Here is a 56627-nt window from a genome sequence, read left to right as displayed (position 1 = left end):
CGTGATCGCCGCGAGGGTGAGGTAGGTCGTCGACCCGTAGTCCTTCGCCGTCGGATTGGGGCCCTGGGCCCAGCCGAAGGCGACCGGCAGCAGTGAGATGCCGATGAGGGTGATCACGGTGCCGGTGACCACCGGCGGGAAGAAGCGGACGAGCTTGGAGAAGTACGGGGCGGCTATGAAGCCGAGGAGGCCCGCGACGATGATCGCGCCGAAGATGATCGGCAGCGCGTCGGCCTTGTTGTCGGTGGTGTCGACGATCGCGAGCATGGGCGCGACGCCGGCGAAGGTGACGCCGTTGACGAACGGCAGCCGGGCGCCGATCTTCCAGATGCCGAGCGTCTGGAGGAAGGTGGCGAGTCCGGCGGTGAAGAGGCTGGCTCCGGTGAGGAAGGTCAGCTCGGTGCCGGAGAGTCCGACGGCCGCGCCGACGATCAGGGGCGGGGCGACCACACCCGCGTACATGGCGGCCACGTGCTGCAGACCGCTGGTCATCATCTTCAGAGGCGGCAGAGTCTCGTCGACCGGATGCTTCTGGTCTTCGGTGTCGGCGGCGCTTTCATCCTGTGCATCATTGCGAAACCTGGGCGTGGTTGCCACGGCGGTTCCTCCGGTCGGGTAACACGTCGGCGGAGACGTGGGTGTCATGGAGGTGGTGCAAAGTAGTGCGATTGTGCGCGCCTCAAGATGTGCGGCTCATGAGGGTGGGGGGCTTCGGGGCACTTCGGAGGCATTGCAGGGGTGGTTCTTCTACGGGTCGACGGATCGCGCAGCCAGGGGTGCCGTGCGTGGCGTGTCCGGGGAGGGCTGGACACGTCGACCGTCCGGGGGGTGCCGTACCTCTTTACGTACGGGCACCCCCCGTCCGGCCGGCCACGGGCCCCGCTCGGGTCCGTGGCGACCGACCGAGGGCCGTCCCCCTCGGTCGGACTCCTTGGGGAGGGTCAGCCCTGGGCCGTGATACGGGCCAGGCGCTGCGCCTCCGCGCGGGCGTCGCGGGCGATCGCCTCTTCGTCCGCGAACAGCAGTCGGTTGTTCTCGACGATCTGCTTGCCGTTGACGAACGAGGCCGTCACCGGGGCAGCGGCGCCGAACACGATCGCGGTGACCGGGTCGGCGATCGAGGAGTGGCCGATGCCGTCGATCTTCCAGAGCACGAAGTCGGCGAGCTTGCCGGGCTCCAGAGAACCGATGTTGTCGGCGCGGCCGAGGACCTGGGCGCCACCGTACGTACCGAGGCGCAGGGCCTGGCGGGCGTTGAGCGCGGCCTCGCGGTGGACGCCGAGGCGGTTGATGAGGAGCGCGTTGCGCAGCTCGGTGTGGAGCTCGCCCGACTCGTTGGAGGCGGTGCCGTCGACGCCGAGGCCGACGGGGACGCCCGCCTTCAGCATGTCCGGGACGCGGGCGATACCGGCGGCCAGCCGCGCGTTGGAGGACGGACAGTGGGCGACACCGGTCTTCGTACGGGCGAAGGCCTCGATGTCGGAGTCGTTCATGTGGACGCAGTGCGCCATCCACACGTCCTCGCCGAGGAAGCCGGTGGACTCGAAGTAGTCCGTCGGGCCCATGCCGAAGAGCTCGTGGCAGAACTTCTCCTCCTCCACGGTCTCCGAGCCGTGCGTGTGCATCCGCACGCCGAGACGGCGGCCCAGCGCGGCGCCCTCCCGCAGCAGGTCGGTGGAGATGGAGAACGGGGAACAGGGGGCGACCGCGACCTGGGTCATCGCGTCGAAGGAGGCGTCGTGGTACTTCCTGACGGTCTCCTCGGTGGCGATGAGCGCACCCTCGGTCGTCTCGACGGCGAAGTCCGGCGGCAGGCCGCCGTCCTTCTCGCTGCGGTCCATGGAACCGCGGGCGAGGGTGAAGCGGACACCCATGTCCTTGGCGGCGCCGATGATGGCGCCGGACAGGTCGCCGGAACCCTGCGGGTAGACGTAGTGGTGGTCCATGGCGGTGGTGACACCACCGCGGGCCATCATCGCGAGCGAGCCCTGCGCGGCGACGCGGGCCATCGACTCGTCGATGCGGGACCAGGTCGGGTAGAGCGCGACCAGCCAGTTGAACAGGTTGTGGTCGGTGGCCAGGCCCCGGGTGATCCACTGGTAGAAGTGGTGGTGGGTGTTGATCAGACCGGGCGTCACCAGATGACCGGTGGCGTCGATCCGGCGGACCACGTTCTCCAGGCCCTCGGGAGCCTTGCCGGCGCCGATGGACTCGATCTTGTTGCCGGCGACGACGAGGTGGCCGGTGGCGTACTCGGTGTCGTTGGCGTCTACGGTCGCGATCGCACAGTTCTCGATGACGATGCGCTCGACAGTCGAAGGTGCTGCCATGGCGGTGCTTCCTTCATTCCTCGGGGGTGGTGTGGGCACGGCAGGACCCTAGGAGGATTTGAGTGCCGGAGCCGTGTGACGGCTCCGGGTGCCGAGATGGTGGAAGAAAAGATTGAGCATGACCGCGACGAGCGCTCCGGCGCTGATGCCGGAGCCGAGCACGGTCTGCGCCCAGGCCGGGAAGTCGGCGTAGAAGGTGGGAGCGGCGAGCGGGATGATGCCCGCTCCGAGTGCGACGGCCACCAGGATGATGTTGGAGCTGTCGTCGAGTCCGGCTTCCGACAGGGTACGGATTCCGGAGACGGCGATCGAGCCGAAGAGGACGATGCCGGCACCCCCGAGGACCGGCATGGGGACCATCGACACGACCGCGCCGAGGACCGGGAAGGCACCGAGGACGAGCAGGGCGCCACCGGCGACGGCGACGACGTATCGGGAGCGGACCCGGGTCAGCGAGACCACGCCGACGTTCTGGGCGAAGGCCGAGGTCGGGAAGCCGCCGAAGACGGGGCCGATCAGGGTGGCGATGCCGTCGGTCCGCAGACCGCGGGTGATCGTACGGCCGTCGCTCCTGCGCTCGCAGATCTCGCCGAGGGCGAGCATCCCGGCGCTGGACTCCGTCATGAGGACGAGCATCACGATGCACAGGGAGAGGATCGCGGCGGGCTGGAACTCCGGCGCGCCGAAGGCGAAGGGTCCGGGCAGGGCGGCGACGGGTGCCTCGCGCAGGGCGGTGAAGTCGGCCATCCCGAAGGGGATCGCGGCGAGTGTTCCGATGCACAGGCCGAGCAGCAGGGCGACCTGCTTGACGAAGCCCTTGGCGAAGCGCTGGAGGAGCAGGATCACGACGAGCGTGAAGGCGGCGAGGGCCAGGTACTTCATGGCGCCGAAGTCGGCGGCTTCCTTGTTTCCGCCCTGGGCCCAGCTCACCGGCACGGGCATCAGGGTCACACCGATGAGGGTGATCACGACGCCGGTGACGAGCGGCGGGAAGAAGCGGAGCAGTCGGCCGAAGAACGGTCCGACGGCGAGGCAGAACACTCCGGCGACCATCACCGCGCCGTAGATGGCGGGGAGTTGGTGACCGGGGGCGCTGGTCTCGGCGATCGCGAGCATCGGTGCGATGCCGGCCGACGAGGCGGCGTTGACGAACGGCAGCCGGTTTCCGGCGAAGCGGCCGGCCCCGACGGTCTGGAGGATGGTGGCGCAGCCGGCGACGAGGAGGCTCGCGGCGATGAGCCGGGTCATTCCCGCGGCATCCAGGCCGACCGCCTGGCCGATGATCAGCGGCGGGGTGACGACGCCCGCGTACATGGCGGCGATGTGCTGGAGCGCGGCGGGAACGAGTCGCGAGGCGGGGAGCTTCTCGTCCACCGGGTGGACGTCGGTCTGCACGTCGTCCGGTGAGGTGGAACACGGGCCTTCTGCGGATGCCGGCCCCGTTACGGGCTGTGCCATGGGTAGGTCCCTCCGGTGGTGGCTGCCCCCGCCCGACTGCGGGCGGGCGGGGGCGGCCACGAGGTGCCGCTTAGAGGTTGGTCATGTCGACCGGGATCTGCGCCGTGGCTCCGTCACGCAGCACCGTGGCCTCGATGAGGCCGTACATGCGGTCGGCGGCGTAGTAGACCTCGTTGTCGTTCTTGAGCCCGAAGGGCTCCAGGTCCACCAGGAAGTGGTGCTTGTTCGGGAGCGAGAAGCGGACCTCGTCGATCTCCGAACGGTGGTTGATGATGCGCGAGGCCATCTGGTACAGCGTCTGCTGCAGCGAGAGGGAGTACGTCTCGGCGAAGGCCTGCAGCATGTGCTTCTTCGTCTCGGCGTACGACTTCTCCCAGTTGGGCATGCGCTGGTCGTCGTCGGTCCAGTTGAAGCGCCAGCGACCCGACACCTGCGTGGCCAGGATGCGGTCGTACGCCTCCTGCAGGGTCGTGTACTTGTCCTTGATGTAGCCCCAGAACTCCGAGTTGGTGGAGTTCATGACGATGAGGTCCTTGAGGCCGGAGATGACCTCCCACTTCTCACCGTCGTACGTGATCTGGGTGACGCGGGTCTCCTGGCCCTTGCGGGCGAAGGAGTGGTTCACCTCGTCGGAGCCGATGAACTTGGAGTTGGCGTCCGAGGTCGCGATGCGCTCCCAGGCGTACTCCTCGATCCGGATCCGGGCCCGGTGGATCGGCTCCTGGCTGGTCACGAAGTGACGCGCGAGGTGGATGCCGAACTGCTCGGCCGACTCGATCCCGTACTCCTTGGCGAAGGCGTACACGGTGTTCTTGGTCGTGTCGGTGGGCAGGCAGTGGGCGTTGGAGCCCGAGAGGTGGACGTCGTCGAGGTCGCCGGAGAGGGCGACGGAGACGTTCAGGTCCTTGATGTGGTGGGTGTCGCCGTCCCGCGTGATCTTGACGACGCGGTTCTCTGCTTTGCCGTACTGGTTCTGGCCGAGAATCGTGGGCATGTCTGCTAGCTCCCTCGGTAAACGGAGTAGCCGAACGGGTTGAGCAGCAGCGGTACGTGGTAGTGCTCGCCCGGCTTGACGGCGAACGTGATCGCCACCTCCGGGAAGAACGCACCGCTGTCCCTTACGCGGGGGGCGTCCTGCTGCGCCTCGGCTTGCTTCTTGTAGAAGTACGCCTCGGTCTCGAAGTCGAGACGTACGTGGGTGGTGCCCTCCGGCAGAGCCGGCAGGTCCTTGCAGCGCCCGTCCGCGTCGGTGGCGGAGCCACCGAGCGTGACCCACTGCGCGTCGAAGCCGCTGCGGGCCGCGAGCGTGATGGCCACGCCCTCGGCGGGGCGGCCGATGCTGGTGTCCAGGATGTGGGTGGACACCGAGGCGGTGGTGTCGGTGCTCATGCGCTTTCTTCCTCGTTCTCTACGAGACGGGTCAACCGGATGCGGTTGATCTTGCCCAGTTCGGTGCGGACGATCTCCCGCTCCTGCTCGGGCGTGTGGTCGATCCGCTCGCGGACCGCGTCGCGCATCTGCTCGCCGGTCTTGCCGGTGGCGCAGATCAGGAAGACATGACCGAACTTGTCCTGGTAGGCCAGGTTGAGTTCGAGCATCTCGGCCTTGAGCTCCTCGGAGGCGCCGGCCATCCCGCTCTGCTCGCGGGAAGAGGTCGGGTCCCCTGCCTTCGGACGACCGATCGGCGGGTGGCCCGCCATCGCCTCGGCCAGATCCTCGGCGGTCAGCTCGGCCATGGCGGCGTCACTGGCGAGGAAGAGGGCTTCGGCGGTGGTGTACGGGCGCTGGGCGAGAATCTTGCTCCCCCACGCCGAGCTGGAGCACACCTCGTGCAGGGCGGCGACGGCGTCGCTGTCCGCCGAGGTGTTGAACCGGGTGAGGCCCGGTGTCGTACCTGAAGTCACGGGAAGCCTCCGTGGCTGTTTTTCGCTGTGCGTCGGACGGGCTGCGGATAGCTAACGCCCTCCGCAACACCACGTCAACACTTTGTTGAAAACTCGGCCACACAAAAGCCGTCGTCCCGACATCCGGACGACGGCCTGTGGCAACACATGATCAACTAGCCGTTCTTGGCGGCGTTTTCCCTGTTCAAATAGTTGTACACGGTGAAGCGGCTGACGCCCAGCGCGCCCGCCACCGTCTCCACTCCATGACGTACGGAGAAGGCACCGCGTGCCTCGAGCATCCGGACCACCTCCTGCTTCGCCTTGCGGTCCAGCTCGGCGAGCGGCATCCCGTGCCTGCGTTCCATCGCGGCCAGAATGTGATCCAGCGAGTCCGAGAGCTGCGGCAGACGTACCGCGAGGACGTCCTCCCCCTCCCAGGCGAGCACCACGTCGTCGGGCTCGGCCTGCTCGGGGCCGAGTATCTCCGCGCCCATCGCGTCGACCAGCGGCTTCACCGCGGCGATCAGGGGGTGCTCGGTCATGACTCCTCCCCGATCACATTGACCTGGAGGGAGACGCGGGTCGCGCCCGCCGCCAGGGACGTGCGGAGCAGCGCGTCCACGGCCGTCAGCACCGCGTCGGCCTCCCCCTCCGCAGTGTTTCCGAACGGACCGACATCCACCGCGTCCAGCTGGGCCGCCTGGATGACCTCACGGGCCACGACCGCGTGCGCCGGCGCCTCGTCCAGGTCGAACGGCTCGGTCGTGAACTCCACTTTCAAACGCACCATGCCCCCCACGCTACTGGCCGGGAGTCGACCGACGGCAGCCCTGAGCTGCCGGACCCTCTTGACAAGTCAGCCGCTCCACTTGCAACATTCCGTCAGACAGAAACTTACTTCCGCAATACGGAAGGAGCGCCGCCCCTCATGGGATACACGGACCAGCGCTTCGATGTGAACCTGTCGATCCTCTTCACGGAACTCCCGCTCCCGGAGCGCCCCGCGGCCGCAGCCGCGGCGGGCTTCACCGCGGTCGAGCTGTGGTGGCCCTGGATCGACACCGCCACCCCCGACCAGAGCGAGCTCGACGCGCTCAAGAAGGCTCTGGACGACGCCGGCACCCAGCTGGTGGGCCTGAACTTCTACGCAGGGCAGCTGCCCGGCCCCGACCGCGGCGCCCTCTCCGTGCCCGGTGAGGAGTCGGACCGCTTCCGCGCCAACATCGAGGTGGCGGCCGACTTCGCCGCCTCGGTCGGCTGCAAGGCGCTCAACGCGCTCTACGGCAACCGCGTGGAGGGCGTCGACCCGCAGATCCAGGACGCCCTCGCCCTGGAGAACCTGGTCCTGGCGGCCCGCGCGGCCGACCGGATCGGTGCGATCCTGCTGATCGAGACCCTGAACAAGCCGGAGTCGCCGCTCTACCCGCTGGTGAGCGCCCCCTCCGCGATCGAGGTCGTCGACAAGGTCAACGCGGCCACCGGGCTCGGCAACGCCAAGTTCCTCCTCGACATCTACCACCTGTCGATGAACGGCGAGGACGTCAGCCAGGTCATCGCGCAGTACGCCGACAAGACCGGTCACGTCCAGATCGCCGACAACCCGGGCCGTGGCGCGCCGGGCACGGGCGAGCTCCCGCTGGAGCAGCTCCTGGACGAGCTCAAGAAGGCCGGTTACGACGGCTGGGTCGGCCTGGAGTACAAGGCCGCCGACGCCGCCGCGTCCTTCGAGTGGCTCCCGGCCGAGGCCCGCGCGGCCCGCTGACTTCTTCCCGTACGACCAGTTTTTCGAGAGGCACCCTCATGAGCAACCTCCCCAAGATCGCGTGGATCGGCCTCGGCATCATGGGCTCCCCCATGTCCGAGAACCTGATCAAGGCGGGCTACTCCGTCACCGGCTTCACCCTGGAGCAGGACAAGCTGGACCGCCTCACCGCGGCCGGCGGCACCGCCGCCGCGTCGATCGCCGAGGCCGTCAAGGACGCCGACGTCATCATCACGATGGTGCCCGCCTCCCCGCAGGTCGAGGCCATCTCCTACGGCCCCGAGGGCATCCTGGAGAACGCCAAGCAGGGCGCCCTGATCGTCGACATGTCGTCGATCACCCCGCAGACCTCCGTCGACCTGGCGAAGAACGCCGCCGAGAAGGGCATCCGCGTCCTGGACGCCCCGGTGTCCGGCGGCGAGGCCGGCGCCATCGAGGCCGTCCTGTCGATCATGGTGGGTGGCGAGCAGGCCGACTTCGACCAGGCCCTGCCGATCCTCGAGGCCCTCGGCAAGACCATCGTCCTGTGCGGCCCGCACGGCTCCGGTCAGACGGTGAAGGCCGCCAACCAGCTCATCGTCGCCGTCAACATCCAGGCGTGCGCCGAGGCCGTGGTCTTCCTGGAGAAGTCCGGCGTGAACCTCCAGGCCGCCCTGGACGTCCTCAACGGCGGTCTGGCCGGCTCCACGGTCCTGACCCGCAAGAAGGACAACTTCCTGAACCGGGACTTCAAGCCCGGCTTCCGGATCGACCTGCACCACAAGGACATGGGCATCGTCACCGACGCCGCCCGCAACGTCGGCGCGGCCCTTCCGGTCGGTGCCGTCGTCGCCCAGCTCGTCGCCTCCCTGCGTGCGCAGGGCGACGGCGGCCTGGACCACTCGGCCCTGCTGCGCGCCGTCGAGCGTCTCTCCGGCCAGCAGGTCTGACCCCCTGCCCCGCGGTGGCGCGGGGCCCAGATTTCCGGACGGCGGCGGCGCTGACACCTGTCCTGTCGCGCCCAGGCGCCGTCGCCGTCCGGAACACCACACTTCATTTTCAACAAACTGTTGACGTCGCGTTCAGGGCGAATTTACGCTCCTGAGCACTCCAGCAGTGCAGCTCCCGTACGGAAGGTCACGATGTCGAAGCGCGTGCTTACGACCGAGTCCGGCGCCCCCGTCGCCGACAACCAGAACTCCGCCACCGCCGGCGTCGGTGGCCCCATCCTCCTCCAGGACCAGCACCTGCTGGAGAAGCTCGCGCGCTTCAACCGTGAGCGGATCCCGGAGCGTGTCGTGCACGCCCGTGGCTCCGGCGCGTACGGCTACTTCGAGGTGACCGACGACGTCACCGGCTTCACCAAGGCCGCCTTCCTCTCCGAGGTCGGCAAGCGCACCGAGACGTTCCTCCGCTTCTCCACCGTGGCCGACTCGCTCGGTGGCGCGGACGCCGTCCGTGACCCGCGCGGCTTCGCGCTGAAGTTCTACACCGAAGAGGGCAACTACGACCTCGTCGGCAACAACACCCCGGTGTTCTTCATCAAGGACCCGATCAAGTTCCCCGACTTCATCCACTCCCAGAAGCGCGACCCCTTCACGGGCAAGCAGGAGCCGGACAACGTCTGGGACTTCTGGGCGCACGCCCCCGAGGCCACCCACCAGATCACCTGGCTCATGGGCGACCGCGGCATCCCGGCCTCGTACCGTCACATGAACGGCTACGGCTCCCACACCTACCAGTGGACCAACGAGGCGGGCGAGGCCTTCTTCGTCAAGTACCACTTCAAGACGAACCAGGGCATCCGCAGCCTCTCCGCCGACCAGGCCGCCGAGCTCGTCGGCAAGGACGCGAACTCGCACCAGACCGACCTGCTGCAGGCCATCGAGCGCGGTGTGAACCCCTCGTGGACCCTGTACGTCCAGGTCATGCCGGCCGCCGAGGCCGCGGACTACCGCTTCAACCCGTTCGACCTCACCAAGGTGTGGCCGCACGCGGACTACCCGCTGCAGCGCGTGGGCCGTCTGGTCCTCGACCGCAACCCGGACAACGTCTTCGCCGAGGTCGAGCAGGCCGCGTTCTCCCCGAACAACTTCGTCCCGGGCATCGGTCCCTCGCCGGACAAGATGCTCCAGGGCCGCCTCTTCGCCTACGCGGACGCCCACCGCTACCGCCTCGGTGTCAACCACACCCAGCTGCCGGTGAACGCCCCGAAGGCGACCGTGGCCGAGAACTACGGCCGCGACGGCTTCATGGCCACCCGCAACGGCTCGCGCACGGACAAGAACTACGAGCCCAACTCGTACGCCGGTCCCTCGCAGACCGACGCCGCGCTCTCCGCCCCGCTGGCGATCCACGGCTGGACCGGCACCCACGCGGCGCCGGAGCACGTCAAGGACGACGACTTCTTCCAGGCCGGTGAGCTCTACCGCCTGATGTCCGAGGACGAGAAGAAGCGCCTGATCGCCAACATCGCCGGTGGCCTCTCCCAGGTCTCCCGCGAGGACGTGATCGAGAAGAACATCGCGCACTTCGCCGCCGCCGACGCGGACTACGGCAAGCGCGTGGAGGAGGCGGTCCGCGCCCTGCGCGAGGACTGATTCCGACGCAGTTTCCAGACCGCGTACGGCACTTGACGGGAGGTCAACTGCCGTACGCCGTCCGGACCGACGGCCCGGATGAGGGGTGGCCGGCGGAACGGACAGCGTGAGGACCGCGGCGGTGCACGAGCCAGTGCGGTGGTAAGGGCGAACCGGGCCCCTTCTTGACCTGAAGGAAGGGACCCCCGGGCAGCCCGTCGTCGCCGCCGCGGTCCCAACGCCCCACCTCCCCCCAAGACTCCGCCCGGCGGCGCGAACGTCCTGTCGCGCCAGCCTCGCACCGTCGGGCGGGCACAACGAGAGCGCGGAACCAGGTTTACGGTCCCTGGTTCCGCGCTCTTTCGCGTTCCCCGACGCCCCCGGTGAGCACCAGCGCGACACTCACCGCCAGTGAGGCGGCGGCGAGCGCCGTCATCGCCACCGCCGGCGAGGTGACCTGGGCGACGGCGCCCGCCAGCGCGGCGCTGAGCCCCTGGAGCGCCAACATTCCCGAGGAGTGCAGGCCCAGGGCGTGACCGCTCAGCTCGTCCGGCACGAGGGCCATCAGCCGCTCCTGGTACAGCAGGCTCGCGCTGTAGCCCACGGCGGACACGGTCACCGCCACCAGGGCGAGCGGCAGCCCCGGATCCAGCACGAAGAGCAGGTACGGGGCTGCCAGCAGCATCTGGAGCGGCGGGCCGAGCCGAGCCCGCCGGCTCCGTGGCAGGAAGCGTCCGACCACGGTGTCCCCGGCCAGCATCCCGAGCGCGGCGCAGGCGAAGAGCAGCCCGGCACTCCCGGGGTCGTACGGGACGAAGAGCGATTCGCAGCCGACGATCAGCCCGTTGGGGACCCAGAGGGCGAGGTAGACGTGCCGGCGCGGGCGTGAGGACCACAGGAGCGCGTTGGTGCGCCAGGTCTCCGCGGCCGAGGCCCGGCCGGAGGCGCGTGGCTCGCGGCGGGAGAGGCCGAGGCGGGCGAGGAGCGCGGCGGCGAGGTACAGGGCGGCTCCGATCAGCAGCGTCCCGCGCGGCGACAGGGTCGCCACCAGCACCCCGCCGGTCGCGAACCCGGCGATCTGACAGACGCCGACGGCCATGTTCATCACCGAGCGGCCGAGCAGATAGCCCTCGCGGGCCAGGATCTCGCCGAGGAGTCCGTAGCGCACCCCGCCGCCCACGGAGCCGACAAGGCCCAGGACGAGGAGGATCGCGAAGACCGCACCCGTCGGCAGACCGGGTACGGCCTGGGCGGCCGTGCCGAGGGCGAAGACCAGCGCGATGCCGGCCAGGGCGGCGCGCGGCGGCAGCCGGTCGGCGGCCGACAGCAGCGTCGTCGCGCCGAGGACCTGGGCGAGCGCGGGGCCGAACAGGGCGAGGGCGGAGAGGAACGGGGAGCCCGTCGAGCGGAAGACGAGTGTGGCGAGCCCAAGGCCCGCCACCGTCTGGGCCGCGACCTGGACGGCCGCCGTGAGGAAGAGCGGGGTGAACTCCGGTGTACGGAACAGCTCCTGATAGCTACGCATGGGCCGGAGTCTCCGAGAGCGCGGAGGGGGGCCGTTATTGTTTCGCGGGGAGGCGAAACATGGGCTGGTGGCAGATCGACGCGGACGCGCTCGCGGGCAGCCGGTTCCTGGTGTCCCCGCTGGCCGAGACCATCGCCGCGCTGCAGACCCTTGACCTGCCGAAGCCCGCGCATCCGGGCGAGCGCGCGTGGCTGGCGGACCGGTTGCCCGCCTACCGGGCGCGGCTGGCGGCCGATCCGCTCGACGCCCTGCTGGTGCGGGCCGCGCTCGGGACCGCGTGGAACGCGGACTTCGTGACCCCCACCCCGCTGGGCGAGGGCGAGCCGGGCTTCGAGGAGGAGCTGGCGCGGATCCGGGAGACCCCGCCCGCGGCGGCGGTGGCGGACCTCGCGGTCTCGCTGGGTGGGCCGGTCCCCGAGCCGCTGGCGTCGGCGACCGATCTGCCGTACCGGATGGCGGAGTTGCTCGCCTGGGTGTGGCGGGAGACGGTCCTGCCGACCTGGCCGCGCCGTCGGCGTGTGCTGGAGGCCGATGTGCTGGCGCGGACGAACCGGCTGTCCCGGGGCGGGTGGGCGGCGGCGCTCGACGAGCTGAGTCCGGGGAAGACGCGCTGGCTCGGCGACGGGAGGCTCCAGGTCAACACCCGTGATTATCCGCCGAGATCGGTAGCCGGAGGCCGGCTGTTCTTCGTGCCGGTGACGCCGAGCCGGGGGTGGGTGTCGTGGCAGGGGACGGAGCGCTTCGCGATCGTCTACCCCTGTGCGGGAGCCCTGGCCGACGTGGCGGGCCCGGCCGTCCCCTCGGCTCTTGCCGCGCTGCTCGGAAGCGCGCGGGCCGGGGTGCTCGTACGACTCGGATCCCCCATGTCCACCAGCCAGTTGGTGGAGCTGACGGGGCAGGGGCTCGGGTCGGTGGGGCGGCATCTGAAGGTGCTGCTCGACGCCCGGCTGGTGCGGCGGAGAAGGGCGGGACGGTCGGTCCTCTACGACTGGACGGAAGCCGGGGCGGCACTGGTCCGGGCGCAGGGTTGACGCGGGACGGCCCCCGCTCCGGTGCTCTCGGGGCGGGGGCCGTACCTTCTACGGGCCGATCGGACCGTGCGGGTCGTCAGACCTTGAGGGCCTTGATCGCGGTCGGCGCGTGGCCGGGCTCGGTGGCGATCTCCTCGAACTCGGTGACGTCGCTCATGTCGACCGTCTTGCTCATCGCGATGTTGGTGATGCGCTCCAGGATGGCCTCGACGACGACCGGGACCTGGTGCTCGACGGCGAGCTTCTTGGCCTCCTCGAAGGCCTCGCCCAGCTTGTCCGGGTCGGTGACGCGGATGGCCTTGACGCCCAGGCCCTCGGCGACCTTGACGTGGTCGACGCCGTAGACGCCGATCTCCGGGGTGTTGATGTTCTCGAACTCGAGGTTCACCTCGAAGTTGATGCCCAGGTTGCCCTGCGCCTGACGGATCAGACCCAGGTAGGCGTTGTTCACGAGAACGTGGACGTAGGGGACCTTGTGCTGGGCGGCGACCGCCAGCTCCTCGATCATGAACTGGAAGTCGTAGTCGCCGGAGAGGGCGACGATCGGGGTGTCGCGGTCCGCGGTGGCGGCACCGATGGCGGCCGGGATGGTCCAGCCGAGCGGGCCCGCCTGGCCGCAGTTGATCCAGTGGCGCGGCTTGTAGACGTGCAGGAACTGCGCCGCGGCGATCTGCGAGAGGCCGATGGTGGTGACGTAGCGCGTCTCCGGTCCGAAGGCCTTGTTCATCTCCTCGTACACGCGCTGCGGCTTGATCGGGATGTTGTCGAAGTTGGTGCGGCGCAGCAGGGTGGCCTTGCGCTCCTGCGCGGACTCGGCCCAGGCGGTGAAGTCCGGCAGCTTGCCCGCGGCCTTGAGCTCCTTCGCGATCTCGATGAAGAGCTCGAGGGCGACCTTGGCGTCGGAGGCGATGCCGTAGTCCGGGGCGAAGATCTTGCCGATCTGGGTCGGCTCGATGTCGACGTGGACGAACTTCCGGCCCTTGGTGTAGGCGTCCATGTTGTAACCGGTGTGGCGGTTGGCCCAGCGGTTGCCGATGCCGAGGACGAAGTCCGACTCCAGGAAGGTCGCGTTGCCGTAGCGGTGCGCGGTCTGGACGCCGACCATGCCGGCGGCGAGCTCGTGGTCGTCCGGGATGGTGCCCCAGCCCATGAGGGTGGAGATGACCGGGATGTTGGTCAGCTCGGCGAACTCGACCAGCAGGTCGGAGGCGTCGGCGTTGATGATGCCGCCACCGGCGACGATCAGCGGGCGCTCGGACTCCAGCAGGAAGTTCAGGGCCTTCTCGGCCTGGGCGCGGGTGGCCTGCGGCTTGTAGACCGGCAGCGGCTCGTACGTCTCCGGGTCGAACTCGATCTCGGTCAGCTGGACGTCGATCGGCAGGTCGATGAGGACCGGGCCGGGACGGCCGGAGCGCATCAGGTGGAAGGCCTGCTGGAAGACGCCCGGGACCTGCGCGGCCTCGAGGACGGTCGTCGCGGCCTTGGTGACCGGCTTGGCGATCGAGGCGATGTCGACGGCCTGGAAGTCCTCCTTGTGGAGCTTCGAGACCGGGGCCTGGCCCGTGATGCACAGGATCGGGATCGAGTCCGCGATCGCGGAGTACAGGCCGGTGATCATGTCGGTGCCAGCGGGGCCGGAGGTACCGATGCAGACACCGATGTTGCCGGCCTTGGCGCGGGTGTAGCCCTCGGCCATGTGGGAGGCGCCCTCGACGTGCCGGGCGAGGGTGTGGCTGATCCCGCCGACGTTCTTGAGCTCGCGGTAGAAGGGGTTGATCGCCGCGCCGGGCACGCCGAACGCGTTGGTGACGCCTTCGCGCTTGAGGATCTCAACGGCCGCTGCGGCGGCGGTCATACGAGGCATGGAGGGCTCCTGCTTCGGCCAGGCGGAAACGGCTGCGCCACCGTCACGTGGGCTCGTTTCCGTATTGCGGAAGTATTGTTCTACTATGTGGAAGCAATGTAGGTCGGGGGGCCGAGGGCCGTCAAGAGACGGGCCTCGGACGTTGGCCGAACTCCCTCCCCTCCCGTGGCGGATTGGTGGACGATGGGGGCGGGAAGACAGGGGGTCCGGCGTGGGGTTCGGTGTGGGTGAGTCGGTACCGGTGAGCTGCCCGGAGTGCCTCCGTACGCAGCCGTACGCGGCGCCGGTCTTCCCGTGCGCCTGCGGGACGCCGGTGGTGCCACCGGTGGTCCCCGGGGCGACGGGCGAGCCGGTCACGCACCGCAACTGGACGGACGAATGGGTCACGGTGCGTTGTGTCGCCTGCGGCCGCGAGGACGCATGGCCCCACCCGGAGCTGGGCTGCACCTGCGGCACGGTCCTGCGTGTGCCGGTCCTCGACGCGGGTGCCGACGGCGGTACGCCACCGGCCCCGGACGACCTCCGGGGGATCTCCGAGCCGGATCCGGCCCTCGGGGCGTGGGAGGCCCCGGAAGCGCAGGGAACGGGTACCGACCACCCCGGAGCGGCGCCAGGCGCTGGTACGGGCGCACACACCGGGTTCGGCACCACCTCCCCGGAGGCGGGCACCCCCACCGGCCCCCTGGCCGCCGGCCCGGACGACGCGGCGCCGGCCCCGGGCATACGCCCCGGCGACGACTCTCAGGACGGGCTCCGCAACGTCGCGGGCGGCCTCGGTGCCGGACGGCGTCGGGCGTTCGCCGAGCGTTACCCCACGCACATCCCGCTGCCGCCCACCGCCCCGCACCCCGCACCCCCGAGGCCCTCGTTCCGGCCCGTCACCATCCGTACGGCCCGGGACGCGGTCGCCGCCTCGGCCGGGTATCTGCGCTGGCTCGGGTTCCGGAACGTCGTCCAGCCCGAGGAGCGGACCGCGTCCGGCGTCGACCTCCGGGCACCCGGGCTCGTGGCCCAGGTCGACCCCAGCACCCGCCCGGCCGCCCTGCGGGCCGTCGAGTGCCTGTGGCTGAACGGGCTCAGCAGCTCGGCCGTGAGCGTCTTCTTCTCCCTCGCCGGCTACACCCCCGACGCCCGCTCCCGCGCCGACGAGCTCGGCATCCCGCTCTTCGTCCTCGACCTGACCGGCACGCCCCAGCCGGTCAACACCCCGGCGGACGAACTGATCACCACCGGCGCCTAGACGGCTCCCGCGCTGCGCCGGGCGTCCCCCGGGGCCTGTCCGGCTCTGATCCGCCGGAAAGGCCCCGGGGCCCGCGGCCCGGTTGTCGGTGGCGCCCTCTACGGTCACCGACATGGGTAACCACTTCCAGACCGTCGTCGACCTCGATGCCACCCCGGAGGAAGCCCCCGCGCTCGCCGCGCGCGCCCTCGAGTGGCTCGTCGGGCAGGGCATCGTGCGCGCCGAGCGCACGGACTGCGTGCTCGGCGCCCCGCTCGGGCATCCGCCCGGTCCGCACTGGGCCTCGGCCGTGGAGCACGAGGACTGGGAGCCCACCGATGGGCTGAAGATCGAGATCGGCCGCACGGTGTTCTTCGGCGGCCAGGGGGACGCCGAGCACGCCACCTGCCCGCACTGTGCCACGCGCACGGTGTTCTACACCGACTACTGGGAGATCGTCGAAGGCGCCTGGGAGCCCTTCCATGCGGCGATCTCCACCTGGCACGCCACGGGCGCCGCCGCCGTGGCCTGTGCGCACTGCGGCCACGCAGGCGATCTGACCGCCTGGAGCTGGGCCGGCGACTACTACGCCTTCGGGTACCTCGGATTCGAGTTCTGGGACTGGCCCGAGTTCGCTCCCCGGTTCCTCGACGCCTTCGCCACGGCGCTCGGCGGCCATCGCCTCGTCCTGGTGTGGGGGAAGCTGTAGGGACGGCCCCCGCACCTCAAAAGAACCTCAGAATCCGGCCATTCGCGCGTGACGATCACACTCCCCCGGGCACAACATCCTCGGGGGGTGGGCGTCATGCCGTCGGAGATGTGGTGGTTCATCGGCGCGTCCTGCGCACAACTTGTTCTCGCACTCGCCCTGTTGCGAACCCGCAGCCCCGGGCGGCCCGAACTGCCCCCGCAGGCCCTGGCGTTGCTCCGGGGTGGGCGGCGGGCCGTCGTCGTGGTGGCACTGGTCGCGCTGCACCAGCGCGGTGCGGTGGCCGCGGGGCGCAGGGGCACGATTCGGGCCAACGGCGGGCCCGGCAGGACCCGTGATCCGATCCAGCTGGGGGTGCACAGCTCGCTCCGCCGCGCCCTGGGCCTCAGGGTGCTGGCCTCCCAGCCGAGGGCCCGTCGTGCCGTCGACGCCCTGCGGACCGAGCTCGCCCGCTCCGGGCTGCTGCGTCCGCGCGGGCGTCTGCTGACGGCACGGGCGCTGCTGCTCGGCGCGGCGGCGGCGATCCCGGCCGGCCTGCTGGTCGCCCGCCCCACGGGCTCGACCCTCGCTCTGGCGCTCGTCCTCGGCGCCGTGCCGGCCTGTGCCGCGCTCGCCTGTCTGTTCCTCCCGCCCACGACCCGCGCCGCCCGCCGCCTCCTCGCGGGGCTGCGCGCTCGCCACCCCCTGCCCGCCCATCGCCGGGAGGTCACGGACGGCAATCTGGTCCTGCTGTACGTCGCGCTCTACGGCGACCCCGCGCTCGCCCTCTTCCTCCCCCGCTTCTCACGCGACGGCGGTCTGCTCGGTCGCGGCGGCGGGGCGGACGGCTATGCCACCGGCCGTGGTTGGTTCGGCGGTGGCGGAGGCGGCGGCTGGAGCGGGGGCGAGGCCGGTGGAGGGGGCGGCGGCTCGGACTGACCTCGCGCCATACTGTCCTATGCGCATCCGAGTGGCCGCACCGGCCGAACTCCCGCTGCTCCAGGACATCGAGCGGGCCGCGGGCGAACCCTTCCGTTCCCTCGGCATGGCGGTCATCGCCGACGACGAGCCCCTGCCGCTGGACGTCCTGGATTCCTACCGGCGGGCCGGCCGTGCCTGGGTGGCCGCCGACGAGGCCGACCGCCCGATGGCGTACCTGCTGACGGACACCGTCGACGGCGCCGCCCACATCGAGCAGGTGTCGGTGCACCCGGCCGCCGCCCGCCGGGGCATCGGCCGCTGCCTCATCGAGCATCTGGCGGCGGACGCGGCCGGGCGGGGGCTGACCGCGCTGACCCTGACGACCTTCACCGAGGTTCCCTGGAACGCGCCGTACTACACGCGTCTCGGCTTCCGTCCGCTCGCCGAGTCCGACCCGGACCTCACCGCGGGCCTGCGCGCCATCCAGCGGGCCGAGGCCGCCCATGGTCTGGCGACCTGGCCCCGGGTCTGCATGCGGCGCGAGCTCGCCGTGGCCGAGACCGGGGCCGGGTTCCGGGCGGCCTACCCCTCCCCGTAGCGCTGCCTGAGCTCCACCTTCCGTACCTTGCCGCTCACCGTCATGGGGAACTCCGTGAGGATCTCCACCCGGCGCGGGATCTTGTAGTGCGCCAGACGGTCGCGGCAGTACGCCGTGATGTCGTCCAGGCTCGGCGGGTCCGCGGGGTCGCGCGGAATCACGCAGGCGAGGATCTCCTCGCCGTAGCGGGCGTCGGGGACACCGACGACCTGGACGTCGGCGATCTTCTCGTACCCGTGGAGGAACTCCTCGATCTCGCGCGGGTACACGTTCTCCCCACCACGGATGATCATGTCCTTGATGCGGCCGACGATCTGGACGTATCCGTCCTCGCGCAGCACCGCCAGGTCACCGGTGTGCATCCAGCGGCCGGAGTCGACGGCCTCGGCGGTCTTCTCGGGTTCGTTCCAGTAGCCGAGCATCACGCTGTAACCGCGGGTGCACAGCTCGCCGGCCACGCCCCGCTGCATCGTGAGACCGGTGGCCGGGTCGACGATCTTCACTTCGACGTGCGGCATGACGCGGCCGACCGTGCCCGTACGGCGCTCCAGGTCGTCGTCGCGCCGGGTCTGCGTGGAGACGGGTGAGGTCTCCGTCATGCCGTAACAGATCGACACCTCGGCCATGTTCATCTCGGCGACCACCCGCTTCATCACCTCCACCGGACAGGGCGAGCCCGCCATGATCCCGGTGCGGAGGGTGGAGAGGTCGTACGAGGCGAAGTCGGGGAGGTTCAGCTCCGCGATGAACATCGTCGGGACGCCGTAGAGCGAGGTGCAGCGCTCCTGCTCGACCGCGCGGAGGGTGGCCGCGGGGTCGAAGGACGGTGCCGGGATGACCATGCAGGCGCCGTGCGAGGTGGCCGCCAGGTTTCCCATCACCATGCCGAAGCAGTGATAGAACGGGACGGGGATACAGATCCGGTCCTGCTCGGTGTAGGCGATCATCTCGCCCACGAAGTACCCGTTGTTGAGAATGTTGTGGTGGGAGAGGGTCGCGCCCTTGGGGAAACCCGTCGTCCCCGAGGTGTACTGGATGTTGACCGGCTCGTCGCAGGACAGCTCCGCCGGGCGCCGCCCTCCCGCCGTACGGGAGATCAGCTCGTCCCAGCTCGGATCACCGATGAAGACCGCCTCACGCAACTCCGGGCAGTTCCCCTGGACTTGCTCGACCATCGCCCGGTAGTCGCTCGTCTTGTGCGCGAGGGAGGCGAAGAGCAGGGAGATGCCCGCCTGCTTGAGCACGTACTCCAACTCATGGGCGCGGTACGCAGGGTTGATGTTCACCATGATGGCGCCGATGCGGGCGGTGGCGTACTGCACGAGCACCCACTCGGCACAGTTGACAGCCCAGATCCCGACCCGGTCGCCCTTCGCCACCCCGCTGCCGAGCAGCGCGTCCGCCAACGCCTCGACGGCCGCGCCGAATTCGGCGTACGTCCAGCGGCGCCCGGTCGGTACGTCGACGAGCGCCTCGCGCTCGGGCCAGGCCGCGACCGCGCGGTCGAGATTGACGCCGATCGTGTCGCCGAGGAGCTCCGTGGAGCTCGCCCCGTGTGCGTAGGAGAGTGTCATGCGAGGTCCCCCTCCGCGTACTCCGTGCCCTTGCCCTTCGCCGTACGCTCGCGCAGTTCGATCCGGCGGATCTTCCCCGAGACGGTCTTCGGCAGCTCGGCGAACTCGATGCGCCGCACCCGCTTGTACGGGGCGAGCACCGCGCGCGAGTGGGCGAAGAGCGCCTTCGCCGTGTCCTCGCCCGGCTCCCAGCCGTCCGCGAGGACGATGTACGCCTTCGGGACGGCGAGCCGCAGCGGGTCCGGGGCCGGCACGACCGCCGCCTCGGCCACCGCCTCGTGCTCCAGGAGCGCGCTCTCCAGCTCGAACGGCGAGATCTTGTAGTCGGAGGCCTTGAAGACGTCGTCGGCGCGCCCGATGTAGGTGATGTAGCCGTCGGCGTCGCGGGAACCGATGTCGCCGGTGCGGTAGTAGCCGCCGGCCATCGCCTCGGCCGTACGCTCCGGGTCGCCGTGGTAGCCGGTCATCAGGCCCACCGGATCGGTGGACAGGTCCAGGCAGATCTCGCCCTCCTCGACGTCCGGTTGGTGGGTCACCGGGTCGACCAGCGTGACCCGGAAGCCGGGGCTCGGCCGGCCCATGGAGCCCTCCTTGAGGCGCTGGCCGGGGCTGTTGGAGACCTGGACGGCGGTCTCGGTCTGGCCGAAGCCGTCCCGGATGGTGACGCCCCAGGCGCGGCGCACGGACTCGATGACCTCGGGGTTGAGCGGCTCACCGGCCGCGACGACCTCGCGCGGCGGGTTCTTCAGCTGGGTGAGGTCGGCCTGGATCAGCATCCGCCAGACGGTCGGCGGGGCGCAGAAGCTGGTGACGCCGTTCCGCTCCATCTCCGTCATGAGGCGTGCCGGGTCGAAGCGGGTGTAGTTATGGATGAAGACGGTCGCCTCGGCGTTCCACGGGGCGAAGAGGTTGGACCAGGCGTGCTTGGCCCAGCCCGGCGAGGAGATGTTCAGATGCACGTCGCCGGGCTTGAGGCCGATCCAGTACATGGTGGCGAGATGGCCGACGGGGTACGAGGTGTGGGTGTGCTCGACCAGCTTGGGCCGGGCGGTCGTGCCTGAGGTGAAGTACAGCATCAGCGGGTCGTCGGCGTGGGTGACGCCGTCCGGCTCGAAGGTGTCGGGCCGGCGGTACGCCTCCTCGTAGCCGAGCCAGCCGACGCTGTCCCCGCCGACGGCGATGCGGGTGTACTCCCCCGGCACGTCGTCGAACTTGGCGGTGTCCTCGGCGCGCACGATCACATGCCGGGCCCGGCCGCGCTCGACGCGGTCCCGCAGATCGGCGGGGCCGAGGAGCGGGGTGGCGGGGATGACGACGGCGCGCAGCTTCATGGCGGCGAGCGCGGTCTCCCACAGTTCGGCCTGGTTGCCGAGCATGACGATGATCCGGTCGCCGGCCCGTACGCCCTGGGCGCGCAGCCAGTTGGCGGCCCGGTTGGAGCGGTTGGACATCTCGGCGAAGCTCAGCTTCGTCTCGGTGCCGTCCTCCTCGACGATGTGGAGCGCGGTCCTGTCGTTGCCGGCCGCGATGACGTCGAACCACTCCAGGGCCCAGTTGAACCGGTCCGGGCGGGGCCAGGCGAAGCCCTCGTACGCGGTCTCGTAGTCCTCGCGGTGCTGGAGCAGGAAGTCTCGGGCGGCCCGGAACCTCTCCGTCGCCGTGGTAGCCGTCATGTGTCCTCCTCGTTGCGGGACCGGTCACGGACATCGTGTAATCGGTGACCCAGGTCTCACTACCCCCGTTCGGGGGTGAAGGAGTGGTCGCGTGCCCGAGCAGACGGAAGCGGTGGAGATGCGCGGGGCTCTGCTGCGGCTGCGCCGCGCCACCGGACTGCACCTGGTCTTCGGCGGGCTGCTTCACGAGGGCAGGCCGCTGCGGATCGCGGAGCTGAACGGGGCCGTCACCCCCGCCCTGCACGGCCTGGCGATCTCGACGGGCAGCGGCCTGGGCGGGAAGTGCCTGGCCCTGGCGCGGCCGTGCGCGGTCGTCGACTATCCGTCGGCGCGGCACATCACGCACGAGTACGACGGTCCCGTGTCGGCGGAGGGTCTGCGGTCGGTGATCGCGGTGCCCGTCGTCGTACGGCGCAAGGTGCGCGGCGTGCTGTACGGGGCGCTGCGGGACGCCCTGCCGCTGGGCGAGCGCGTCGCCGACGCGGCGGTGGCGGCGGCGCGGGACGTCGAACAGGCGCTGACGGTACGGGACGAGGTGCGGCAGAGGTTGGCGGGGCCGGCCACGGGGCCCTCGTGGGAGGAGGTCCGCCAGGCCCACGGCGAGCTGCGCGAACTGGCCCCCCAGGTCGCGGACCCGCGGCTGCGGGCGCGGCTCCTTGCGGTGTGCGGCCGTCTGGAGACGGCCTCGGCCGGTCCTGAACGCACGCCGGACGTGTCGCTGACCCCGCGCGAGCTGGACGTACTGGCGGCGGTGGCGTCGGGAGCGACGAACGCGGCGGTGGCGGACCGTCTCGGACTGCGCCCGGAAACGGTGAAGGGCTACCTCCGCTCCACGATGCGGAAGCTGGGCGCGCACACGCGCCTGGAGGCGGTGGTGGCGGCGCGGAGGGCGGGGGTGCTGCTGTAGGCGGCGGTGGGGTTGCGGGTCTGCTCGTCGGCCGGGGCGGTGGGGGGCCTACTCGCCGGGCCGAGCGGTGGGGGCTCTCGCCGGGCCGGGCGGTTGGGGACCTACTCGTCGGCCGGGCGGTTGGGGGCGTACCCGTCGGCTAGGGCCGGGCGGATGCCGGGCTACTCGTCGGCCGGTCGGTTGCCGGCCTACTCGTTGACTGTCCCGAAACCCACCTCGTACGGAACGCCCGGCTGAGCCAGCACCCCCAGCATCCGCTCGGCCTCCTCCTCCAGCTCGGCGCGCTCGGCCTTGGTCGTACGGCCGAAGGGCTGGATGGTCATCGTCGTGCGCTCCTTGGTCTCCTCCAGGCGCCAGAGGCCGGCGAGGAGGCCGTCGAGGAGGAAGACGCAGTACGCCTGGTTGCCCTTCCAGGTGCGGTTGCGGGCCTCGGCGGCGACGACGCGGCTCCGGTCCGCATGCGACAGGAGCAGGTTGTCGTACTCGGGGAGGAAGCGCGGCGGGGCCGGGGTGTCCTCGTCGGGGCGCGGGGCGTCGGGCAGGTCGAAGAGCTCGACGCCGTGCTCGTCCTGGAAGGTGACGAGCCGGGGCCGCAGGCGCTCGAAGGCGTCGCGGAGGCGGGTGAGGCCGCACCAGGTCTGCATGTCCTTGACGGAGGCGGGGCCGAAGGCGGCGAGATAGCGCAGGACGGTGTCGTCGGGGGCGGGCGTGGGTTCGGCGGGGCGGCCGAACCAGTTCTCCGCGGTGGTCAGGCAGACCTGGCCGCTCCTGCGCCACAGACCGCGCGGGGTGACCTGGACCAGGGGCAGCAGACAGCGCGCGGCGACGCCGAGGGACTGGGGGTCGGCGTCCGGCCACTCGACGAGGAGGGCTTCGCGGATCTCCTTCGGGGTGCGGGGCCGCTCGTCGACGAGCGCGCGGGCGAGGGCGGCGAGCCGGTCGAGGTCGACGCCGACGAGGCCCTTGCGGAAGATGCCGATCTCGCGGTCGCGGGCGGCCTGGACCAGGGGCCGCAGGGTGAGCACGTCGTCGGCGGTGTGGGTGTGGATGGTGGAGCGCATGGTGACGATGCGGGCGACCTCGCGGGACTCCATGAGGTCGGAGAGGTCCTCGGGCCGGAAGCCGTCGAGCCGGGCGGCGAGCGCATAGTACGGCGGCTTGGTGTTCTGCGCCTGGAGTCCGAGGAGGTGCGAGACGGCGTCCTTGGCGGACATCGCGGCGGGGGCCAGGAGGAGCTGGCGGGCCAGCGTGGCGCGGCCCAGCGCGCGGGAGGAGAGGACCGGGTTCGTCGTCTTCGTCGTCTTGGATGCCATGTGCGGCACGCTACTCGCCCTTGCGGACAGACACGGTCCGCAATCGGGGTCGCGGGTGCGCCGCTCCACCGCGCTGCCGTAATTCGCCCCGTATATCCTGCCCGGAGACCCTGGCCCCGATCATGCACCTGGAGAAGGACCCACGATGTCGGAGCGCCGCCCTCGCGCAGCCTGGCGCCGCCAGCCGGAACCGCCGGCCGCGGAGCAGCCGCCTGAGCAGCCGGCCGGGCCCGGAGCCGTACCGGACGACCGGCCGAGCGTGGTGCAGGCGACCCTGTACCGGGACGGCCGCCGGGTCGCCTCCCCCGCCACGCTGGCGGAGACCTTCCGTCGGCTGCGGGAGTACCCCGACGGCATGGCCTGGATCGGCCTGCACCGCCCGACGGAGTCCGAACTCCACTCGCTGGCAGGCGAGTTCGACCTCCACGAGCTGGCGGTCGAGGACGCCCTGGAGGCTCATCAGCGCCCGAAGCTGGAACGTTACGGCGACACCCTCTTCGTCGTCCTGCGCGCGGCCCGCTATCTGGACGCCCAGGAGGAGGTGGACTTCGGCGAGCTCCACGTCTTCGTGGGCCGGGACTTCGTGATCACGGTCCGCCATGGAGCGGCCCCGGACCTCTCGGCGGTCCGCCACCGCATGGAGCAGGACCCCGACCTCCTGGCGCTGGGCCCCGAGGCGGTGCTGTACGCGATCCTGGACGCGGTGGTCGACGGCTACGCCCCGGTCGTCGCGGGCGTCCAGAACGACATCGACGAGATCGAGACCGAGGTCTTCGGCGGCGACCCCGCGGTCTCCCGTCGTATCTACGAACTCTCCCGCGAAATGGTCGAGTTCCAGCGCGCCACCCGCCCCTTGGTGGGCATGCTGCACGGCCTGATGGCGGGTTTCGCCAAGTACGGCACGGACGAGGAACTCCAGCGCTACCTCCGCGACGTGGCCGACCACGTCACCCACACCAGCGAACGCGTGGACGGCTTCCGCCAGGCCCTGACGGAAATCCTGACGGTGAACGCGACCCTGGTGACGCAGCAGCAGAACGCGGAGATGCGGGCACTGGCGGAGGCGGGCTTCGAACAGAACGAGGAGATCAAGAAGATCTCCTCGTGGGCGGCCATCCTCTTCGCCCCCACACTGGTGGGAACGATCTACGGCATGAACTTCGACAACATGCCGGAGCTGCACTGGGCGGGCGGGTATCCGTTCGCGATCCTGCTGATGGCGGTGGTGTGTACGAGCCTGTACGTCATCTTCAAGAGGCGGGACTGGCTGTAGCCGGCGGACGGGCGGGGAGCAGCCTTCGGCGGGCTGCCACCGTTGCCGGGGCAGCCGGTCCCGTACGGGAAGCCGGCCAACCCCGCCCACGTGGTCGATCGCCCCGTCTCCTCAGTCGTCGATGGCCTGGTAGACCGTGGTCCAGAAGTCGTGGAAGAGCCGCGCCGGGTCCGGGACGGACGTCCCGACCTGGGTGAGCAGGATTCCGGTGAGCTGGTTCTCCGGGTCGGCGTAGGTCGAGGTGCCGCTTCCGCCGTCCCAGCCGAACTGGCCGGTGGGCGCGTAGTCACCGCGGTAGGTACGCACGGCCATGCCGAAGCCCCAACCGCCGTGCTGCCCCTGGCCGAAGGAGATATGGACGTTGTTGACGGCCATGGCGTGTCGGACGGCTTGCTGCTCGGGCGTGAGGCGGTTGGTGGTCATCAGCTGGACGGCGGGCCGGGACAGGATCCGCTCGGTGCCGTGCATCCCGTGATTCAGGAGCATCCGGAAGTAGGCGTGGTAGTCGTCGACGGTGGAGGTCAGTCCACCGCCGCCGCCGTGGAAGGCCGGAGGCTCGCTGTGGCGTCCCCCCTTGGCCTCGTCCCACACGTGGAACTCGCCGGTCTGCGGGTCGGGGGCGTAGAGGGGCGGCAGCCGGTCGATCTTGTCGGCGGGGACGTGGAAACCGGTGTCCTTCATGCCCAGGGGGTCGAAGATGCGTTCACGCAGGAACGTCTCGTACGTCTGGCCCGTGACCCTGGCGACGAGCACGCCGAGGAGATCGTTGCTGATGTGGTACTGCCAGCGCTCTCCGGGCTGGTGCATCAGCGGAAGCGCGCCGAGGCGGCGCATCCACTCGTCCGGCTCGGGCATCGGCTCCGGCAGGTTGGGCGTGAGCCCCTGCTCGAAGACCGTGTTCATGATCGGAGTGCCCAGCGACGTCATATCCATGCCGAGCCCGAACGTGGACGTCAGTACGTCCCGTACGGTGATCGGCCGCCGCGCCGGCACGGTGTCGTCCAGCGGGCCGTCGATCCGCTTCAGCACCTGGCGGTCGGCGAGTTCGGGCAGCCACGGATCCACCGGGTCGTCCAGCCGCAGCCTGCACTCGTCGAGAAGGATCATCGCCGCGGACACCGCGACCGGCTTGGACGTCGAGGCCATCCGGAAGATCGTGTCCCGGCGCATCGGCTCGCCACCGTCGTGCCGCATCGTCCCGAGCGCTTCGACGTGCGTCTCCTCGCCCCGGCCGATCAGGGCGACGAGCCCCGGAATCTTCCCGGACTCCACGTGCCGTGCCAGTACGTCACGCACCCTGCGCAGCCCCGACTCGGAGAAGCCGCTGTTGCTCTTTTCCGTCATGAATCTCCCCGTCCATCAATGTTCGAGAACCACTGAACGTCCGCGACGCTACATTGCGTTTATGATTCCGTCAACGAGTGATGGAAGTTCAATTGACCTATGAGCATAGGCAAGATGCCCGCTCGTTGCAATGAATATGGCGCTGAACGCAATGAGCGATCCGGAGCCGGATTGCAATGAGCTCCGAGTGAACGCACATGGCGCCGGCCCGCCCGGGCCGTCCGACGTGGGGGCGTCACGGAGTCGGGGCGTGGCCTAGAGTGCGACTGTGCCGTCGTACAGCATTGGGCAGGCCGCGCGGCTGCTCGGAGTGAGTTCGGAGACCGTTCGCCGGTGGGCGGACGGGGGTCGGCTGCGCGTCGAGCGGGACGGCTCGGGCAACCGGGTCGTCGAGGGGGCGGCGCTGGCGCGCTTCGCGAAGGAGCGCGGGCCCGGGCTGCACGCCGTGCCGGAGGACGACGTACCGACCTCGGTGCGCAACGCGTTCGTGGGGATCGTGACGGCGGTACGGGTCGACGACGTGGCCGCGCAGGTGGAGGTCCAGGCGGGGCCGCACCGGCTGGTGTCGCTGGTGACCCGGGAGGCCGTCGAGGAGCTGGGGCTCGACGTCGGGGTCACCGTCACGGCGCGGGTGAAGTCGACGAACGTCCACATCGACGTGCCCTGACCCCACCCGCTGTCAGCGGCACAGGAGTGCGGCGCGCAGGTCCAGTCTGTGGTCGAGGCGGGACAGGTCGCGACCCGTGAGGTCCTCGATGCGCTGGATGCGGTAGTGCACGGTGTTCACGTGGAGGTGCAGGGCCTCGGCGGTCCTGGCCCAGGAGCAGTTGTGCGCCAGGAAGATCTGCAGGGTTTCCAGGAGCACGGAGTGCGATGCCCGCTCGTCCCGCAGGAGCGGGCCGAGGACGGTGGCGCGGTACACGGCCCGTACGTCGGCGGGAATGCCGGCCATGAGCGCTTCCAGGCCGTCGAGGTCGCCGAGGCCGGCGACACGCGGTGAGGACGGCGCCGTCGTACGGGCCGCGGCCAGCGTGTAACCGGCTTGGACGAGCCCGGCGTTCAGCCCGGCGGGGGTGGCGACGGGCTCACTCACCCCTGCGTGCAGGGGGCTCTCCGGCCGGCAGCCGTGGACCAGCGGCCACACCTCGCCGAGCCGCTCCTTCACATCGAACTCGGCGCTCTCCTCGTGCGCGAGGACGGCCATCGCCTGGCCCCCGGGGCGCTCGGCGACGGCGAACGAGACCGACGGGGGGTGGCTCAGCGCTTCCGTGAGCGCGGCCACGCCCTCCGCCCCTGTCTCCCCTCCCTGCTCCAGGTCCGCGACGACCACGGTGTAGGTGCTCCTCTCGCCCAGACCGCAAGCCGCCAGCGCGTTCCGCACGCGGTCGGCGTCGATGTGCGTCCTGCCCACGATCTCCATGAGCTCCGCGGAGGCCGCGGCGCGTGCCGCCCGTCGTCGGTCCTGAAGGCGCCGAAGCCGACCCAGCGACTCGGCTATCTCCTGGAGGACCCGCGGCGGGACCTGCCCCTCCTCCGGCAGGTGGAGATGCCAGGCGTCGAAGGCGGTGTCGTCGGCCTCGACGCGCAGGGTCGTGCCGTGCGAGCCGCGCAGCTGCTCGGCGGCCACCCGCGCGGCGAGCTCGGTCGCGGTGGCGGTCCGAGCCACCGTACGGCCGGTGCTGGTGAGCAGGTGGCAGGCGGGTGTGCCGAGATGGGCGAAGGCCCGGTCGAGCAATTCGCCTGCGGAGGCGCCGCGTTCGAGCGCGCGGTCCAGGTCGATGCGCACGTTCTCGGGCAAGGCGTAGTGATCCGTGGGACGGCGGCTCAGCTCGCCCCACTGACGCAGGTAGACGGCCTCGGTGACCTCTCGGAAGCTCGTGTGCGCGGGTACGGCCAGGAGCGCGACGCGATGACTCCGGCAGGCGTCCACCACTTCCCGCGGTACCTCGCCGTGGGTCTCCTCCCCCGCCAGCAGGGCCACCGCCCCCGCCCCGCGCAGCGCGGACACGAACCGGTCGGCCTTGGCCGGGTCGTCCTGCCGGCTCCACCACACCAGCCCGCTCAGCACGATCCCGCCCGGCTGCAGGAACCGGGTCGGGTCTTCCAGGTCCGTGGCCGTCACACCCGCGACCTCCTGACCGAGCAACACCTCGTCGCCCCAGACGAGGGAGAGATCGAGACGGTCCAGCCGGAGAAGATGGTCGACCTGGATACGGAACTCCTTGCGCTCACGGGCCCCAACCCGCACCTCACATTCAGGAGGCGAATGTGAGGTCATTCATGGTAGATGCCCAGCACGATCCATAAAACTCCTCTTGTTTGATGCTCACGATGCAGCGAGTGAGGGGCCTCGTCGTCCGTTCCTCCAACCTGCCTCTCATTCGCTATGGACGGTCGTCCATGTTTCTTGCAGATGAGAGCCAACTCGACCTACGGTGTCGCACATGCAGTCCTACAGCATCGGTCAGGGTGACAGTGGCGATGACGAACTGGGACTGGAAGTCGGCATGCAGGCCACCGCCCGCGTGAAGTCGACCAGCGTGCACATCGACCGCACCTGACCTCTCACGCAGTACCGGGTGCCCATGGCCGTCCGCGCGTCCGGCGCCCCGCTCCCCGCATCTTCCTTTCGTCCCCAAGGAGTTCAGACCCTCATGTCCGTCACCCTCACCGTCACCAGACGCCGTGTCACCGCTGCCGCCCTCACCGCGGCCCTGCTCGTCCCGCTCTCCGCCTGCGGCAACGAGGACACCAAGGAGGACACCGGCGGGTCCACGGCCTCGGGTTCCGCGAGCGCCGCGCCCAAGGCCGACCTGACGGTGCTGGCGGCAGCATCGCTGACCGACGTGTTCAAGACCGCCGGTGCCGCATACGAGAAGGCGCACCCCGGCACGAAGATCACCTTCTCCTTCGCGGGTTCCCAGGAGCTCGTGGCCCAGGTCGCGCAGGGCTCCCCCGCCGACGTGCTCGTCACCGCCGACACCAAGAGCATGGACAAGGTGAAGGCGGACACCGGCACTCCGTCGGTCATCGCGAAGAACCGGCTCGTCATCGCCACCGGCGAGGGCAACCCGCACAAGGTCGACGATCTGAAGGACCTCGCGGACACCAAGCTCAAGGTCGTCCTCGCGGCCCCCGAGGTGCCCGCCGGCAAGTACAGCAAGAAGATCCTGGACGCTCAGAAGATCACGGTGAAGCCGGTCTCCCAGGAGCCGAACGTCCGCGCCGTGCTCAGCAAGGTCGAGCTCGGCGAGGCCGACGCCGGCCTCGTCTACAAGACCGACGCCGCGAGCGCCGAGGACAAGGTCGACGCCGTCGACATCCCCGACGCCCAGAACGCCGTCGCGTCCTACCCGGCGGCCACGATCAAGGACTCCAAGAACGCGGAGGCCGCTGCCGCCTTCGCGGCCTGGCTGAGCACCCCCGAGGCCCAGAAGATCCTCCAGGACGCCGGCTTCCAGAAGCCGTGACCGACCGGGAGCACTCGGATCGGAGGGGCTGTCCGTCCGGGGGAACGGACAGCCCCTCCTCATGTCTTCGGGATGAAGAGGCTGCGGTACGAGAGAGGGCCGCCCACCTGTGCGGTGGGCGGCCCTCGGCGGTGGCGCGCAGCCGATCAGGCGGAGGCGAGCGAGATCTCGGTCGACTTGATCAGCGCGACGACGGAGGTGCCCGCGTTCAGGCCGAGGTCCTCGACGGCGTCCTTGGTGATCGCGGCGGTCAACTCGCCGCCCTCGACGGAGACCTTCACCGATCCCATGGCGCCACCCGTCGACACCTCGGTGACGGTGCCGGCCAGCTGGTTCCGGATGGAGATGCCTTCGACGGGCCCCGTCGCGAGCGCCACCTCCGTGGACTTCACCAGGGCCTTGACCCCCGCACCCTCGGCCAGGCCCAGGTCCTTGACGGCGTCGGCGGTGATCGCGGCGGTGATGTCCTGACCGCCCGCCAGGCGCACCTTCACCGACGCCATCGCCTCGCCGGCGGTGACGGCCGTGACGGTGCCGGGGAGCTGGTTACGAATGGACATGGTCATGGGAAAGCCCGCCTCGCAAAGCCGGAATGGGCATGTTCGTCACTTTTGTGACCCGCATCATGACCGACCGTACCGGACGGAAAAACAGGTCCGGCGACGCGCGTGGCATTCACCAGCCGAATGGACGACGGGCCGGACCGGGCGACGCGACGGTCGGCTCACGGAGTCCAGTACTTCTCGAGCGCTCCCTCCCGGTACGGGGCCGGGCTGACGCTCAGCTCACCGGCGAAGGGGCGGTCGAGGACGAAGACCAGGAGGAGGCTGAAGCCGATGAGGGCGGCGACCGAGGCGACGAAGAGGAGTTGGATCCGCAGTCTGCGCATGCCGTACAGGAAGGTGAGCGGGATCAGGACGATCGCGCCGCCGAAGGCCAGGACCTGCAGCAACGGGGGCAGTTCCTGCTCGGCCATGGTGAGGCGGGCCCGGCGCTGGGAGGCGACGTCGTCGAGGTGGTGGACGGCCTCCTCGTAGAAGACCTTTTCGCGCACCGTCTTCGGCTCGTACGCCTGGAGCACGTCGTAGACGGTCTGGAGCTTGCCGGCGGTGGCACCGTAACTCGGCCGGCCCGCGCGCATCCGGGGCCACTGGTCTTCCACCACCGCGTGGACGTACTCGCTCAGCGCGCCGTCGACGCGGGCGCGGACGGGCGCCGGGAAGGCGGCGGCGTCACGGGCGATGAGCGCCATGTCGGTGGCCTCGGTCGCCACGATGGTCTGCGTGCTCTCCAGTTGTGTCCAGAGGGTGACGATGACGAACGCGAGGATGATGCCGTAGATCGCGCCGAACATTCCCAGCGTCACGCCCACCATGTCGTTGTGCTCGCCCTCGGCCAGCGACGGGTGTCTGCGGCGGAGCAGCAGACTGCCCGTCACTGCGAGGGCGACGGTCCCGCCGACGGTGATCACGGCCAGCGTGAAGGTGCTGAAATGGTTGAGCAGCCAGAGCGACATGTGCGGGGAGTCTAGGGACGCGAGGCGCGCCGTCGCCGCCCTACGGCGGCGATGGCACCGGATGATCACCCGCCCGTGTGAGACGAGGTCGGCTTCTCCACGAGGTCCCGTCCGGACCGACCCCGGACACCGGCAGGCACACCGATACCCGGGGCCCCGGCCCGTCGGCCCGGCTATGCGACGGGCTGCTGCTGCGTGACGCAGTGGATGCCGCCGCCGCCCGTGCCCAGGCGGTCGGCGGGGAGAGAGCGAGGGGCCGGGGCTTGTCGTGTTGGGCGCTCGGCATCGGGATGCGAGCGGGCGACGGGCCCGGCGATGGCCTCACCTTGGCACTGACTGAAATTTCAGTCAAGGGTGGGGGCGCAGATGGTGCCCTCCTGCAATAGGGGCACCCACCGGGTGCCATCTGCAGAGCGGCGGACCCGCCGAACGGCGGGCCGTCGGCCGTTACGGCTGCCGCAGCCGGGCCAGCTCCACCTCGACGGCCTCCGCCATGAGGCCGCGCGCATGGCCGATCGTGATGCCGCCGCACAGCCAGCGCATGCTCAGCCCCTCGAGCAGAGCGGTGAGCCGCTCCGCGGCGGAGGCGAGCCTGGCCGCCGGCGCCATGGGGTGGACCTGACCCAGGAGCGCGGCCACCTCCTGCACCCAGACCAGGGTGGCCCGGGCGAGGTCCTCGCGCAGGACGGGGTCGAAGACGGCGCTCGCCCGCAGCTCGCCCCAGGCGGTGCTGTTCTCCCGTACCTCCGGGGTGTCCTGGAGCTCCAGGAGCAGGACCTGGTCGAGCTCCTCGCGGGGGCTCAGCGGCTCGGCGTCGGGGTCCTGGGCCGTGGTGTACCGCTCGGCGCGGTCGTTGATGAACTCCAGCGTGTGGCGCAGGATTCCCGTGCGGTCCTTGAAGTGGTAGTAGATCAGGCCCGTGGAGACCCCTGCCTCCTCGGCCAGTTCCTCCACGCGGAGGCCGCGGACCCCACGCCGGGCGATGACCCGCGCGGCCGCTTCCAGGATCTGAGTACTGCGAGACGCCATGTCACGAACCCTATCCGGCCTACTTGGCACGGCGTTCGCTGCTGTGTCTGTTGACTAAAGTTTCAGTCAACAGGGGACCGTCGGACGAACGTCCGCACGCAGGAGCACAGGGTGAAGGACCGGAAGACGGCGATCCTCGAGGTATCCGCCCAGGTGACCGCGCACCGAGGAGTGCCTGGACTGCGGGTGGAGGAGCTGGCCGCCGAGGCGGGCGTGTCCAAGTCGCTCATCTACTACCACTTCGGCGACCGAGATTTGACTGAAAATTCAGTCAATGCCAGAGTGGCGCCGCCACCGGTCGCGTGGAGCGAAGGCCCACGACACCCGCCGCCGCGCGCGTCACCGCTCTCCGCCCGCCGCCGCCGGATAGCCTCGCCAGTCCAGATCGGAGCACATCGTGTCCCACCTCCCCTTCTCCCGCCGCGGTGCCCTGCGTGCCTTCGCCGTCATCGGCGGCACCCTCGGCCTCGGTGCCACCGCCTGCGATCCTGACGAGTCCGTCAGCGGCGGCGCGACCACCACCCCCGCCCCGGCCCGCACCCCGGCGGCCGGTGGCGAGCGCCGGTTCGGTGCCGAATGGGAGAGTCACACCCGCACGTTCATGTCCTGGCCGGCCCTCGCCTCCGTCTGGGAGGACGACCTGCCGTACGTACGGGAGGACATCGCCCGCATCGCCCGGGCCGTCGGGGAGTACGAGGCGGTCGTGATGATGGCCCGCCCCGACCAGGTGGCGGCGGCCCAGCGGGCCTGTGGCTCTCAGGTGGAGGTCATTCCACTCGCCGTCGACGACCTGTGGGCCCGCGACACCGTCCCCGTCTTCGTCGAGGACGACGGCGAGGTCGTCGGGGTCGACTTCAACTTCAACGGCTGGGGCAACAAGCAGGAGCACACCAACGACGCCCAGGTGGGGCGCCAACTGCTCGGCAAGTACGGCATCCCCCGCGAGCAGGCGCCGCTCGTCGCCGAGGGCGGCTCCTTCGAGACCGACGGCGAGGGCACCCTCCTCATCACCGAGAGCTCGATCGTCAACGACAACCGCAACCGCGGAAAGAGCCGGGACCGGATCGAGGACGAACTCATCGAGACCCTCGGCGTGGAGAAGGTGGTCTGGCTGGCGGGCGTCCGCGGCGAGGACATCACCGACGCCCACGTGGACAGCCTCGTACGGTTCGTGGCGCCCGGCGTGGTCCTTCTCGATCAGGCGTTCCCCGGCACTCCCCCGGACTCCTGGTCCCGCTCGGCCGATCAGGCCCGTTCGGTGCTCGGCCGGGCGACCGACGCACGGGGTCGGCGTTTCGAGATCATCGACCTGCCGCAGCCCGACCTCGACAGGCTCACCGGCGAGGGCAACGACTTCGTGTCCACCTACGCCAACTTCTACATCGCCAACGACGCGGTCTTCCTGCCCAAGTTCGGCGACCGGAAGGCCGACGCGCGGGCGAAGGGCATCCTTCAGGAGCACTTCCCCAAGCGGGACATCGTCCAGCTGCAGATAGACACCATCGCCTCCGGCGGCGGTGGCATCCACTGCTCCACCCACGACCAGCCCGGCAAGCCCGCCGCCTGACCGGAGAACCCGTCGCTCACGTTCGGCGACAAAAGGGGTTCGGCAGCAGGAAAGAGAAAAGGCAAGGAGTCAATTACTCCTCGCCACTCTCAAGATATAGCGCACGGGGGGCCTTGCGGCAAGGCCCCGGTCGTGCCGCAGAATTGATCGGCCAAGGCCAGGACCTGCGGAAACGGCAGATTCACGCAGTCCGTGCGTGGGCAGCGCCCGGCCGAAATCCAATCTCTTCGAATGGGCCTTCTGATGATTGACGTGATCGTTGTCGGCGGCGGACCGACCGGCTTGATGCTGGCCTGCGAGTTGCGGCTGCACGGCGTGCACGTGGTCGTGCTGGAGAAGCTGACCGAGCCGACCGGACAGTCCCGCGGGCGCGGCCTGCACACGCGCAGCGTCGAGATGATGGACCAGCGCGGGCTGCTGGACCGGTTCCTCGCGGTCAGTGAGAAGTTCCAGGTCGGTGGTTTCTTCGGCGGCATCCACAAGCCGTGGCCGGACGGGCTGGACACGGCGCACCCGTACGGTCTCTCCACTCTGCAGCCGGTCACCGAGCGGCTGCTGAACGAGCGTGCGCTCGAACTCGGTGCCGAGATCCGCCGCGGCTGCGAGGTGGTCGGGCTGAGTCAGGACGAGGACGGGGTGACCGTCGAGCTGGCGAATCGGGGCACTCCCGCCCGTGAGGGCGTAGCCGGTGGGTCCGGCGACGGGGACGTAGCCGGGGGTGGGGGACGCACGCGCCTGCGCTCGCGGTACCTCGTCGGGTGCGACGGTGCCCGCAGTGCGGTTCGCAAGCTGCTGGGCGTCGGCTTCCCCGGTGAGCCCGCCAAGGTCGAGACGCTGCTGGGCGACATGGAGATGATCGAGGATCCGGCCACGGTCGCCGCCGTCGTCGCGGAAGTCCGCAAGACCGAGTTGAGGTTCGGCACGATCCCCAACGGGGACGGGACGTACCGCGTCGTCGTGCCCGCCGACGGTGTGGCCGAGGACCGCGCGACCGCGCCGACCCTCGAGGAGTTCAAGCGGCAGTTGCGGGCGTTCGCGGGCACCGACTTCGGCGTGCACTCGCCACGCTGGCTGTCCCGGTTCGGCGACGCCACCCGGCAGGCCGAGCGCTATCGGGTCGGCCGGGTGCTGCTGGCCGGCGACGCGGCCCACATCCACCCGCCGACCGGCGGGCAGGGGCTCAACCTCGGCATCCAGGACGCGTTCAACCTCGGCTGGAAACTGGCCGCCGAGGTGGGCGGCTGGGCGCCGGAGGGGCTGCTCGACAGCTACCACGCCGAACGGCACCCGGTGGGCGCCGCCGTGCTGGACAACACGCGCGCGCAGATCACTCTGCTGGGGTCCGATCCGGGTGCGACCGCGCTGCGGGAGCTGCTCTCGAGGCTGATGGACTTCGAGGAGGTGAACCGGTACGTGACCGGGATGATCACCGCGGTCGACGTCCGCTACGACTTCGGGGAGGGGCACGAGCTGCTCGGACGGCGGCTGCGGGACGTGCGGCTGAAGCAGGGGCGTCTCTACGAGCTGATGCACGGCGGCCGCGGACTGCTGCTCGACCGGACCGGCCGGCTCTCGGTGGAGGGCTGGGCGGATCGGGTCGACCACGTCGTCGACGCCGGCGAGGAACTGGACGTGCCCGCGGTGCTGCTGCGGCCGGACGGCCATGTGGCGTGGGTGGGTGAGGACCAGCAGGAGCTGCTCCGCCGGCTGCCCAAGTGGTTCGGTGCCGCCACCGGTTGAGCGCGCCGACTGCTCGCGCTGATCGAACGGCACGGTTCACTGACCGGCGCCGCACACGCCCTCGGGCTCAGCCCGGCGGCGGTGACCCAGCAGGTGGCGCGCGCCGAGCGGGACTGGGAGGCCCCCTTGGTGCTGCGCGGTCCCCGCGGCGCGTCGCTCACTCCTGCCGGTGCGTTCCTGGCCCGGCACGGGCGGGTGGTAGACGAACAGACGGAGGCGGCCGCGGAGGGGCTGGCCGCCCTGCTGGGCCGGCTGTCGTTGCGGCTGCGGGTCGGCGCCTTCCAGGCCGCCGCGCTCCACCTCCTCCCGCCCGCTCTGACCGCGCTGCGCCACCGCCATCCGCAGGCGGACGTGTCGGTGGAGGACCTGTTGTCCGAGCGTGGTCCGGCCGAGGTCGCGGAGGGGCGGTTGGACCTGGCGGTCATCGCCTCCTGGAGCGAGCCGCCCGAACCGCCGCCGCACGTCGCGGTGCATCCTCTGCTCCGCGACCCGATGGTGGTGGCCCTGCCCGACGACCATCCGCTGGCCGCCCCGCAACTGCGGGACACCCCGCTCCGGCTGGCGGAGTTGCAACACGAGGCGTGGGTGGTGATCGTCGCCGGGACGGCCGCCCGCGAGCAGTTCGACCGGGCCGCGGAGCGGGCCGGTTTCACCCCTCGGATCCGCTTCCAGACCGCCTCCTACGCCGTCGCCCAGGCTCTGGTCGGCACCGGCATCGGCGTCGCCCTGGTCTCCCGCCTGGCCGTGTCCCGGCTCCCCGGCATCGTTCACCGCGACCTCGCCCGCCCTCGGCCCCACCGGGAGCTGCACGCGGTCACCATGGCCGACACCTCGCTCACGCCACTGGCCGAGGTCTTCCTGACGCTGCTCCGCGATGTGGCGCAGGAGGTCACCGCCGACTGGGACACTCCCGCGGGCTGAACGGGCCGGCGTCACAGAGCCGGCCATGATCCGCCGGATGGGCCCCAGGGAGTGTCCGGCGTTGCGGACCGGGCGAGACCTTGCGGACACGACCTAGTGGTCGGTCCGCGCCGGTTCGACGATCTCCACCGTGCCGCGACCGCCGTCGACGCGGATGCGCTGGCCCGTACGGATCCGTGTGGTCGCGTTTCCGCAGCCGACGACCGCGGGGATGCCGAGTTCGCGGGCGACGATGGAGGCGTGCGACAGGTTCGCGCCCACGTCGGTCACGATCGCGGAGATGCGGGTGAAGAGCGGCGTCCAGCCGATGTTCGTCACGGTGGTCACCAGGATCTCGCCCGGCTGCAGGACCTCGCCCTCCTCGACCGTCGCGACGACCCGGGCGATGCCCTCGACGACCCCGCCGGAGGCGGGCGAGCCGCTGACCGTGTCCGACGGCGGCACGGTGTCGTGCGCGTCGAACAGGTCCGCGCGCCGGTTCGGGTCGGCCGCCCAGACCTGGGGGTCGAAGGTGCCCCGGATCAGCGTCGGATAGGTCGGCAGCGACCGGTACAGCTCGTACGCCGCCCGCCGCGCCGCCACGGACCGAAGCGGCTCCTCGTCCCCGTCGAGGACCGCAAGGATCTCCTCCGACGACAGGAAGAACAGGTCGTCACCGTGCCCGGTCAGCCGACCGGCGCACCGCACGAAGTCGCGCAACAGCCAGAAGACCCGGGCGACTTCGGTGCGGGCGGCCTCACGCAGACGGGCCGAGGCCGCCCAGGTGTCCACCGCGGCGCGGATCGCGGCGACCCGCTGGGGATGCCGGGCGCCGAACCGCTCCCAGGCGGCTGCCCGTGCCTCGTTCTGGCGTCCCAGCCGGACGTCGGCGTTCTCCTCGACCGCGCCGAGCGCGGCCAGCTGCCGGTCGAGCCAGTCGGGGTCCTCCGCCGGCCGCGGCACGGACACCTCGAACTCGTGGGGGCCGCGATGCCCGTACGTCCGGGTGTAGGTGTCCCTGTCGATCTCCCCGCGCGCGAGCCGTTCGAGGCCGAGCAGCGGGCCCATGCTGGCGAGCTGTCCCTCCTGGCCGACGCCGGTGGTCATGAGGTCGGCGTCCTCCTCGCCCACCAGGTCGCGCAGGGTGCCGCGGACCTTGACGAGCGAGTCGCCGTCCTGGCGGGTGGCTGCCTGGAGCATGTGGCAGCACAGCCGGAAGTACGCGGAGACCTCGTCGTCCCACAGCTGTCTCAGCTCGGCGGCGCTCCCGGCGCCGGTCACGCGCTGCCGCAGCCCCTCGCAGCGCTCCGGGGCCTCCTGGAGGAACGCGGGCAGCTTCTTGCCGTTGGCACGGATCCGGCTCACCACGCCGAACGCCTCACCGATGGTGTCGCGCCACACGCGCAGCTTCCTGGCCGGGAGCAGCGGGATCTCCACTCCCTGCGGAAGGCGTCCGAAGACCAGCTCGTTGGCCTGCGCGAACTTCCGGCCCTGTCCGAACGCGGCCGCGAGGGTGGCCGTGACGGAGAGGTTCATGTAGAAGCGGCCGCCGATGTTGCCGTACATGGGGCGCCCGTGAAGGGTGGCCCCGACCATCACATCGCCCATGAACCGACGTACGTACGACCAGGTGGCGGGCGTCATGACGTCGGGCACCGCCTCGCCGAGGTTGGCGCTGGTCCACAGGGAGTCGGTGCCGGTGCTGTCGTTCCACACCTCAGGCGTGGGCGCCGCGGTGGTGGTGATCGGGCGGGCCTGCAGGATGCGGAAGTTCCCTTCCTCTCGGGCCCATTCGATGTCGCGGGGCTCTCCGTAGAGCTTCTCGATCGTCAGCCCGAGCCTCGCCAGCTCGGCGGCCTCCACCTCGGTCAGGACAGCCGTCTCGCGCCGGTCGTCCGGTACGGGCGCCTCGCGCGTGCCCTCGGGGGTCGGGACGGTCATGACCTCCTTGGCGGCGATCCGCTGCTCGACGACGTCGAGGGTCGTACGGTCGACCAGCACCGTGTCGGGCGTCACCAGGCCGCTGACCACAGCCTCGCCCAGTCCCCAGGCCGCGTTGATCACCAGCCGGTCATGGCGGTCTTCGAGCGGGTCGACGGTGAACATCACCCCGGCGGCGTCCGCCGCCACCAACTCCTGGACCACCACGGCGAGCGCGACGTCCTCGTGCTCGATGCCGACGCGGGTGCGGTACGCGATCGCCCGGTCGGTCCACAGCGAGGCCCAGCAGTCGCGGACCGCCTTGAGGAGCGCGGCTTCGCCCCGGATGTTCAGGTACGTGTCCTGCTGGCCGGCGAACGACAGGTCCGGCAGATCCTCCGCCGTGGCCGAGGAGCGCACGGCCACCGTACGGTCACCGTCACCGAGCGCGGCATACGCCGTGACGATCGCTTCCCGCAGGGCCTCCGGCAGCTCGGCTTCCCCGAAGCCGCCACGGATCCGTGCCCCCGCGTCCGGCTCCTTCAGCGCCGCGCGGATCCGCTCCGCCATCGCGGCCGCCGCCACGAACTCCCGGTACGCGGACGTCGTCACATGGAAGCCCCCTGGCACCGGCAGCCCGCCGCGCGCGAGTTCCGCCAGTGCGGCGCCCTTGCCGCCCGCGTTCTCCAGCGTCGCCGCGGGGTCGTCCAGAGCCATCACCACGCGCATGCCGTCCCCCAAGCCTCCACCCAAATGATCATGGCGACAGCAGTACCGGCCGACGCGAGGCGCGGGTGGTGGCGACCGGTGGATCTTGACGCATTCCATACGCTCCCGCGCGCTCGTACGGGGAACGCTCGGCTGTCATCGCGAGGTGGGCGTTTCCGAGGTGAAGCAGTGGCCGAGTTCGGGGGCGAGGCCCTGGTAGTGGCGGAAGTTGAAGATGAGCGGGCTCCAGACGGTGGGGTCGATGTGCTGGGTGCCGGGCACCACGATGCTCCGGTCGGCGTGGACGCGCGTGACCGCGCACTCCACGATCAGGAAGTGACCGTCCGCGTCCGGTGTGATGCGCCGGACGCGGGCCTCCAGCTGGAGCGGGCACTCGGCGACGCGGGGCGGGCGCACGGTCGCGGACGGCGCGGGCGTGAGGCCGGCCGCGGCGAACTTGTCCGGCTCGTAGCGGTAGCCGCGTGTCCGCTTGGCGGCGGGCACGGGGTCGGCTCCGGTGAGCGGGGCGAGCCGCTCCACCGCCTCCCACAGGCCGGGGGAAGGGAGGTTGATGACGAGTTCCGGCCGGGCGGCGAGGTTGCGGGCGGTCTGGCCGTCGCGGCCGAGGCCGAGCACCACCGTCTGCCCGAGCGCCCAGGTGGAGGAGACGGGGGCCAGGTTGGCGGAGCCGTCCTCGTTCGCGGTGGTCAGCAGGGCGACGGGGGTGCCGAAGTAGAGGATGTTCGGGGATATCGCGGTGTGCGAGGGCGTTGCCGTGGCCGCTGTCGTTGCTGTCGCCTCGGTCGCCGCCGTCGTGGCCGTCGTAGCCGTCGTAGCTGAATCTGCTGTCGCTGCCGTCGTCGCTGTCGTCATGGATCGGAACCCTAGGATCCGGATCCTTCGTCGGCGGCCGAAGTGTCGCCGCGCGAGAATACGTGGGTGACCAGCAGTGGCAGCACGTACGCCGACGGCCCCGACCTCGCCGACTTCGCGGGGCTGCTGGCGGACCGTACCCGCGCGGCGTTCTGCCTCGCCCTGCTCGACGGCCGCACATGGACCGCGTCGGAACTGGCACGCACCGCGGGCGTCGCCCAGTCGACAGCCAGCGCGCACCTCGACCGGCTGGTGGCGGGCGGCATCCTGGCCGAGGAGCGGCAGGGGCGGAACCGGCTGCTGCGGCTGGCGACCGCGGACACCGCCGAGATGATCGAGAACCTGGCCGCCCGGGCCCCTTTCCGGCCGGTCCCGGTGCGCTCGCTGACCGATTTCAACCGCCGCCGCGCCCTCGCACACGCCCGCGTCTGTTACGACCACCTCGCAGGCACGCTGGCCGTCGCCATCACCGACGCGATGACCGAGCGGGCGCTGCTGGCCTGGGACTACGGACCGGCCCTCACCACGGCGGGCCGGGACTGGCTGCGCGAACTCGGCATCGCCGACGACCGCCCCGACACCTCCTGGCGGCCCCATGTCCGTACCTGCCTGGACTGGACGGAACAGCGCCCGCACCTGGCCGGCGCGGTGGGCGCGGCACTCTTCCGGCACGCATTGGACTCGTCCTGGCTCGCGTACCAGGGCACGAGCCGGGTGATCACCGTGACCGACACGGGCCGGGCCGCGCTGGGCGCACGACTCGGGCTAGGGCCTGTCCGACCCTGATCCGCCGGACAGGCCCTAGGCGCCGACGTGCTCGCCCGATCCGCCGGGTCGGCCCACCTCGGCCCGCCCGACGCGTCGTTGGGCGAAGATGGTGGGGTCACCCGTCCGCAGCACGCGAGGAGCGTTCGCGCACATGCCCAGTTCCGGTCCCGGTCCGAGGCCGCCGACGATCGCCGACGTCGCACGGGTCGCCGGGGTGTCGCGTACGACGGTCTCGCACGCCCTCAACGGGATCGGCAAGGTCGACCCCCGGACCCGGGAGCGCATCAAGCAGGTTGCCACCGAACTCGGTTACCGGCCCAACCTGCGGGCGCAGCGGTTGCGGCGCGGGCAGGCGAAGGCCATCGCGCTGGCCTCGTCCATGCCGTTCGCGGTGGCCGGAGGGCCGTCCAGGCTCGGGTTCTACATGGAGGTCGCGGCGGCTGCCGCCGAGAGCGCCCTCGTGCACGACTACGCGCTGGTGCTCGTGCCCCCCGTGCAGTCCGGCTCCGCGCTGTACTCCGTCGACATCGACGGCGCCATCGTCGTGGAGCCGGACGTGAAGGACGCGGCGGCGGCCACCTTGAAGGAGCGCGGGCTGCCGTACGTGGCGCTCGGCAGGCCCGTGTCGCCCGACGAGGACGTGCCCTACGTCGATCTGCGCGGCGGGCTCGTCGCCGAGCTGCTCCTGTCCCATCTGCGCGAACAGGGGGCCCGGCAGCCGGCCCTGATCGTCGGTTCCGGTTCGCGGCACTCGTCGGTCGACGCGCGCGCCGCCTTCGAGCGGGTCGCCGCGGAGCACGGTTGGCAGCCGATCGTGGCGACCGCTCCCGAGGCCGGCGGTGAGCAGGCCGGGTACGAACGGTGCGCCGCGCTGCTCGCCGAGCACCCCGGGATCGACGCGGTCTGCGCGCTGGTGGACGCCTTCGCGGTCGGCGCGGTCCGGGCGATCCGGGACAGCGGACGCGCCATCCCGGACGACGTGATGGTCGTCACCCGGTACGACGGTCTGCGCGCCCGCACCTGCGAACCGCCGCTGACCGCCGTCGATCTGCACCTGGACCGGGCGGCGGCCGACGCGGTGGAACTGCTCCTCGGCCGGCTGCGGGGCGAGTCCACGGGCCCGGGGGTGGCGACGGTCCCCGAGCCCCGGGTGATCGCCCGGGCGTCGTCGCTCCGGGGCAGGGGCAGGCCGTAGGCAGGTTCGTACGGGCGGGGTCCGAGCCCGAACGAACCGGACCACGAGCGTCCGGCCCCGAACGAACCGGACCCCGAACCGACCGATCCCCGAACGAACCGACCCCGGGCATTCAGATCCCGAGCATGAGGACCACCCCCGAGACCAGGGCGAAGAGGAGCACGAACAACCGCATCCGCCGTGCGTCCAGGCGGTGGTGCACCAGGCGGCTCAGCCACGCCCCCGCGGCGATCGCGGGCACGAGGACGAGCGCCCAACCGAGGTCCGCGGGGTTCCCCTCCCCCGTCGCGAACAGCAGGAGCAGCGAGGCGACTTCACCGACGAGGAAGCACGCGGCGACGGTGGACCGCAGCTCGGCGGGCGGCCGGTGCTGGTAGACCAGCGCGAGGGGCGGGCCGCCGACGCCCGTCGCGGTCTCCGTCAGACCGGTTACCGCACCGGCTCCGACATAGGCGGCCCGGCCGGGTGTGAACGCGGGTGCGGCCAGGCTCACGACGGCCGCGAGCACGGTGGCGAGGCCCACGAACAGGCCGAGACTGCGGTCCGGGATCAGCCAGAGCAGCGCCAGTCCGCCTGGCGTGGCGGCGAGCCGGGCGGCCGTGATCCAGCCCGCGCCGCGCAGATCGAGCGAGGCCCGCTCCCGCCAGGCGACGTACACGTTGAGCGGGATCATCGACGCCAGGACGAACACCGGGAGCAGGCCGGGATCCAGGATGCCGGCCACCGGGGCGACGATCAGGGCGAAGCCGAGTCCGCTGCTGCCCTGGACGAAGGCGGCGGCGGTGACCGCGGCGGCGAGCACCGCCAGTGTCTCGGTGGTCACCGCGCCGTGCTCCGTTCCCGTGCCGCCGTGGACGTGGGGTGTACGCGGGTGATGGCGGCCCTTCCGACAGCGGCTCGGGCCAGTCGGGCCGCCTCGCGCACGAGAGCGGGGCCGTCCCAGTCGACGGGCCGGCCGCACCACAGGCGCATGCGGCCCGCGACGAACACGGCGGTGATCTGGTCGCGGTTGCCGCGTCGTACCAGCTCCCAGGGCAGGTCCCAGGAGAGCGCGAGTTCAGGGTTGGTGACGTCGACCAGGAGGAAGTCGGCGGCCAGGCCCTCGGCGATCGTGCCGGTCCGCGCGCCGAGACCGACGGCGTCGGCGCTGCCGCGCGTGGCGTGGTCCAGCCAGGTCCAGCCGGCGCCGCAGGACGAGTCGCCGGTGACCAGACCGTACGCGAGCCGCTGGGCGAACTCGGCCGCCTCGGCGAGCCGGAACGCGTCGCCCCGGGTGCCGTCGGTGCCGAGCCCGAAGCGGACGCCGCGTTCGGCCATGGTGGTGGCGGGCGCGACGGCGTTGCCCTTCCAGGCGCTGGCGACGGGGTTGTAGCTGACCGCGGTCCCGGTGTCGGCGAGCAGGGTGAGCTCGCGCGGGGTGAGGAGGGTGGCGTGCGCGGCGAGCAGTTGGGGGCCGAGCGCGCCGATCCTGTGCAGGTGTTCGAGGGGGCGCAGTCCGTGGCGTACGAGGGAGCGTTCGACGCCGGCGAGGTGCTCGTTGACGTGGATCTGGACGACGGCACCGGCCTCGGCGGCGAGGCGGGCGGTGAGCCGGAGGGTCTCCTCGGTGGCCGCCTCGGGAATGGAGACGGCGAGGGAGGGGTGGACCAACGGGTCGCCGTCGTAGCGCGCGAGATGCTTCTCGGCGCTGTCCGGGGCCGAGGGGTTCTCGGTCCCGGCGTCGTCGCAGACCAGCCCCAGGACGCACCGGATTCCTGCGTCGCGGGCGGCGGACGCGACCACGTCGACGTCCACACCGGCCCGGGTTCCGGCGTCGGCGACCGTGGTGAAACCGCCGCGCAGCGCTTCGAAGGCGGCCAACTTGGCGGCCACGTAAGCCGATTCCTCGTCCAGGGCGCCCTCCAGCGGGACCCACACCCTGCGGAAGATCTCCGAGGGCTCGCCGAAGGCGAGCGCGGAACCGAAGCTCTGTGTGAGGTGGTGGTGGGCGTCGACGAAGCCGGGCATCAGGAGGTGGCCCGGCAGGGCGACGGGGTCGAGGTGCGGATGTGTGCGCGTCAGCTCCACGGCGGGCCCCACGGCGCGGAAGGTGCCGTCGGCGACGACGGCCGCGTGGCCGTCGGCGGGGCCTTCGGGCAGCAGGACGGCGTCCGGCAGGAGGAGGAACGGGCCGGGGCCGTTCAGGAGATCGCGGGTGAGCCGGTTCATCGGTCGCTTTCCGTACAGGCGGTGGCCGGGCGGGGCGGGGCAGGACGGGTCGAAGCCAGGCGGGCGGTGATGCCCGGCCTGACGTGGTGGAAGAGGATGTTGAGGACGGCGGCGACGAACGCACCGACGGCTACGCCGCTTTCGAGGAGGATGCGGACGTTCGGCGGGAAGCCGCCGTACACGCCGGGAACGAGGATGGGCAGCAGGCCGAGCGCGAGGGCGACGGCGCAGATGAACGTGCTCGTGTGCTTGTCGAGGTCGGAGCGGCCGAGCATCTGCACGCCGAGCACGGTGATCACGGCGAAGACGACCATCGCGGTGCCGCCGACGACCGCGGACGGGATGACGCTGATCGCGCGGGTCACGGGGGCGAGGAACCCGATGGCGACGAGGACGACGCCGGCCGCGGCTGTGACGTACCGGCTGCGCACACCGGTCACGCGGACGATCCCGATGTTCTCGCCGCTGGTGACCATGAGGGGCAGCCCGAAGAACCCGCCGAAGAGCGAGGTGAGGGCGTCGCCGCGGACGGTCTTGGGGACGTCGGCGCGCTTGTCGATCTCCTTGCCGACGGCTTCGGCGTTGATGACGGTCTGCCCGGTGGCCTCCGCCATGGAGGCGAGGCTGTAGAGCATCAGCGGCAGCGCGGCGATCAGGTTGAACTGCGGTGAGCCGAACGGCATCAGCTGCGGCATGCCGAGCAGGCCGCCGTCGGTGGCGCGGCCGAGGTCGATGCTGCCGAGGAGCGCGGCGAGACCGGTGCCGGCGAGGAGTCCGAGCATCACGGCGAGCTGGCGCAGGATGCCGCTGGAGAGCAGGTAGAACGCGACGGTGAACCCGATGGTGGCCATGCCGAGACCGAGGTTGGTGGGATCGGCGAAGCCGGGGCTGCCCGGGCGTCCCGTGACGAGGACGGCGCCGACCTTCACCAGGTTGATGCCGACGATGACGATCATCGTGCCGATGACGAGGGCCGGGAAGAAGGCCAGCAACCGGGAGAAGACGGGCAGCACGACGAAGTAGAAGGCGGCGGTGAGGATCACCGCGCCGGTGGCCGTGGGCAGTCCGTGCTGTTCGGCGATGGCGAGGAAGAGGATGAGCGGCGCGCCGCCCGGCAGCATCACGAACGGCAGACGGGGCCCGAACTTCCACGGGCCGAGCGACTGGATGAGGGATCCGACTCCGGAGAGCACGAAGGCCGCGGAGAGCAGGTTGACGGTCAGACCGGGGTCGAGGCGGAGGGTCGCGCTCATCAGGAAGATCGCCGAGATGGGGGTGGCGGCCATGACGAGGACGTGCTGGATGCCGAAGAGCAGAATCCGGCCGAGGGGGCGGGATTCGTCGACGGGGTGGGGCGTCGCGGGTGCGGGTGATCGGTGATCCGTGCCGGGCAGGGTCTGGCGGGGACTGGACACGTTCGAGCTCCGTTCGGGCGTTGCTGCGCGCTCGGATTTCGGCCGCGATCCGGCCCTGGACGGAGAGCCAAAACGAGGTGGCCAAATCGATTTGGCCGCCAGTATTGAAGGGGAAGGGCCGAGCGTCAAGGGGTGCGGCAGCGATGCGGAGCCGACACGACGAGCAGCCATAAGCTTGGGCATCCGGCCGGGCTCGGCAGGGCGGCATGGTGCTGTGGCGTGATCACGGTGGACTGCTCGCGGTGAACCGTTGGACGGAGTGGGGGGCCGGGCGGGTGCGCCGGGTGTTTGCTTGGGGGCACCCGCGGCCGGCGAGGGGCGTCTGGGGCCGCTCAGCCGTCCAGGCGGCGCCCCGCCATCCGGGTGACCACCTCGGGGTCGCGGTGGTCGAAGAACAGCGAGCTGCCCGCGTCGAGGGTGGCGATCCGGGCCATCTGCTCGTCGGTGAGCTCGAAGTCGAAGACGTCGATGTTCTCGGCCATGCGCTCGGCGCGTACCGACTTGGGGATGGCGACGACGCCGCGCTGAGTGAGCCAGCGGAGCACGACCTGGGCGACCGACTTGCCGTACTCTTTGCCGATCTCGGCGAGCAGCGGGTTGGTGAACAGGTCGTTCCTGCCTTCGGCGAAGCCGCCCCAGGACTGGATCTGCACCCCGTGCTCGCGCATGAGGTCCTGGTAGTCGGCGCGCTGGAAGAAGGGGTGGGTCTCGATCTGGTTGACCTGCGGGGTGATCTCGTTGTTGACGATCAGGTCGATCAGCCGGTCGGGGTAGAAGTTGGCGACGCCGATCGCCTTGGCCGCGCCTTCGCGGTTGAGCGCCTCCATGGCGCGCACTGGCCGTAGACGTCACCGAAGGGCTGGTGCATCAGGTACAGGTCGACGTAGTCCACGCCCAGCTTGGCCAGCGACGTCTCGAACGCGCGGCGGGTGTTGTCCTCGGCGGGGGCGTCCTGCACCCACAGCTTGGTGGTGACGAACAGCTCCTCGCGCGGGATGTTGCCGGACCTGATGGCGCGGCCGACGGCTTCTTCGTTGCCGTAGGCGGCGGCGGTGTCCAGCAGGCGATAGCCGGCGGCCAGTGCCTCGGAGACGGCGCGTTCGGTGTCCTCGGCGGGGATCTGGTAGACGCCGAAGCCGAGGAGCGGCATCTCGACGCCGTTGTTGAGGGTGACGGTCTGCATGAGCGGAAAGTCCTTCGCTGGGCGGGCGGGTGCGGGTGATCGGGGGCGTATGAGGGCCTTGAGGCCTGGCGGTCGGCCATGGCCCGGTAGGCGTCCGGTGCCTGGTGGAGGGTGGAGGTCTGGTCGAAGACGCGGCCGGGCGTGATGGCGTCTCCCTCGTTCACCTTCGCCCGGATTGCTCCGGTGTGGCAGGGCGGGCTCTTCAGGGGTAATGGCAGGGCCCCCCTCCCGTCCGCGGAGCGGGGGCCCGTCGGGTGAGACTGGAGTCATGGCATCCCAGAGCGCGCACAGTGAGGGCGCCGAGCTGGGCCGCTTCCTGCGCGCCCGCCGCACCCGGACAGGGACCCCCGACGCCTCCGACCTGACCAACCTCGTCGGTGAGCTCCTCCTCAAGAGCCCCGACTTCGCCCGGCTGTGGGAACGCTACGAGGTCACCGGCCGCAAGCCCGCGCAGAAGACCTTCCACCACCCCCGCGTCGGCACGGTCACGCTCACCGCCCAGTCCATGCACCTGGAAGGCACACCCGGCCGGCGCATCGGCGTCTACACCGCCGAACCCGGCACCCCCGACCACGACGCCATAATGCTGCTCGACATGACAGCGCCCGTGGCCGCGCCCGGACAGGAGACTCCGCACGCATCGACCTGACCGCTGTTCTCGCCCCGTCGCCGTCACAGACTCCGGGTCCGCCGGTCCCGCAGACGGTCGACCGTGCCGACCGCTCGGACGGCGGCGCGGTGCACGGTCGGGTTGGCGTTGACCGCCGTACGGGCGGTTCGGCCCGACGCCATCCGCAGCCGGCACAGAGCCGCCTTGGCCGTGTGCGCGTCGACGTATCCCTCGGTGAGGGGAAGCTCCCGCGTCCTGAGATCGGCCTTGTGCGCCTCGGCGCCCTTGCCCAGGTCGATGTGGACGATGCCGCGTTCCGCCGCGGCCTCGGCGAGCTTGAGGTACAGCAGGATTCCGGGCGAGTACCGGGCGAACCGGGTGTCGTAGGCGGGGAACCAGCCGGCGATCACCTGGCGCGAACGCAGCCCGTAGCGCATGGCGACGGGCTCCTCCCCCGCGTAGAGCACCGACAGGATGCCCGTGCAGGACTCGGAGGACCTGTCGAAGAGCTCATGGAGGATCGCCCGGAACCACTCCTGGGAGATCAGGTCCCGGCGCCCCTTCGCCCGCAGCTGGTCGGACTTCCAGCGCACCAGGGTGTCCAGCAGCCCGGGTTCGGACGTATGGAAGACGAGCCGGACCGGGCCCGCTTCGCGGGTCAGTTTCCGCTCCTTCTTCCGCGCCGACTGGACGAAGCTGTGCCGGAGGCGCTCGGGGTACGGGCGGTCGTCGCCGTTCAGCTCCATGATGGACGAGCCGATCCGGGCGCGCGTCGTGCCCACGGTCTCGAAGGGGGTCTGTCCCTCCGCGAGGTGGTCGTACTCCCAGATCGCGATGTCACATGCCTGGAGCAGCGCCAACGGGTCCCAGTCGAGGCCCGGTTCGTGAATCAGACCCTGGCAGTCGCAGAAGCCGGAGCCGATGGGTTTGCCGGAGCCGAGGGCATGCCGTTCGAAGGGGAAGAATCCGACCGTACGAGGGCCCTCCGGGCCGGGCACCGTCAGCCGGGCCACCCGGGCGCTGGCGCGCTGGTGCCCGACGGCCCGGGTGAACTCCGGCGAGAGGAAGGGGTTGGAGAGTATGAGGTCGGCGCGCTGCATGGCGCGCCATGCGCCGAGGTCGGCAGCCGTGAGTTCGTCGGGGCGGAGGACCGTGACGTCCATCATGATCACCTCAGTTGTACCGGGAGATCACAGCGGCATAGTCCGCGAGTGACGAACCCGGGGTGTCGTCGTAGAGGTTGCTGTCGAACGCCCACATCAGTCCCCTCAGTCCGCAGGACTTCATCTGGTGCGCGGCGTCGTCCATGACGCCGGGGTAGTAGTCGCTCACGTGGGTCCCCGCGCTCTCACCGTTCAGCAGGCGGAAGCCGTATTGCCGCGCGATGTTGCTGATCCAGCGCATCGACGACCACTCGCCCTGGATGTGGGGGGGTGGGTCGAGGACGTTCACCTCGCCGTCGGTGGCGGCGCAGCCGTTGTTCTCCGGGTCGCCCGTGCCGTCGACGAGCGAGGTCGACACGATTTCCACGTTCGGGTGCTTGTCGATGTGGCCCAGCGTCATGAAGAACCCCACCCCGAGGGCGACCAGCCGGGCGTTGTCGGCCGCCGGGTCCAGATGTTGGTCGACGACGCGTTCGAAGGTGCGTGGGTAGTAGCCGCTGCCCGGCACGAGGACCTTCATGAACCCGTCGTAGCGCAGCGACATGTAGTGATCGACCTGCCAGTTGACGGCGTCGGCCAGGGCGCGCAGATACCAGGCGTACCACTCGCGGACCTGTTGCTCGGTGAACTCCTTTCCCCGGTAGTCACGCTCTCCTGGTTCCCAGCCGGGGTACGGGTTGTCGGGGATCGTGGCCGGCCGCCCCGCGCCGGACGGGCTCTGGGCGTTGTCGTCGTACGCCCAGTAGTAGACCTTCTCCTCGCCGTCGTCGCGATCCGGGCCGCCCGTGGGATAGGTGAACTCGCCCGAGCCGCTCACGACGACCCGGATGGCCCAGAAGTTCTCGAGACCGATGTCCCGGGCCACCCTGTCGACATAGCGCTGCGCCTTCTCGCGCACGGTCTGGCTGAAGACCATGTTGGGGGTCTCCGTGAGGCTGTCCCCGTACTGGTTCACGTACGCGGTGTCCTCGTAGTCGTCGAAGAGCCAGTCCGGGGGGTGGTTCAGGCCCAGGCTCGCCTCGATGAGCATCCCCGCCTCCTGGAAGTCGTCCAGCTCGCGTCTGACGCTGTCGAGGTACCGCTGCGAGAACTCTCCCTCCCGGGGCTCGTACTCGTCCCATTCGATCTGCAGATGGGCGACCTCAAGACCCTTGCTCCGTTCCAGGCGCGCCTTGTCGGGCATGGTCTGCAGGGTCCCGAAGTAGTAGTGCGAGCCCCCGGCCTCCTGGGCCTGGGGGACCTGGACGCAGGCCACGACGAGGAGCACGGCCGCGAGGATGCCGACGTGCCTCCGGTGGCGCGCCGCATGGTCGACCACGCGTCCGATCGCGCGCCTGACCGCGTCTCGCCGTACCGGTGTCATCTCAGGGTCTCCTGGTACAAACGTTCGTACTGCGCTCGGAAACGGTCGGGTCCGAACCGCTCCTCAACCGTGGCACGCCCCTGCTGCGCGAGCATCTCCCAGTACTGCGGCTGCTCGAGCACCCGCGTCAGCAGGGCGCCCGTCCGCACGCGGTCCCCGGCGCGAGCGCGCAGCCCCGCGTCGCCCAGCGCGGCGAACTGCGGAAGATCGCTGAGGATCACGGGGCGTCCGGTGGCCAGCGCCTCCAGGACGACGAAGGGGACGTCCGCCTTCCCACCGAGCCTGCGCGGCGGGAAGAGCAGCACGTCCGTCGACGCCAGCAGCCCCGGCATGTCGGGCACGAAGCCGTGGACGTCGACGCCGGGAAGCCCCTCCCGGGCCGCCAGTGCCTCGAGCCCCGCCTTCATCGCGCGCTCGTCCTGCCCCAGCCGGCCCCGCATGGCCAGCACCAGCCGGAACCGTGCCCCGGAGCGATACGCCTCCGCCGCCGCCTCGATCGCCTCGCGCGCGCCACCCTCCGGGTCGTGATGACCGGCGAACAGCACGACGGGCAGGCCCGGGGTGCGCGGCCGCCACGGCCACCGGTCCAGCGGGATCACCGGCTCGATCACCCGGACGTCTCCGAATCCGGCCGCGCGCAGCTGCCCGGCCGTGGCCTCCGACAGGGCGACGGTCACCCCCAGCGGCCGGGCCCGCTCCAGCAGAGCGGTGTCCATCACGCCGGGCACCGTGTGGATGACCGGACCGCCCCCGAGGAGACCCCGCCGCAGCCGGGAGAACAGCGGGTACGCCGTCCCGATCGTCAGGACCGCGTGCACCAGATCCGTACGGCGCGCCAGGACGCTCCCGACGAGGGCGACCTGAAGTCGCTCCGCGAGGTGGGGGGCGCCGTCCCGCGACACGATGGGCACACCTCGGCCACGGACCGGACCGGACGGCCCGTTCGGCGGCCACCGGGTGAACCACAGGAAGTCGCGGTCCGGCATGCAGTCGGCGATCGACGCGGCCAGCCGGGTGTCGGCTCCCGCCCCGCCCTCGTACGGGCAGCTGGTGAAGAGCAGCACGCGACGGCGCGCCGAGCGGCTAGCCACCGCCATCGCCCACCAACGGCACCGGCGGGACCGGCAGCCGGTACAAGGCCACCTCGCCGTACGTGCGGCCGTGGAAGGAGAAGATCACCGCACCCTGATCGGTGAGGTGCCGTGCCTCCTGCGGGGTGAACGCGGAGTAGTTCTGCTCGACCAGCCGCCACGGCACGACGACGTACACGACCTGTTTCTTCGCCCGCTCCTCCGGCGTACTCCAATGGCCCATGTTGTAGCGGTCCTGCAGGACCAGGGTCAACGAGCCGCTCAGGGACGTGATCGGGGTGCCCGCGGGCACGTGCTCCTTCATGTACTGGCGCAGCCGCGCGTACCCGTCGTCGGGTTGCGATCTGGCCGATCCGTAGGCGATCCCGGACCATGCCAGGGTCAGCGCCAGCACGAAGACCGTCGCGAGGCGCGGGTCGAGGACGCGCCGCCGCCGAGGCACGGTACGCCGCTTCCGGTGCTCCCGTTGCGTGCCCTGTTCCCCTTGTCCTTCCCGCTCCTCCTGCTTCCCCCGCCTCCACAGCCGTACGGCCGTCATGGCCAGGACCACCATCGTGGGCACGATCAGCAGGTACAGCTCCTGCTCCTCCAACGTGCCCTTGAGGACGGCGTAGACGAGGGCGACGGCCGCCGACGCGTACCAGAGCCCCAGGAGGCGCTCGACCTTACCGCCGTGACGCAGCAGCGGGATCGCGGCCAGGGGCGCCAGGATGAGGAGGACATAGGTGCTCCCGTAGTTCGGCACCTGGGCGAAGAGCCGATCGTAGAGGGGTGGCGTGCCCCCGGCGTTGAAGCCGGTCTCCTGTACCTGGCCCAGAAGTCGCCTGACGCCGTGGGTCTTCACGTCCCACATCGTGTCGAAGTGGCCCGCCGCCGCCACGATGCCGACGTAGATCGCGTACGGCACGCAGGCGAAGCCGGCGGTGAGCAACGGCAGCGACCGCCGCTTGGGCCAGACGAAGAACACGGCGGCGAGCAGGGGCAGCACGGTGATGAGGGCCGCCACGTCCTTGGTCAGGATGGCCAGCCCGAAGAGGAGCCCGCCGGCGGCGGCCCTCCCGCGTGCCCTGGCCCGCGTCTCCTTCTCCGCCAGCGGCAGCAGCACCAGATAGCCGAGCAGCACCCAGAGCATCATGGACGTCTCGATGAGGACGCGTCCGTTGAGCCGCAGGATGTACGGGTCGAGGGCGAAGAGCAGGCCCACGGCGACGGCGGCCCAGGTGGATCGGGTGACGCGCGTCATCAGAACCACCAGCAGCGCGGCGCTGATCCCGGCGAGCAGCGCGTTGAGCAGCCGCACCTGGTATATCCCGGCGATGACGTCGGCGCGCGAACCGAACAGTTGCTCCCAGCCGCCCACGAGATAGAAGTAGCCGGGCGGGTGCAGGAAGAACAGCCCGCCTCTGTGCCGGGGGAAGCCGCCCTCCTCCACGGAGTGACCGATGCGCCAGTAGTAGACCTCGTCGCCGAACACATCCGCCGCCTGGCCGTACCCGACCAGTCGGACCAGTCCGGTGAGCAGGCCGGCGGCAAGAGCCACCGCCCAGAGCGGCATCGTCCGGAACCACGCCATCGACAGCGGCAGGGCCCTGCTCACTACAGCCATGGCGCGCCTCCGCCCCCACCGTCCGGATCGGACCCACGGAGAAGCAGGCGCCCGAGCAGCAGGAGGCGGCGCTTCATGAGAGCACCATCCTTCGCCTCTTGGCGACGACGAGCGGCACCCGCAGAGCCGCCTCGCGCGCCGCGACCAGGGTGCGCCCGTGGCGCAGGAGGTACAGCGAGTGCTCCGCGCCCACCTGGAGCGACGCGACCACCGGCAGCGGCACCGGCAGCCTGACCGGCAGCCCCCGGTCCAGGCGGTGCATGGCCCGGATCGCGACTCCGAGCGCCCGGTCGCTCCCGGCGAGCCATCCCTCGCGTGCCGCCTCCCGCCGCGCCTCGGCCACGATGTCCGTCAGCAGCAGGTCCCGCAGCGCGAAAAGCTCCGACAGGTCGAGGGTGAGGTTCTGGAACAGGCCGTGCGCCAGCCAGATGCGCATTTCGTCCGCGGGGTGGGGCACCAGCCATGCTCCCCCGTCGGGCGAGGCCCGCTCGAAGAGGCGCCGGGTGGGCACCACGGGGACGCCGAACCACGACACGGCGGTGTGCAGATGGGCGGCCGGGCCGCGCGGCGGTTCCAGCAGCACCTTGGTGGACCGCTCGAGCCAGTACGTCGAACGGTGGACGTACCAGCCCTGCAGAGCGTCGCACGCGGCCTCCCAACGTCCGTCGGGCACCACCAGGTCGAAGTTGCCGTACACGTAGTCGCCGGCCAGGTCCGCCTTGATGAGCACGGTGGGGATGCCCACCGCGTGCAGGCGGTCCGTGACCTCGCAGAGGTTCTCCCGGAACAGTTCGTTCTCGGCGTCCACCTCGGCCACGACATCCGCCAACTGGCGCGGATACGCCCGCGCGAGCCTGCCCTCCACCTGGTTGTCGCGCGCGAGTGCCAACGCGCTGCGCAGCGCGGCGTCGTCGGCCGGCCGGACGTTTCCGCGCCAGACGGCTTCCACGAGGAGACGGTTGGATCGCTTGTCCGCGCGACGGGCTCGGACCGCCGAGTCGTCCGGGACCGTGGATTGGTAGGTCATGGCTGCGCCTCGATGGTCGTGGTCGGAGGTCATGGACGTCGAAGGCGGGGGCACCGGGGGCGCCTCCGTCGGTGTACCCGGCGGTTCCTCGGTCGGTTCGGCCGTCTGTTCGCCGGTCGGCTCGCCGCTCGGCGCGCCGGTCGGATCCGTGGCCGGTTCGGGGGCCGGTTCCCGTGCGGGGTCCGGTGCCCCGGGTCGCCGCAGGAACTGCTGGACGGCTCGGAGGCCGACGAGCGTCGCGGCGATCAGCCACACGCGCGGATACGGGTGCAACAGCACCAGCACCCCGGTGAGCAGCACCGGTTCCACGATGGGGACGCGGCCGAGGACGGCCACCCCCTGGCGGCGGATGAGCCGGTAGAGCAGCAGGGCGAGCGCGAAGACGCTGCCCAGCGCCCCGCCGACGGCGATGCCGATGACGTCGTTCACGCGCCAGCCCGCCAGGACGGCGGCGGTGAAGCCCACCAGGCCGACGAGTTGCCAGCGCGCGCAGGCGTAGTCGTCGACGGCCTGGGAGAAGGTGACGACCAGATTGATCGTGCCCAGGGCGAAGCCCGTGACCGCGGTGAAGGCGATCAGGGCGCCCATCATGCTGTAGTCGGCGGGGAAGACGGCGGTCAGGACGGGGCCCGGCACGGTGGCGATCGCCGCAACCAGCGGCAGCGAAGCGGCGACGTACATCCGTACGGCGCTGGCGCTGAGCGAACTGCCGGCAGGCCGCCGGGACAGCGCCGGGAAGAACGCCATGGACACCGCGCCGGCCACGAACAGCGGTACCCGCGACAGCGTGGTGCTCGCCTGGTAGCTCGCGGCGGCCGCCCGGTGCACGGGCAGCATGGTCACCAGCACCACGTCGATCGCGGCCATCAGCGCCACGAGCCCCTGGAGACGGGCGATGCCGGAAGCGTGGCGCCACAGGTCCCGGTTGGCCGAGGCGCTGCGCCAGGGCCGTCCGCTGCCCTGCGGAAGGGACGGCCACCACAACAGGAACAGCAGGGCGCCGACCCCGAAGGCCGCCAGCGCCCCGGCGTCGCTCAGCCCGAGGGCCACGACCAGGAAGATGCCGACCGCCGCCTTCAGTAGGACCTCGCCCACCTGCAGCAGCGACAGCGTCCGCAGGCGCTCCTCACCCTGCAGCCAGCCCGTTGTCACCGTCCGTACGTAGATCAGGACCGTGGCGAGCGCCAGCACGGCGGTCGTGGCGGGTCCGGCGAACTGGACGGCGATGGCGGCGACCACGCCGCCCATGACGAGCCCGCCACCGATGCTCGTGAGAATGGCGAAGCGGCCCGCGTCGCCTCGCTCGGCATCCGACCGGGCGCGGACCAGCGCTTGCGCCAGTACCCACGGGATCGTCACCGTCGCCACCGTCACGGCGCTCAGCAGCAGCCACTGGCCCGCGACGAACCGCGCGAAGGCGCCGACGTCCAGCAGTCTGGTCAGGAGCAGGGCGAATCCGTAGTTCACGGCGCCGATGATCAGGGCGGCCGCGGTGAACCAGCGGGCGCCGTGCACCGCCGTCACCACGTCCGGACGGGCGGCCGACCGGGGCTTCGTCTGCCCGCGGAAGCCGGTCATGAGGGATCCCACCCGATGGTGGGGCACCCGATGGTGGGGCGCAGAGCGGGAAGAGCCTGCGCGGCGGCGTCGCCGCCTTCTGGGCCGCCGTCGGTGTCGTCGCCGCGGCGCCCGCCTGCCCGTGCGGCGATGGCGTGGGTGCGGCGGCGGCGAGAGGTCGCGCTCCTGCGCGGGGCGGGACGGTGCGCATGGGATGCGGTCGTGATCCGGTCCGACGCGCGGCGCCGCGGGTGGGCGCGGGCCCCCTCGGGGAACGTGCGTGGGGTGGAGCCTCGCAGGCCCGGGACCCTCGCGGCGGGCCAGTCGGCGGCGCGCCGCAACGGGTGCGGGGCGGGCGCTGGCGCCCAGTGGGGCTCGGCGGCGAACACGAGGTCCCCTTCCGTTCCATGGGTCCCGGACGGGGCGGGGCTGTTCTCCATCCTCAAGGGCTCCGCAGAAGCCAGTCAAGATATTTTGCAGAGCTTTGGGTGATTTCATACCCGATGTACGGTTTACGACCGCGCCTCAGCGGAGCGGGTGGCACAGCGCGCGGCTGTGCCACCCCCCACCTCAGGAGGTGGACCGCTCCACCGGGATCCAGAGCTCCGCCTCCGCCGTGGCCCCGTCCTCCGCCACGCTCACACGCAGGATCTCCGGGCCCGGCCTGCTCCGGTACGGGTTCGAGGGGAACCACTGCGTGAAGACGTCCCGCCACAGGTGCTGAAGCGCCTGCGGGAACGGGCCCTCGTTCTCGAAGACGGCCCACGTCCCCGCCGGGACGGGCAGGACATCCATGTCCTCCGGCGCCTCGGCGCGCGTCACCACGCCGTGGTAGTAGTCGAGTTCGGTCCCCTCCGCCCGACTCGGGTCGAGCTGGTCGCTCACGGCGACGATCCCCGCCGGCTCCTGGTCCGACAAGGCCGTGATGCGCCGCAGCGTCTCGGGGCCGATGCCCCGGATGAACTCCGCGATGGCCGGGTTGATCCCCTCGTGGACGAGCGGAACCCGGGCCTTCCTGCCGACCACGCGGAACTCTTCCCTGTCCGCGATCCTGTATCGCATGGTGCTGCTCCCTTCGACGATGAGCCGGAAGGACATCCGTGGCTGGGAGCGCAGCGCCGCACCGGTCCGCCGGGCCTCGCCCGGCCCCACGCCGTGGACGGCGCGGAACGCACGTGCGAACGCCTCCCCCGAGCCGTAGCCGTAGCGCGTCGCGACGTCCAGCAGCGTCCGCTCGCCTGCGAGCACCTCGGCGCCCGCGACGGTCAGCCGCCTGCGCCGGATGTACTCCGAGAGCGGAACGCCCGCCAGCGCCGAGAACAGCCGCCGCAGGTGGTACTCCGACGTCATCGCGATCCTCGCGAGGTCGGCCGCCTCGATCGGCCCGTCGAGATGCGACTCGATGTGCTCCATGGCCTGGTTCAGCCGCTCCAGCACTCCGGACTCCTTCCCTTTCGCCCACCACGCTAGGAAGGGACCACCCTGCCGGACCCGACATCCTGTGCCCGAATCGGTCGGGCCGCGGCGTATCCAGCTCGTGGATCTGGAGCATGCCGTCACCCTAGCCACTGGCATCATGGCACTGAGTGTGTTTTGCTGAGGGTACTCAGTGCCACAAGCCTTAGGGGAGCTCGCCATCATGGGCAAGGACTTCGACCTGTATCGCCCGTCCGAGGAGCACGACATGCTCCGGGAGTCGGTCCGTGCGCTGGCGGAGGCGAAGATCGCGCCGTTCGCCGCGGCGGTGGACGAGGAGGGCCGGTTCCCGCGTGAGGCGCTGGACGCGCTGGTGGC

At 70.9% G+C, this 56627-nt stretch carries 48 protein-coding genes and 3 pseudogenes (1 of these 51 running past the window's edge); 21 read left to right on the top strand and 30 right to left on the bottom strand.

Translation table 11 applies throughout. The features are described from left to right. From ABZ939_RS20455 to ABZ939_RS20420, 8 genes are all read right to left on the bottom strand, one after another. Positions 1–495, bottom strand: partial view of a nucleobase:cation symporter-2 family protein gene (locus ABZ939_RS20455; protein WP_361857113.1) — the start only. Its footprint begins 855 nt before the window's first position; 495 of the gene's 1350 nt are visible here — the first part of the coding sequence; the start codon lies at positions 493–495; the stop codon falls past the left edge of the window. Between the two features lie 446 nt (positions 496–941). Further along, the gene (locus ABZ939_RS20450) at positions 942–2330 is read right to left on the bottom strand and encodes an 8-oxoguanine deaminase (RefSeq protein ID WP_361856779.1); all 1389 of its coding nucleotides are present in this window, start codon (positions 2328–2330) and stop codon (positions 942–944) included. A gap of 48 nt (positions 2331–2378) precedes the next feature. Continuing rightward, the gene (locus ABZ939_RS20445) at positions 2379–3788 is read right to left on the bottom strand and encodes a nucleobase:cation symporter-2 family protein (RefSeq protein ID WP_361856777.1); all 1410 of its coding nucleotides are present in this window, start codon (positions 3786–3788) and stop codon (positions 2379–2381) included. 70 nt (positions 3789–3858) lie between these two features. Continuing rightward, positions 3859–4782 carry a factor-independent urate hydroxylase gene (gene pucL, locus ABZ939_RS20440; protein ID WP_361856774.1) on the bottom strand — a complete coding sequence of 308 codons (924 nt, stop codon included), beginning with the start codon at positions 4780–4782 and terminating at the stop codon, positions 3859–3861. A gap of 5 nt (positions 4783–4787) precedes the next feature. Continuing rightward, entirely contained in the window at positions 4788–5177 is a 390-nt protein-coding gene (uraH, locus tag ABZ939_RS20435) for a hydroxyisourate hydrolase (RefSeq protein ID WP_361856771.1), read from the bottom strand. Beyond that, a complete protein-coding gene (gene uraD / locus ABZ939_RS20430) occupies positions 5174–5692 on the bottom strand; it encodes a 2-oxo-4-hydroxy-4-carboxy-5-ureidoimidazoline decarboxylase (RefSeq protein ID WP_361856768.1) in 519 nt (172 codons plus the stop codon). Before uraD ends, uraH begins: the two co-directional genes overlap by 4 nt. A gap of 155 nt (positions 5693–5847) precedes the next feature. Beyond that, positions 5848–6216, bottom strand: coding sequence for a helix-turn-helix domain-containing protein (locus tag ABZ939_RS20425; protein ID WP_361856765.1), 369 nt, complete (start codon positions 6214–6216; stop codon positions 5848–5850). Beyond that, positions 6213–6461: a thiamine-binding protein gene (locus ABZ939_RS20420; RefSeq protein ID WP_361857110.1), complete on the bottom strand. Its 249-nt coding sequence runs from the start codon at positions 6459–6461 to the stop codon at positions 6213–6215. Before ABZ939_RS20420 ends, ABZ939_RS20425 begins: the two co-directional genes overlap by 4 nt. 141 nt (positions 6462–6602) lie before the next feature. Between ABZ939_RS20420 and ABZ939_RS20415 the strand changes: the two genes are divergently transcribed. The 3 genes from ABZ939_RS20415 (at position 6603) to ABZ939_RS20405 (ending at position 10015) form a co-directional block, all read left to right on the top strand. Further along, positions 6603–7436 carry a TIM barrel protein gene (locus ABZ939_RS20415; protein ID WP_361856762.1) on the top strand — a complete coding sequence of 278 codons (834 nt, stop codon included), beginning with the start codon at positions 6603–6605 and terminating at the stop codon, positions 7434–7436. Positions 7437–7474: 38 nt separating this feature from the next. Next, positions 7475–8365, top strand: coding sequence for a 2-hydroxy-3-oxopropionate reductase (locus ABZ939_RS20410; protein WP_361856759.1), 891 nt, complete (start codon positions 7475–7477; stop codon positions 8363–8365). A 192-nt stretch (positions 8366–8557) separates the two neighbouring features. Next, positions 8558–10015, top strand: a complete 1458-nt coding sequence (locus ABZ939_RS20405; RefSeq protein WP_361856756.1) for a catalase — start codon at positions 8558–8560, stop codon at positions 10013–10015. 316 nt (positions 10016–10331) lie between these two features. On the opposite strand, the gene ABZ939_RS20400 is transcribed toward ABZ939_RS20405, so the two are convergent. Beyond that, positions 10332–11519 carry an MFS transporter gene (locus ABZ939_RS20400; protein ID WP_361856753.1) on the bottom strand — a complete coding sequence of 396 codons (1188 nt, stop codon included), beginning with the start codon at positions 11517–11519 and terminating at the stop codon, positions 10332–10334. A gap of 59 nt (positions 11520–11578) precedes the next feature. Here ABZ939_RS20400 and ABZ939_RS20395 point away from each other — a divergent pair, with 59 nt between their 5' ends. Further along, positions 11579–12550 (top strand): ArsR family transcriptional regulator, encoded by a 972-nt coding sequence (locus ABZ939_RS20395; RefSeq protein WP_361856750.1) that lies wholly within the window; start codon positions 11579–11581, stop codon positions 12548–12550. A 76-nt stretch (positions 12551–12626) separates the two neighbouring features. Here ABZ939_RS20395 and gcl read toward each other — a convergent pair whose 3' ends face one another. Continuing rightward, positions 12627–14414: a glyoxylate carboligase gene (gene gcl / locus ABZ939_RS20390; RefSeq protein ID WP_361856747.1), complete on the bottom strand. Its 1788-nt coding sequence runs from the start codon at positions 14412–14414 to the stop codon at positions 12627–12629. Between the two features lie 241 nt (positions 14415–14655). Between gcl and ABZ939_RS20385 the strand changes: the two genes are divergently transcribed. The 4 genes from ABZ939_RS20385 (at position 14656) to ABZ939_RS20370 (ending at position 17840) form a co-directional block, all read left to right on the top strand. Beyond that, a complete protein-coding gene (locus ABZ939_RS20385) occupies positions 14656–15654 on the top strand; it encodes a hypothetical protein (protein WP_361857107.1) in 999 nt (332 codons plus the stop codon). A gap of 112 nt (positions 15655–15766) precedes the next feature. Further along, complete coding sequence (locus ABZ939_RS20380; RefSeq protein WP_361856744.1) at positions 15767–16342, top strand: hypothetical protein; 576 nt, start codon at positions 15767–15769, stop codon at positions 16340–16342. A gap of 96 nt (positions 16343–16438) precedes the next feature. Next, positions 16439–17260: a TIGR04222 domain-containing membrane protein gene (locus ABZ939_RS20375; protein WP_361856741.1), complete on the top strand. Its 822-nt coding sequence runs from the start codon at positions 16439–16441 to the stop codon at positions 17258–17260. Between the two features lie 19 nt (positions 17261–17279). Continuing rightward, complete coding sequence (locus ABZ939_RS20370; RefSeq protein ID WP_361856738.1) at positions 17280–17840, top strand: GNAT family N-acetyltransferase; 561 nt, start codon at positions 17280–17282, stop codon at positions 17838–17840. On the opposite strand, the gene ABZ939_RS20365 is transcribed toward ABZ939_RS20370, so the two are convergent. Together ABZ939_RS20365 and ABZ939_RS20360 are read right to left on the bottom strand one after the other, a co-directional pair. After that, positions 17825–19414, bottom strand: a complete 1590-nt coding sequence (locus ABZ939_RS20365) for an AMP-binding protein (RefSeq protein WP_361856735.1) — start codon at positions 19412–19414, stop codon at positions 17825–17827. The two genes, ABZ939_RS20370 and ABZ939_RS20365, sit on opposite strands and share 16 nt — an antisense overlap. Then, entirely contained in the window at positions 19411–21087 is a 1677-nt protein-coding gene (locus ABZ939_RS20360; protein ID WP_361856732.1) for an AMP-binding protein, read from the bottom strand. The genes ABZ939_RS20365 and ABZ939_RS20360 overlap by 4 nt, the downstream gene beginning before the upstream one ends. A gap of 91 nt (positions 21088–21178) precedes the next feature. Here ABZ939_RS20360 and ABZ939_RS20355 point away from each other — a divergent pair, with 91 nt between their 5' ends. Beyond that, a complete protein-coding gene (locus ABZ939_RS20355) occupies positions 21179–21994 on the top strand; it encodes a helix-turn-helix transcriptional regulator (RefSeq protein ID WP_361856729.1) in 816 nt (271 codons plus the stop codon). Positions 21995–22182: 188 nt separating this feature from the next. On the opposite strand, the gene ABZ939_RS20350 is transcribed toward ABZ939_RS20355, so the two are convergent. Beyond that, a complete protein-coding gene (locus ABZ939_RS20350) occupies positions 22183–23307 on the bottom strand; it encodes a winged helix DNA-binding domain-containing protein (RefSeq protein ID WP_361856726.1) in 1125 nt (374 codons plus the stop codon). Positions 23308–23452: 145 nt separating this feature from the next. Between ABZ939_RS20350 and ABZ939_RS20345 the strand changes: the two genes are divergently transcribed. Continuing rightward, positions 23453–24580: a magnesium and cobalt transport protein CorA gene (locus ABZ939_RS20345; protein ID WP_361856723.1), complete on the top strand. Its 1128-nt coding sequence runs from the start codon at positions 23453–23455 to the stop codon at positions 24578–24580. Between the two features lie 111 nt (positions 24581–24691). Here ABZ939_RS20345 and ABZ939_RS20340 read toward each other — a convergent pair whose 3' ends face one another. Beyond that, positions 24692–25924, bottom strand: coding sequence for a serine hydrolase domain-containing protein (locus ABZ939_RS20340; RefSeq protein ID WP_361856720.1), 1233 nt, complete (start codon positions 25922–25924; stop codon positions 24692–24694). A 268-nt stretch (positions 25925–26192) separates the two neighbouring features. Between ABZ939_RS20340 and ABZ939_RS20335 the strand changes: the two genes are divergently transcribed. Then, positions 26193–26591, top strand: a complete 399-nt coding sequence (locus tag ABZ939_RS20335) for a helix-turn-helix transcriptional regulator (RefSeq protein ID WP_361856717.1) — start codon at positions 26193–26195, stop codon at positions 26589–26591. Between the two features lie 12 nt (positions 26592–26603). Here the strand turns inward: ABZ939_RS20335 and ABZ939_RS20330 are convergent, their stop codons facing one another. Continuing rightward, positions 26604–28172: a PucR family transcriptional regulator gene (locus ABZ939_RS20330; RefSeq protein ID WP_361856715.1), complete on the bottom strand. Its 1569-nt coding sequence runs from the start codon at positions 28170–28172 to the stop codon at positions 26604–26606. A 235-nt stretch (positions 28173–28407) separates the two neighbouring features. Here ABZ939_RS20330 and ABZ939_RS20325 point away from each other — a divergent pair. Further along, positions 28408–28485: pseudogene (locus ABZ939_RS20325) on the top strand (TOBE domain-containing protein); the annotation flags it as partial. Between the two features lie 93 nt (positions 28486–28578). Then, positions 28579–29394, top strand: coding sequence for a molybdate ABC transporter substrate-binding protein (gene modA / locus ABZ939_RS20320; protein ID WP_361856712.1), 816 nt, complete (start codon positions 28579–28581; stop codon positions 29392–29394). Between the two features lie 146 nt (positions 29395–29540). On the opposite strand, the gene ABZ939_RS20315 is transcribed toward modA, so the two are convergent. The 3 genes from ABZ939_RS20315 to ABZ939_RS20305 form a co-directional block, all read right to left on the bottom strand. Continuing rightward, the gene (locus tag ABZ939_RS20315; protein WP_361856709.1) at positions 29541–29960 is read right to left on the bottom strand and encodes a TOBE domain-containing protein; all 420 of its coding nucleotides are present in this window, start codon (positions 29958–29960) and stop codon (positions 29541–29543) included. A gap of 158 nt (positions 29961–30118) precedes the next feature. Further along, the gene (locus ABZ939_RS20310; RefSeq protein ID WP_361856706.1) at positions 30119–30910 is read right to left on the bottom strand and encodes a DUF4239 domain-containing protein; all 792 of its coding nucleotides are present in this window, start codon (positions 30908–30910) and stop codon (positions 30119–30121) included. 447 nt (positions 30911–31357) lie between these two features. Further along, complete coding sequence (locus tag ABZ939_RS20305) at positions 31358–31939, bottom strand: TetR/AcrR family transcriptional regulator (protein WP_361856703.1); 582 nt, start codon at positions 31937–31939, stop codon at positions 31358–31360. A 111-nt stretch (positions 31940–32050) separates the two neighbouring features. Here ABZ939_RS20305 and ABZ939_RS20300 point away from each other — a divergent pair. The 4 genes and pseudogenes from ABZ939_RS20300 to ABZ939_RS20285 form a co-directional block, all read left to right on the top strand. After that, positions 32051–32191: pseudogene (locus tag ABZ939_RS20300) on the top strand (helix-turn-helix domain-containing protein); the annotation flags it as partial. Between the two features lie 145 nt (positions 32192–32336). After that, positions 32337–33506 carry an agmatine deiminase family protein gene (locus ABZ939_RS20295; RefSeq protein ID WP_361856700.1) on the top strand — a complete coding sequence of 390 codons (1170 nt, stop codon included), beginning with the start codon at positions 32337–32339 and terminating at the stop codon, positions 33504–33506. 243 nt (positions 33507–33749) lie between these two features. Then, on the top strand, positions 33750–35246 hold the full coding sequence (gene rox, locus ABZ939_RS20290) for a rifampin monooxygenase (protein WP_361856697.1): 1497 nt from the start codon (positions 33750–33752) through the stop codon (positions 35244–35246). A 9-nt stretch (positions 35247–35255) separates the two neighbouring features. Continuing rightward, positions 35256–36167, top strand: coding sequence for a LysR family transcriptional regulator (locus ABZ939_RS20285; RefSeq protein ID WP_361857104.1), 912 nt, complete (start codon positions 35256–35258; stop codon positions 36165–36167). Positions 36168–36260: 93 nt separating this feature from the next. Here ABZ939_RS20285 and ABZ939_RS20280 read toward each other — a convergent pair whose 3' ends face one another. Together ABZ939_RS20280 and ABZ939_RS20275 are read right to left on the bottom strand one after the other, a co-directional pair. Next, entirely contained in the window at positions 36261–38795 is a 2535-nt protein-coding gene (locus tag ABZ939_RS20280) for a PEP/pyruvate-binding domain-containing protein (RefSeq protein WP_361856695.1), read from the bottom strand. 135 nt (positions 38796–38930) lie between these two features. After that, the gene (locus tag ABZ939_RS20275; RefSeq protein ID WP_361856692.1) at positions 38931–39647 is read right to left on the bottom strand and encodes a flavin reductase family protein; all 717 of its coding nucleotides are present in this window, start codon (positions 39645–39647) and stop codon (positions 38931–38933) included. Positions 39648–39713: 66 nt separating this feature from the next. Here ABZ939_RS20275 and ABZ939_RS20270 point away from each other — a divergent pair, with 66 nt between their 5' ends. Further along, on the top strand, positions 39714–40433 hold the full coding sequence (locus tag ABZ939_RS20270; RefSeq protein WP_361856689.1) for a winged helix-turn-helix domain-containing protein: 720 nt from the start codon (positions 39714–39716) through the stop codon (positions 40431–40433). A 133-nt stretch (positions 40434–40566) separates the two neighbouring features. After that, entirely contained in the window at positions 40567–41610 is a 1044-nt protein-coding gene (locus ABZ939_RS20265) for a substrate-binding domain-containing protein (RefSeq protein ID WP_361856686.1), read from the top strand. A 112-nt stretch (positions 41611–41722) separates the two neighbouring features. Here ABZ939_RS20265 and ABZ939_RS20260 read toward each other — a convergent pair whose 3' ends face one another. The 4 genes and pseudogenes from ABZ939_RS20260 to ABZ939_RS20245 all read right to left on the bottom strand — a co-directional run bounded on the left by ABZ939_RS20260 (position 41723) and on the right by ABZ939_RS20245 (position 46416). Continuing rightward, complete coding sequence (locus ABZ939_RS20260) at positions 41723–42433, bottom strand: sulfite exporter TauE/SafE family protein (RefSeq protein ID WP_361856684.1); 711 nt, start codon at positions 42431–42433, stop codon at positions 41723–41725. Beyond that, positions 42430–43818 carry an amidohydrolase family protein gene (locus ABZ939_RS20255; RefSeq protein WP_361856681.1) on the bottom strand — a complete coding sequence of 463 codons (1389 nt, stop codon included), beginning with the start codon at positions 43816–43818 and terminating at the stop codon, positions 42430–42432. Before ABZ939_RS20255 ends, ABZ939_RS20260 begins: the two co-directional genes overlap by 4 nt. Further along, complete coding sequence (locus ABZ939_RS20250; RefSeq protein WP_361857101.1) at positions 43815–45212, bottom strand: uracil-xanthine permease family protein; 1398 nt, start codon at positions 45210–45212, stop codon at positions 43815–43817. Before ABZ939_RS20250 ends, ABZ939_RS20255 begins: the two co-directional genes overlap by 4 nt. A 353-nt stretch (positions 45213–45565) precedes the next feature. Further along, a pseudogene (locus ABZ939_RS20245) lies at positions 45566–46416 on the bottom strand (aldo/keto reductase). 211 nt (positions 46417–46627) lie between these two features. Here ABZ939_RS20245 and ABZ939_RS20240 point away from each other — a divergent pair. After that, a complete protein-coding gene (locus ABZ939_RS20240; RefSeq protein ID WP_361856679.1) occupies positions 46628–47065 on the top strand; it encodes a hypothetical protein in 438 nt (145 codons plus the stop codon). 23 nt (positions 47066–47088) lie between these two features. Here the strand turns inward: ABZ939_RS20240 and ABZ939_RS20235 are convergent, their stop codons facing one another. The 6 genes from ABZ939_RS20235 to ABZ939_RS20210 form a co-directional block, all read right to left on the bottom strand. Then, positions 47089–48192 (bottom strand): GNAT family N-acetyltransferase, encoded by a 1104-nt coding sequence (locus ABZ939_RS20235; RefSeq protein WP_361856676.1) that lies wholly within the window; start codon positions 48190–48192, stop codon positions 47089–47091. Positions 48193–48199: 7 nt separating this feature from the next. Beyond that, positions 48200–49552 (bottom strand): beta-galactosidase, encoded by a 1353-nt coding sequence (locus tag ABZ939_RS20230; protein WP_361856673.1) that lies wholly within the window; start codon positions 49550–49552, stop codon positions 48200–48202. Further along, on the bottom strand, positions 49549–50643 hold the full coding sequence (locus ABZ939_RS20225) for a glycosyltransferase family 4 protein (protein ID WP_361856670.1): 1095 nt from the start codon (positions 50641–50643) through the stop codon (positions 49549–49551). Before ABZ939_RS20225 ends, ABZ939_RS20230 begins: the two co-directional genes overlap by 4 nt. Next, entirely contained in the window at positions 50636–52249 is a 1614-nt protein-coding gene (locus ABZ939_RS20220) for a phospholipid carrier-dependent glycosyltransferase (RefSeq protein ID WP_361856668.1), read from the bottom strand. Before ABZ939_RS20220 ends, ABZ939_RS20225 begins: the two co-directional genes overlap by 8 nt. Positions 52250–52322: 73 nt before the next feature. Next, on the bottom strand, positions 52323–54854 hold the full coding sequence (locus ABZ939_RS20215; RefSeq protein WP_361856665.1) for a hypothetical protein: 2532 nt from the start codon (positions 54852–54854) through the stop codon (positions 52323–52325). A gap of 549 nt (positions 54855–55403) precedes the next feature. Further along, a complete protein-coding gene (locus tag ABZ939_RS20210) occupies positions 55404–56270 on the bottom strand; it encodes an AraC family transcriptional regulator (RefSeq protein ID WP_361856663.1) in 867 nt (288 codons plus the stop codon). Positions 56271–56472: 202 nt separating this feature from the next. Between ABZ939_RS20210 and ABZ939_RS20205 the strand changes: the two genes are divergently transcribed. Beyond that, positions 56473–56627: acyl-CoA dehydrogenase family protein (locus ABZ939_RS20205; protein ID WP_361857099.1), on the top strand; the 155-nt coding region annotated here is incomplete at its 3' end.

This window comes from Streptomyces sp. NPDC046712 (assembly GCF_040645695.1).
Classification (GTDB): Bacteria; Actinomycetota; Actinomycetes; order Streptomycetales; family Streptomycetaceae; genus Streptomyces.
This window is presented reverse-complemented; position numbering and strand designations above follow the sequence as displayed.

Excerpts from the sequence above, each read along its gene's own strand:
- pucL (WP_361856774.1), bottom strand. The coding sequence starts at position 4,782 with ATGCCCACGATTCTCGGCCAGAACCAGTACGGCAAAGCAGAGAACCGC.
- ABZ939_RS20395 (WP_361856750.1), top strand. The coding sequence starts at position 11,579 with ATGGGCTGGTGGCAGATCGACGCGGACGCGCTCGCGGGCAGCCGGTTC.
- ABZ939_RS20360 (WP_361856732.1), bottom strand. The coding sequence starts at position 21,087 with ATGACGGCTACCACGGCGACGGAGAGGTTCCGGGCCGCCCGAGACTTC.
- ABZ939_RS20310 (WP_361856706.1), bottom strand. The coding sequence starts at position 30,910 with ATGTCGCTCTGGCTGCTCAACCATTTCAGCACCTTCACGCTGGCCGTG.
- ABZ939_RS20450 (WP_361856779.1), bottom strand. The coding sequence starts at position 2,330 with ATGGCAGCACCTTCGACTGTCGAGCGCATCGTCATCGAGAACTGTGCG.
- ABZ939_RS20280 (WP_361856695.1), bottom strand. The coding sequence starts at position 38,795 with ATGCGCGTGGTGATGGCTCTGGACGACCCCGCGGCGACGCTGGAGAAC.
- ABZ939_RS20375 (WP_361856741.1), top strand. The coding sequence starts at position 16,439 with ATGCCGTCGGAGATGTGGTGGTTCATCGGCGCGTCCTGCGCACAACTT.
- ABZ939_RS20240 (WP_361856679.1), top strand. The coding sequence starts at position 46,628 with ATGGCAGGGCCCCCCTCCCGTCCGCGGAGCGGGGGCCCGTCGGGTGAG.
- ABZ939_RS20425 (WP_361856765.1), bottom strand. The coding sequence starts at position 6,216 with ATGACCGAGCACCCCCTGATCGCCGCGGTGAAGCCGCTGGTCGACGCG.
- ABZ939_RS20230 (WP_361856673.1), bottom strand. The coding sequence starts at position 49,552 with ATGACACCGGTACGGCGAGACGCGGTCAGGCGCGCGATCGGACGCGTG.
- ABZ939_RS20445 (WP_361856777.1), bottom strand. The coding sequence starts at position 3,788 with ATGGCACAGCCCGTAACGGGGCCGGCATCCGCAGAAGGCCCGTGTTCC.
- ABZ939_RS20315 (WP_361856709.1), bottom strand. The coding sequence starts at position 29,960 with ATGACCATGTCCATTCGTAACCAGCTCCCCGGCACCGTCACGGCCGTC.
- gcl (WP_361856747.1), bottom strand. The coding sequence starts at position 14,414 with ATGCCTCGTATGACCGCCGCCGCAGCGGCCGTTGAGATCCTCAAGCGC.
- ABZ939_RS20405 (WP_361856756.1), top strand. The coding sequence starts at position 8,558 with ATGTCGAAGCGCGTGCTTACGACCGAGTCCGGCGCCCCCGTCGCCGAC.
- ABZ939_RS20350 (WP_361856726.1), bottom strand. The coding sequence starts at position 23,307 with ATGGCATCCAAGACGACGAAGACGACGAACCCGGTCCTCTCCTCCCGC.
- ABZ939_RS20235 (WP_361856676.1), bottom strand. The coding sequence starts at position 48,192 with ATGATGGACGTCACGGTCCTCCGCCCCGACGAACTCACGGCTGCCGAC.
- ABZ939_RS20340 (WP_361856720.1), bottom strand. The coding sequence starts at position 25,924 with ATGACGGAAAAGAGCAACAGCGGCTTCTCCGAGTCGGGGCTGCGCAGG.
- ABZ939_RS20220 (WP_361856668.1), bottom strand. The coding sequence starts at position 52,249 with ATGGCTGTAGTGAGCAGGGCCCTGCCGCTGTCGATGGCGTGGTTCCGG.
- ABZ939_RS20255 (WP_361856681.1), bottom strand. The coding sequence starts at position 43,818 with ATGAACCGGCTCACCCGCGATCTCCTGAACGGCCCCGGCCCGTTCCTC.
- ABZ939_RS20275 (WP_361856692.1), bottom strand. The coding sequence starts at position 39,647 with ATGACGACAGCGACGACGGCAGCGACAGCAGATTCAGCTACGACGGCT.
- ABZ939_RS20365 (WP_361856735.1), bottom strand. The coding sequence starts at position 19,414 with ATGACACTCTCCTACGCACACGGGGCGAGCTCCACGGAGCTCCTCGGC.
- modA (WP_361856712.1), top strand. The coding sequence starts at position 28,579 with ATGTCCGTCACCCTCACCGTCACCAGACGCCGTGTCACCGCTGCCGCC.
- uraH (WP_361856771.1), bottom strand. The coding sequence starts at position 5,177 with ATGAGCACCGACACCACCGCCTCGGTGTCCACCCACATCCTGGACACC.
- ABZ939_RS20305 (WP_361856703.1), bottom strand. The coding sequence starts at position 31,939 with ATGGCGTCTCGCAGTACTCAGATCCTGGAAGCGGCCGCGCGGGTCATC.
- ABZ939_RS20345 (WP_361856723.1), top strand. The coding sequence starts at position 23,453 with ATGTCGGAGCGCCGCCCTCGCGCAGCCTGGCGCCGCCAGCCGGAACCG.
- ABZ939_RS20370 (WP_361856738.1), top strand. The coding sequence starts at position 17,280 with ATGCGCATCCGAGTGGCCGCACCGGCCGAACTCCCGCTGCTCCAGGAC.
- ABZ939_RS20265 (WP_361856686.1), top strand. The coding sequence starts at position 40,567 with ATGCCCAGTTCCGGTCCCGGTCCGAGGCCGCCGACGATCGCCGACGTC.
- ABZ939_RS20215 (WP_361856665.1), bottom strand. The coding sequence starts at position 54,854 with ATGACCGGCTTCCGCGGGCAGACGAAGCCCCGGTCGGCCGCCCGTCCG.
- ABZ939_RS20380 (WP_361856744.1), top strand. The coding sequence starts at position 15,767 with ATGGGTAACCACTTCCAGACCGTCGTCGACCTCGATGCCACCCCGGAG.
- ABZ939_RS20415 (WP_361856762.1), top strand. The coding sequence starts at position 6,603 with ATGGGATACACGGACCAGCGCTTCGATGTGAACCTGTCGATCCTCTTC.
- ABZ939_RS20400 (WP_361856753.1), bottom strand. The coding sequence starts at position 11,519 with ATGCGTAGCTATCAGGAGCTGTTCCGTACACCGGAGTTCACCCCGCTC.
- ABZ939_RS20410 (WP_361856759.1), top strand. The coding sequence starts at position 7,475 with ATGAGCAACCTCCCCAAGATCGCGTGGATCGGCCTCGGCATCATGGGC.
- rox (WP_361856697.1), top strand. The coding sequence starts at position 33,750 with ATGATTGACGTGATCGTTGTCGGCGGCGGACCGACCGGCTTGATGCTG.